Here is a 43,716-nt window from a genome sequence, read left to right on the forward strand (position 1 = left end):
GGCGCCCGGGCCGGCCACTCCGGCCCACCATCCGGCGGTGGGGTGCCCGGGCCCGGCGGGTCCGGTGATGTGCGAATCCCCGGTGAGCGCATGCAGCACCACCACCACGTTGTCACGCGTTGGCGACAATTCACCCCAGCGCTGGATGGCGATGTAGACATCGTCGATCACCGCACCGTTCTCGAGCGTGAGCGAGCCGATGTCGACCAAGCCGATTTCGCCTTCGGCGGGCAGCGTTTGGGTGGGAATTTCGAAAATCGTCACGTCTGAGGTCCTCAGAACGCCGCCACCGTCTGCGGGTCGCCGGCTTGAGCGGACCCTGCTGCGGGCGCACCGAATTTCCGCGCAGCGGCGAAGCCCAGCTCCAAGTCGGCGAGGATGTCGTCGATCCCCTCGATGCCGACGGCCAGCCGCACCAGCCCCGGGCTGACTCCGGTGCTCAGCTGCTCGGCGGGGCTCAGCTGGGCGTGCGTGGTCGACGCGGGATGAATCACCAGGGAGCGCACGTCGCCGATGTTGGCGACGTGACTGTGCAGTTGCAGCGCGTTGACGAACGCTTTGCCGGCCTCGACACCGCCTGCCAGCTCGAACGCCAGAACGGCCCCGGTTCCCTTGGGCGCCAGCTTCTTTGCGCGCTCATGCCACGGCGAGCTGGGCAGCCCGGCGTAATTGACCGACAGCACATCGTCGCGCGCGGCCAGGAACTCGGCGACGCGTTGCGCATTGGCGACGTGGCGCTCCACGCGCAGACTCAACGTCTCCAGGCCCAGTGCCACCAGGAACGCGTTGAACGGCGCCGCCGCCGACCCGTAGTCGCGCAGCAGTTGCACGCGGGCCTTGACCGCATAGGCCGGCGGTCCCAGCTCGGCGTACACCACGCCGTGGTAACTCGGGTCGGGTGTGGTGAACCCGGGAAAGCGACCCTGCGTCCAGTCGAACGTGCCGCCGTCGACGATGACGCCGGCGATCGCCGCGCCGTGCCCGCCCAGATATTTGGTGGCCGAGTGCACGACGATGTCGGCGCCCTGCGCCAGAGGCTGAATCAAATACGGTGTGGCGATGGTGTTGTCGACGATCAGCGGTACACCGTTGGCGTGGGCCACGCCGGCGACCCCCGGGGTGTCCAGGATGTCGATCTGCGGGTTGGAGATGGTTTCGCCGAAGAACGCCTTGGTGTTCGGCCGCACCGCGGCGTGCCAGGAGTCCAGGTCGTCGGGATCCTCGACGAAGCTGACGTCGATGCCGAGCTTCGCCAGCGAATAGTGGAACAAGTTGTAAGTGCCGCCGTACAGCCGCGGACTCGAGACGATGTGATCCCCGGCACTCGCGAGGTTCAATATGGCGAACGTCTCAGCGGCCTGCCCGGAGGACAGGAAGAGCGCGGCCACGCCGCCCTCGAGCGCGGCGATGCGCTGTTCGACGACGTCGGTGGTGGGGTTCCCGATGCGGGTGTAGATGTTGCCCGGAACCTCGAGCCCGAACAGCGCGGCCGCGTGGCTGGTGTCGTTGAACGTGTAGGACGTGGTCTGGTAAATCGGCAGGGCACGGGCGCTGGTCGCCGGGTCGGGAGTCTGGCCGGCGTGGACCTGCTTCGTCTCGAACGACCAGGTTTCGGACGAGCCGTGTGCGGTCGGATCGGGCTTGAGACTGGTTTCGTCGCTCATGGAAAGCTTCCCCTCTAGTCAGGGGCCCGTCATGGCGGACCCGCGCTTGCCGGATAGCCCGTTGCGGCTACTCAACCTGGTCATCACCCGGGGCACCCCACCGCGGTTGGAGGGTTGCCGGCCAGCAAGCCGGGGCTTGTCGCTGGCGCTCATGACCGATACGAAGCCTAGCTTATTGTGCGGAGGGGGCGCCAATGGGCCGATGCAGCGGCCATCGGTGCGGCCATCGGTGTGGCCATCGGTGCCGCCATCGGTGCCCCAGTGTGCGGGCTGGCCTGCGGGTCGACACCTGTCCAAATCCCCTTGATAACGTGGCAAGCAGAACGCTGAACCCCATCCATATCTGACCCAACGCCTCTGACCCAACGCCGGGAGATGGACCAACCGTGTGCGCCGAACAGCCGACCGTCATCTACACGCTGACCGACGAGGCGCCGCTGCTGGCGACCTACGCGTTCCTGCCGATTCTGCGAGCCTTCGCCGAGCCCGCGGGCATCAAGATCGAGGCGCGTGACATCTCCGTGGCCGCTCGGATCCTTGCCGAGTTCCCCGATGACCTGACCGAAGAGCAGCGGGTGCCGGACGACCTGGCGGAACTGGGTGCGCTGACGAAGCGACCCGACACCAACATCATCAAGCTGCCCAACATCAGCGCCTCGGTGCCCCAGTTGGTCGCCGCGATCAAGGAGTTGCAAGGCAAGGGGTACAAGATTCCGGACTTTCCGCAGAGTCCGAAGACCGACGAGGACAAGGCAATTCGCGAGCGATACGCCAAATGCCTTGGCAGCGCGGTCAACCCGGTACTGCGTGAAGGCAACTCCGACCGACGTGCGCCCAAGGCCGTCAAGGAGTACGCGCGCAAGCACCCGCACAGCATGGGGGAGTTCTCGCCGGCGGCGCGCACCCACGTCGCGACCATGCGGCACGGCGACTTCTACCACGGCGAGAAGTCGATGACGCTGGATCGCGCGCGCAACGTGAAGATGGTGCTGGAAACCAAAGGCGGGCAGACCCTCGAGCTCAAACCCAAGGTCGAGCTGCGCGACGGCGACGTCATCGACAGCATGTTCATGAGCAAGAAGGCGCTCTGCGAGTTCTACGAGGAGCAGATGCAGGACGCCTACGAAACCGGCGTGATGTTCTCCCTGCACGTCAAGGCGACGATGATGAAGGTGTCGCACCCTATCGTCTTCGGTCACGCCGTGAAGGTCTTCTACAAGGACGCGTTCGCCAAGCACCAGGCGCTGTTCGACGAACTCGGCGTCAACGTCAACAACGGCTTGGCGGATCTCTACGACAAGATCGAGTCGCTGCCCGCGTCGCTGCGCGAGGAGATCATCCGCGACGTCCACGCCTGCCACGAACACCGACCCGAGCTGGCGATGGTCGATTCGGCCAAGGGCATCACCAACTTCCATTCGCCCAGCGACGTGATCGTGGATGCGTCGATGCCGGCGATGATCCGCGCCGGCGGCAAGATGTGGGGCGCCGACGGGCGGCAGAAGGACACCAAGGCCGTCAACCCCGAGTCGACGTTCGCCCGCATCTACCAGGAGATCATCAATTTCTGTAAAACCCACGGGCAGTTCGACCCGACGACGATGGGCACGGTGCCCAACGTCGGCCTGATGGCGCAGCAGGCCGAGGAGTACGGCTCGCACGACAAGACGTTCGAGATTCCCGAAGACGGCGTCGCCAACATCGTCGACCTCGACACCGGGGAAGTCCTGCTCACCCAGAATGTGGAAGAAGGCGACATCTGGCGGATGCCCATCGTCACCGACGAAGCGATCCGCGACTGGGTCAAGCTGGCCGTCACCCGGGCCCGAAACTCGGGCATGACGGTGGTGTTCTGGCTGGACACCGAACGGCCGCACGAGGTCGAGCTGCGCAAGAAGGTCAAGGCCTACCTGAAGGAGCACGACACCGAGGGCTTGCAGATCCAGATCATGCCGCAGGTGTGGGCCATGAGGTACACGCTGGAGCGCCTGATGCGCGGGCAGGACACCATTGCCGCGACGGGAAACATCCTGCGCGACTACCTCACCGACCTGTTCCCGATCCTGGAGCTCGGGACCAGCGCCAAGATGCTGTCCATCGTTCCGCTGATGTCCGGCGGCGGAATGTACGAAACCGGAGCAGGCGGTTCGGCGCCCAAGCACGTGCACCAACTGGTCGAGGAAAATCATCTGCGCTGGGATTCCCTCGGCGAGTTCCTCGCTCTGGAAGCGTGTTTCGAAGACATCGGCATCAAGACCGACAACGAGCGCGCCAAGATTCTGGGCAAGACCCTGGACGCGGCGATCGGCAAGCTTTTGGACAACAACAAGAGCCCGTCGCGCAAGACCGGCGAACTCGACAACCGCGGCAGCCAGTTCTACCTGGCGCTGTACTGGGCCGAGCAACTTGCCGCGCAATCCGACGACGAAGAGTTGCGCGCGCACTTCGCCGCGCTGGCCGAGGAACTGGGCCGCAACGAGGACGCCATCGTGGGCGAACTCGCGCAGGCGCAGGGCGAGGCGGTCGACATCGGTGGCTACTACCGCCCGGACGCCGAGAAGACGACTGCGGTGATGCGGCCGAGCAAAACGTTCAATGAAGCGCTAGCAGCTTCGCAAGCCTCCTCAGGCTGAGAGTCGCAAGAAGAAAGTCGAACTCGCTATGTCCAACGAATCCAAGATCAAAGTCAAGGGCCCGATAGTCGAGCTCGACGGCGACGAGATGACCCGCGTCATCTGGAAGCTCATCAAGGACATGCTGATCCTGCCCCATCTCGACATCAACCTGGAGTACTACGACCTGGGCATGGAGCACCGCGACCGCACCGACGACCAGGTGACGATCGACGCGGCCTACGCCATCAAGAAGCACGGTGTGGGCGTCAAGTGCGCGACCATCACTCCCGACGAGGCGCGCGTCCAGGAGTTCAACCTGAAGAAGATGTGGCTGTCGCCCAACGGGACGATCCGAAACATCTTGGGCGGCACCATTTTCCGCGAACCGATCGTGATCTCCAATGTCCCGCGGCTGGTTCCGGGCTGGACCAAGCCAATCGTCATCGGCCGTCATGCTTTCGGTGATCAGTACCGGGCGACCAACTTCAAGGTCGACAAGCCCGGAACCGTGACATTGACTTTCACGCCCGCAGACGGCAGCGAGCCGATGGTGCACGAGATGGTGTCCATCCCCGAGGACGGCGGTGTCGTGATGGGGATGTACAACTTCAAGGAATCCATCCGCGATTTCGCCCGCGCGTCCTTCGCGTACGGCCTGAACGCCAAATGGCCGGTGTATCTGTCGACGAAGAACACCATCCTCAAGGCCTACGACGGCATGTTCAAAGACGAGTTCCAGCGCATCTACGAAGAGGAATTCAAGGACAAGTTCGAGGCCGAGGGGCTGACCTACGAGCACCGGCTTATCGACGACATGGTGGCGGCCTGCCTTAAGTGGGAGGGCGGCTACGTGTGGGCCTGTAAGAACTACGACGGCGACGTCCAGTCGGACACCGTCGCGCAGGGCTACGGATCCCTGGGATTGATGACGTCGGTGCTGATGACCGCGGACGGCAAGACGGTCGAGGCGGAAGCCGCACACGGCACCGTCACCAGGCATTTCCGGCAGTACCAGGCCGGCAAGCCGACGTCGACCAACCCGATCGCCTCGATCTTCGCCTGGACGCGCGGTCTGCAGCATCGCGGAAAGCTGGACGACACGCCTGAGGTGATCGAGTTCGCCCAGAAGCTGGAGGACGTCGTCATCGGCACCGTCGAGGGCGGCAAGATGACCAAGGACCTCGCCATCCTCATCGGTCCTGACCAGGAGTGGCAGAACAGCGAGGAATTCCTCAACTCGATCGCCGAGAACCTCGAAAAGGAACTGACTAACTAACTAGCCGGCGGGTTTTCGGCCGCCCGCAGCGGCGGGCTGCACTCGTCGATGAATTCTGAGATGACCTGGGTCACGCGCTCGGGCGCCTCGAACATCGGAACGTGCCCGACACCGTCGAGCTTGGTGATCTTCGTTCCCGCGGGCAGGTGATCGGTGAAATGCCGGCTGAATCTGCTGGGCGGCACCACGCGGTCCTTCTCGCACAGCACCAGCTGGACGGGCACCGCGGTCTCGGCCAACTCGAGCAACCCGGGCTGCATCAGCGACTTGAAAAGCAGCTGGAAATAGGCCGGGCAATGCGCGGCGTCGTCGATGACGCCGGACAGTTCGCGTTCGCTGACGCCGTCCGGCGACGCGCTCAGCGGCAGGGTCGCCAGGCGCCGGCTGAACGGCAGCTGCAGGGTCCGTTGACCGAGCAATCGCGCCAGCACCAGCAACGGCATGCCCGAGAGGAACTTGCTGATCACCTCGAATTTGACCGGGCTCCAGCGCGTCCAGCCGCCCGCGGCACCGATGCCGGTCACGCTGCGCGCCCGCCCGCGCCGCTCGAGTTCGAACGCGACCCAGCCGCCCAGCGAGTTGCCCACCATGTGGGCGTTGTCCCAGCCGAGTTCGTCGAGCTGCCGCTCGACGTGGTCGGCCAGCACCGATGAGCTCAACAGCCAGGTGCCCGCATACGGTCCGCCGTTGTGCCCGGCCATGGTCGGGGCGAACACCTCGTAGCGACCGGTGTCGGCCAGCCGCGGCGCCACCCCGTCCCACACCGTCTGCGACATGAGGAACCCGTGCAGTAGCAGGACCGGCTCTCCGGAACCGTCCCGAGGGCCCTGCGTAGAACCAAGGTGGATCGGCGGGCGAGTCGTCATGTTGCCGACACTAAATGCGGTACCGCCGGTACCGCAAGGCGGGCTGATCGCGAGCGCGCGGCTGGCCGCACACTCGGCGCGGCGGCGGCGCGTGAAAAGATCGGGGGCATCATGAGCACCGCTACCGGACCCAGCCGCATCTTTTCGGGCGTGCAGCCCACGTCCGATTCGCTTCACCTCGGTAACGCTTTGGGCGCCGTCACCCAATGGGTCGCGCTGCAGGACGACCACGACTCGTTCTTCTGCGTGGTCGACCTGCACGCCATCACGGTCCCGCAGGATCCCGAGGCATTGCGACGCCGAACCCTGGTGACCGCCGCGCAGTACCTCGCGCTGGGCATCGATCCGGCGCGCAGCACCGTTTTCGTGCAGAGCCAGGTGCCCGCCCACGCGCAGTTGGCATGGGTGCTGGGCTGCTTCACCGGCTTCGGGCAGGCGTCGCGCATGACGCAGTTCAAGGACAAGTCACTGCGCCAGGGCAGCGACTCCACCACCGTCGGCTTGTTCACCTACCCCGTCCTGCAGGCTGCCGACGTGCTGGCGTACGACACCGATCTGGTGCCCGTCGGCGAGGACCAGCGCCAACACCTCGAGTTGGCGCGCGATGTCGCGCAACGGTTCAACGCCCGCTTCCCGGATACCTTCGTGGTTCCCGACGTGCTCATCCCCAAGGTCACCGCGAAGATCTACGACCTGGGCGACCCGACGTCGAAGATGAGCAAGTCGGCGGCCACCGACGCCGGGTTGATCAACCTGCTCGACGATCCGGCGTTGTCCGCCAAGAAGATTCGCTCGGCCGTGACCGACAGCGAGCGCGAGATCCGTTACGACACCGAGGCGAAGGCGGGCGTGTCGAACCTGCTGACCATCCAATCGGCGGTCACGGGTGTCGACATCGACAAGCTTGTCGAGGGCTACGCCGGACGCGGTTACGGCGATCTGAAGAAGGACACGGCCGATGCCGTGGTCGAGTTCGTCAGGCCGATCAAGAACCGGGTCGACGAATTGATGGCCGATCGCACCGAATTGGAGGCCGTGCTGGCCGCCGGCGCGCAGCGCGCCCAGGATGTGGCCGGGAAAACCGTACAGCGGGTTTACGATCGGCTGGGGTTCCTTCCCTGACGGAGTCCGGAGTCCGCAACAGAGTCCGCAACGGAGTCCGCAACAGAGTCCGCAACGGAGTCCGCAACAGAAGCAGCAGGATTCACCATGACCGAGTCGGCCGAACCGGGATTCCTGGATCGGCTGCGGGCCCGGTTCGGATGGCTCGACCACGTGATGCGCGCCTATGGCCGCTTCGACGACCGCAACGGCAGCTTCTTCGCGGCGGGCTTGAGCTACTACACGATCTTCGCGTTATTTCCCTTGCTGATGGTGGGTTTCGCGATCGTCGGATTCACCCTGTCCCGTCGCCCCCAGCTGCTGGACACAATTCAGAACCATATCCACGCCTCGGTGCCCGGCTCGCTGGGGCAGCAGCTGGTCCAGTTGATGAATTCGGCGATCGACGCGCGGGCGTCCGTCGGTGTGATCGGTTTGGCGACCGCGGCCTGGGCCGGCCTGGGCTGGATGTCACACCTGCGGCAGGCGCTGACCGAGATGTGGTGGGACCAACGCATCGACTCGCCGGGTTTCGTGCGCAACAAGTTGTCCGATCTGCTGGCGATGCTGGCCACGTTCTTGGTGCTGATGGCCACCGTCGCGTTGAGCACGCTCACCCACGCCGCGCCGATGTCGGCCGTGTTGAGGTGGCTTGGGATACCGCAGTATTCGGTGTTCGACCTGATCTTCAGGATCGTTTCGCTAGTGGTGTCCTGGCTGGTTTCCTGGCTGCTGTTCACCTGGATGATCGCCCGGCTGCCGCGTGAAAAAGTGAGCCTGGTCGCCTCGATGCGGGGCGGGTTGATGGCGGCGATCGGCTTCGAACTGTTCAAACAGGTGGGATCGATCTACCTGCAGACCGTGTTGCGCAGCCCGGCGGGCGCCGTGTTCGGTCCGGTGTTGGGCCTGATGGTGTTCGCCTACATCACCGGCTTTCTCGTCCTGTTCGCCGCCGCATGGGCCGCCACCGCGTCCACCGATCCGCGCGCCAAGCCCGTCGAGCCGCCGGCGCCCGCGATCATCGCCCCGCGGGTACAGCTGCGCGAGGGGCCCAGCGCGGGTCAGACCCTGGCCGCGATCGCCGCGGGAGCCGTTGGCGCGCTGGCCTTTTCCCGCCTGACCCGCCGCGGGCGATAGCCCCGCATCGGCCGCCAATTGCACGATCGGCGGTGCCGCTCGCGGATCCCGCTCCTCAAATTTCGCCCGTGTTCGGGCCCACGGTGAGTATCGTAACCTCGCGAACTGCACACACCGCTGGGATCGGGGGTGAATGTGGAGAGGCTGGCTCAGGCACTGGCCGCGTCGATGGATCCAGTGTCTTTGATGAGGCGCGTTGCCGAGCAGGCTTGCGCGTTTATGCAGAAAGCCGACGGGGCCGCCGTCACGCTACTCCGTGCCTCCGATAACACGTACGTGACCGTTTCCGGACACGGCGCGCTAGCGACGACTCCGGGTTTCGTGGTGCCCAAACAGGGCAGTATTCAGGGGCTCGCGGCGCGGGAGAAACACCCCAAGCTGATAAACGATGCCTGCGCAGACCGACGATTGTCGCCACGCGTCCGTGCGATGAACAAGCAGTGGGGGACCCGGTCGTGGGCGGCGATTCCCCTGATGTACAACGACGACCCCATCGGTTCACTGCTGCTGGCCGCGAGGGCCCCCAGTGCGTTCACTGACGCAGATGCCGACGCGCTGCTCGCCATCAGTGCGTTCGTTTCCGCCGCGATCGGCGCCCAGTCACAGCTGTCAACGCTGCTCACCCAGGTGATGAGCGAGAGCGACGATCGCGGGCAACGTGCGCTCACCGAGCGGTTCATTGCCTCGGTGATGTTGCCCGAAGCGGCGGAGACCGAGGGGCTGCAAAAGCGACTGGACGCACTGTTGGCACGGCCGAACGCTTTCAGCGCGGTCTTCCAGCCCATCGTCCATCTGGCAAGCGGCACGACGGCCGCCTACGAAGGGTTGATACGTTTTCCCGCATCGTCAGAGCTGACCCCGACCCAAGGGTTCAGCGCCGCGCGGCGCCTGGGCCGGGGCATCGAATTAGAACACGCCGCGCTATGCACCGTCCTGAGTGCTGCTCGCCGCATCCCCGGCGATTGTCCGGTCGCAGCCAACCTGAGCCCGAGCGCCGTGCTGGAGCCGGCGATTCAAGACGTGCTGGCGGCCCACGACCGGGCGTTGGTCGTGGAAATCACCGAGCACGAACCGTTTCCCGATGACCTCGGCCCGGGTCTGAAGCCTCTTCGTGATCGCGGCATACGCGTGGCCGTCGACGATGCCGGCGCCGGATATGCCAGCTTCGCCCAACTGCTGCGGCTACGCCCGGACATCATCAAGATCGACGGGGCGTTGATTGCCGGCATCGACGACGATCCCGCCAAACGTGCGTTGGCGACCGCACTGAGTTCGCTGGCATCCGAGCTGGACGCGAAATTGGTGGCCGAAGCTGTCGAGACACCCGGCCAGCTCCAGACGCTGATTCGTCTCGGTGTCGAATATGGCCAAGGCCTTCACCTGGGGCGACCTCAACCCTAGATGTGACACCAGTCGCCACGGACCATGACGGCGGTCACTTCCAAAGTGCCGTTCAGCACAACAAGATTGGCGTCGCAGCCCTCGCGCAGGCTGCCCAACCGTTGCAGGCCCAGCGCCCGCGCCGGCGTCGTCGCCGTCGCCCGCACCGCGGCGGCCAATCCCACGTCGGCGGCCACGGTGCGGAAGAGCCGATCCATCGTCGCGGTGCTGCCGGCGATCGTCGAGGTTCCGCGCACCCGCGCCACGCCGGACTCCACGTCGATCGCCACCGAGCCGAGCCGAAACGGCCCGTCGTCGCAGCCGGCCGCGGCGATGGCGTCGGTGATCACGGCGACCCGGTCGGGTCCGGCCGCCCCGAGCACCGCGCGCATTACTGCCGGGTGGACGTGCACGCCGTCGGCGATGAGCTCCACGGTGACCCGCGGGTCCTGCAGCAGCGCGAGGGCCGGGCCGGGCTCGCGGTGGTGCAGCGCCGGCATCGCGTTGAACAGATGCGTGCCGACCGTGGCGCCCAGGGCGAGCGCGCGGTTGGTCTGCTCGTAGGTTGCATCCGTATGACCCACGGCGACAACCACATCCGCTTCCAGGAAGCGCCGGATCGCGTCGTCGCTGCCGGCCCGCTCGGGCGCCAGCGTGACCATCCGGATCGTTCCCCCGCCGGCGGCGAGCACAGCGTCGATCTCGGCGGGGTCGGGATCGCGCATCTGGGTAGGGTCGTGCGCTCCGCAACGAGCCGCGCTAAGCCACGGCCCCTCCAGGTGGATGCCCGCGACGACGCCCCGCCGCGTCGCGTCGGCCAGTGCCCGCACGCCGGCGAGCAGCTCCGCGGGGGAGGCGGTGACCAGGCTGGCCAGCGTCGTGGTCGTGCCGTGAGCCAGGTGAAACGCGGCGGCCTTGGCGATTTCCCCCGCCTGCAAGTACGAAGCCCCACCGCCGCCGTGCACGTGCATGTCGATAAAGCCCGGCACCACAACGCAATCGGGAAAATCGCGGTCCGCGGGCCCCCGCGACCGATCCGGCGGTGCGCCGGCCCCACAGGCGACGATCTGCGCGCCGGAGGTCTCGATCCATCCCGGCCGGCACACCTCACCGTCGAGTACGACGGTGCCCGCGCTGATCATGGGCCCGTATTTTCCCAACGGCCGCCGTTTTCCCAGAAGTGGCTTATCTCCTCGAGTTGGCGTCCCTTGGTCTCGGGAGCCGACCGGTGTACGAAGCCGAAGGCGGCCACCGCGAGGGCCGCGAACACCGCGAAAGTCCCCGCACCGCCGAGGGAATGCAGCATCGTCAGAAAAACGGCCGCAACGATCGCGTTGGCCACCAGGTTGGAGGTGAGCATCGCGCTCGAACCGATGGACCGTAGCCGGGACGGGAAACTCTCGCTCGCGTAGACCCAGCCCAGCGAGCCGAAACCCAGGGTGTAGCCGATGATGAACAACAGCACGCCGGCGAACCCGAAAAACAGTCCGGCGCCGCCCAGATGGCCCTGGGCGAACACGGCGATCAGGATGACGTCGGCGGCGATCATCATCGCGATGCCGGACAACAGGATTGGGCGGCGGCCCACCCGGTCGACGAGAACCAGCGCGGTGCACACGGCCGCCAAGCCTGCGACCTGAACCAGGGCGGGCAGGGCCAGCAGCGCAAAATTGCCCGTGAAGCCCATGGCTTCGAATATTCGGGGGCTGTAGTAGATGATCGCGTTGATGCCGGTGATCTGGATCAGGAAGCCGAGCGTGACCACGAAGGTGGTGGCCCGCAGATAGGGCCTGCGAAACATCTCCAGCAGCATTTCGCGCAGCCCGCCGCCGCTCTCTTCCCTTATGGCAGTGGCGATCTCGGCGAGTTCGTCGTCGGCTTGTGCGGTGGCCTCCACGCCCAGCAGGGCCCGCCGGGCGTCGTCGGCCCGGCCCTTCAGCAGATACCACCGAGCGGTATCGGGCAGCCGGGCCAGCAGGGGCAGCAGGAGCACCGCGGGCACGGCGGCCAGGCCCAGCATCCACCGCCAGCTGTGGGTCCCGGCCAACAGATAGCCGGTCAGGTAGCCGATGATCAGGGCGCTGACGATCGCCAGTTGATAGGCGGTCAGCAGTGAGCCACGCACGGCCGCCGGAGCCGATTCCGCGATGTATACCGGGACGACGACCACCATCACGCCGATGGTCAGGCCGAGCACAAATCGTGCGGCCAACAGCATCGGTAGCGAGACGGAGAGCGCACCGAGAAGCGCGAATACCGCGTAGCCGGCGGCGATCAGGACCATCGATTTCTTGCGCCCGATCGCGTTGGCGAGTACGCCGCCACCGAGCGCCCCGGCGATCTGGCCGATCACCACCATCGTCGTCAGCAGTTCTTGTTGCCGGGTCGTGAGTCCGAAGTCCTCGGTGATGAACAGCTGGGCGCCGGCGATGATTGACAGGTCGTAGCCGTAGATGATGCCGAGGCTGGCCGCGGTGAGCCCAACCCGCAGGCCCCGCCGCGATGGGCGGGCTTGAGTCATTTCGGTGAGTCTAATGTTGCGGACGAGTGCTCATCGAAGGCGCACCCCGACCGCGTGTCCCCCGATCGGGGGACCGCAAATTCCACCCGCGCTGCCCGATCGGTGGATACTTTAGGCTGCTCAGCGCCCATAAATTCTTCAGGCATGCCCGCATTCCCGGCGCCCACCGCCCCGGCACAGCCGCGCGTGTTCGGTCGCCTGCTTTCTCAGGGGACCTTCTACAACGCCGGCATGCAACTCAGCAACGGCACCGTGGTGCTGCCGTTCATCTGCGCACACCAGGGTCTCAGCTGGGTGGCCGCGTTGCTCTTTCCGGCCTTCAGCCTCGGCGATATCGTCGGGAACTCGGTGTCTCCGGTGGTGCTGCAGCGGGTGGGTCTGATGCGGCACCGGCTGCTGGCGGTGTTGGTGGCGAGCGTGGCCGCACTGATCTTGTGCGACGCGTTCGTTCCTTGGAACGGCGGTCTCGCCGCGCCGGTGTTTCTGTTGACTTGCGCGGCAGCCGGAGTTCTCCTCGGAATCACCGGCGTCGCGTACCCCGACCTGATCTCCAGCAAGCTATCCGCGGCGGGGCGTGGCGAGCTGTTGCTGTTCCAGAGTGCCATCGGGTCGGTGCTGGCCACCCTGGTCACGTTGTTCGTCGTTCCGGTACTGGCGCACGGCGACGAGATGACGTATCGCCGCGATCTGCTGTGGCTGGGCGCAGCCGGACTGGTCGTCTCCGCCGTCGCGGCGCTGTCCGTCGGTCCGGTGCGGTCCGCCTCGAACACCACCCGGACGTCCGCGCGGGAGACCTACCGGCAGGGCTTCGCGGTCGCCCGCTCCCAGCCATGGTTCCGCCGGTATGTAACCGCGTGCCTGTTGTTCGCCCCGGTCACCCTTGGCACCACGTTCTATGCGCTGCGGACCGCCCACCAAAACGGCAGCTTGCATGTGTTGGTGATCCTGTCGAGCATCGGATTGGTTTTCGGGTCGCCGCTGTGGCGCAAGGTTTTCCAGCTCTTCGGAGTGCGCGGGATGATGCTGGGCAGTGCCCTGCTCAGCATCACCGCCGCCACGCTGACCGTGGTTGCCGAGTCGTCCGGCCAGTGGTTCCACATCTGGGCGTACGGCACGGTGTTCCTGCTGGCGACGGTGGCCGGGCAGGCTGTCTTCGCCGCGGCGATTTCGTGGCTCAGCGCGGTGGCTGACGAGTCGCACCGCGCGACACTGATCGCGTTCAGCTCGACGCTGGTTGCTATCGAGGCCATGGCGCTCGCATTTGTGCTCGGCAGCATCGCGCAGAACCACACCGCGATCTGGCCGGACGTGGTGGTACTGCTCCTGGCCGTCGCCGCCGCCATTGCGGCGCTGGGAGCACCGAAGTCGGAGACCCGACCGGCACCCGCGGATCGCGAGCGCACGGTGGCGTTCGCGCCCCGGTCCTTCGCGAAGGTCGCGCCGGCGGTGAGCCTTCAGGCCGCCTAGGTCAGGGCCTAGGTCAGGGGCCAGGTCAGGAGCTAGGTCAGGGGCCGTTCCGGCGACTTGTCGGCGGGCGTCTGCAACAGTGCGCGTACCAGACGACGGGTCGCGTACGGCCGAAGCATCTGGCTGGCCGGGCGCGGGCGTACCCGTTGCGGCCACCAGAACCAGCGTCCGAGTAATGCGGCGATGGACGGCGTCATGAACGAGCGCACGATGAGGGTGTCGAAGAGCAAGCCCAATCCGATGGTGGTGCCGATCTGGCCGATGATCCGCAAGTCGCTGAAGATAAAGAGCGACATGGTGACGGCAAATACCATCCCGGCGGCCGTGACCACCCCGCCGGTGCCGGCCATCGCGCGGATGATCCCGGTGTTCAAACCCGAATTGACTTCCTCCTTGAGCCGGGAGATCAGCAACAGGTTGTAATCCGAACCCACCGCCAAGAGCAGGATCACCGACATCGCCATTACCAGCCAATACAAATCGACGTGGAGGAGGTCCTGCCAGACGAGCACGGACAGGCCGAAGGATGAGCCCAGGGAGAGCAGCACGGTCCCGACGATGACGGCGGCGGCAATCACGCTTCGGGTGACGATCATCATGATGATCAGAATGAGGCTGATCGCGGCCACTCCGGCGATCAGCAGATCGTAGGTGGCGCCCTCTTGGATGTCGCGGAACATCGCGGCGGTGCCGCCGAGAGATATCGCGGCGCCCTGCAGTGGAGTTCCCTTGATGGCCTCCTTCGCCGCCTGTTGGATCGGCTCGACACGGCCGATGCCCGCAGGCGACTCCGGATCTCCCTCGAGGGCAATGACGAAGCGGGCCGCCTTGCCGTCGGGTGACAAGAACATCTTGAGGCCGCGCTTGAAATCCGGATTGTCAATGGCCGACTGGGGCAGATAGAACGAATCGTCGACCTGGGCGGCGTCAAAGACCCGGCCCATGGCGCCGGGGTCTTTGGTATTCATCTCTTGCTGCTTGTAGAACGACAAGAGCGTGCCGTGCCAGACGACCATCATGTCTCGCATGATCGTCATCGTCGACAGCATGGGCAGCATCTGCGCACGCATCTCCGGCAAAAGCTTGACGAGGATATCCAGGTCCTTGGCGAGGAATGCCAGCTTCTCGCTCAGCTGGTCCACATTATCGAATGTGTCGAATACTGCTCGGATCGCCCAGCAGGCGGGGATATCGAAACAATGTTTCTCCCAGTAGAAATAGCTACCGATCGGGCGAAGGAAATCCGAGAGATCCGCAAGGTGATCCCTGATTGTGTCCGTGATATTCGACATGTCGTGGGTCAGGCTGTCCATGTCGGCCGTATTGTCGATGATCTTGCCCATGATGTCGTACATGCGATGCATGGTTTCGATCGACACATCCATCGCCTGTACCTGCACCAGCATGTCGTCCAACCGGTCCTTCATGAACCCCATGTTTTCGGCGTTCGGGACGCCTTGCATGCTGATGAGGAATGGAATCGACGTGTGCTTGATGGACGTTCCCAGCGGCCTGGTTATCGATTTCACCTGTGCGATTCCGGGGCTGTGAAATATCGTCTTGGCCACCTTGTCCAACACCAGCATGTCAACCGACGTGCGCATGTCGTGATTGCTCTCGAGCAACAGCACCTCGGGGTTGAGCCGGGCCAGCGAAAAGTGGCGGGCCGCCGCCCGATCCCCGATATTGGACGGCATACCCGCCGGCATGTATTTGCCCAGCGCGTAAGTAGTCCGATAAGTCGGCAATGCCAGCAGGCCAATTGACGCAACCAGGCACGTCGCGAAGAGCACCGGGCCCGGCCAACGAACAATCGCAGTGCCCACTCGGCGCCAGCGCCGGGTGTTGAGTCTTCGCTTGGGGTCGAACAGCTCGAAGAAGCTGGCGACGGTCAGCACGGCCGGGCCGAGGGTGATCGCGGCAAGCACGGCAACCAGCATGCCGATGGCACAGGGAGCACCGAGCGAGTGGAAGTACGGAAGTCGCGCAAAGCTGAGGCAAAGCATGGCGCCGGCGATGGTCAAACCTGAGCCCAAAATCACGTGAACGGTGCCGTGAATCATGGTGAAAAAGGCGGTTTTTCGATCCTCCCCCGCATAGCGGGCCTCGTGGTAACGGCCGAGCATGAAGATCGCATAGTCGGTGCTGGCGGCAATGGCCAAGAGGGTGAGCAGGTTGACCGCGAAGGTCGACAGACCAAACACGTTGTGGGCAGCCAGAAATGCCACGGTCCCGCGAATTGCCCCGAGCTCGATCCCGACCATGGCCAGGACGAGGGCCATGGTGACCACGGACCGGTAGATGAACAGCAACATCACCGCGATCACCACACCGGTAATCAGGGTGACCCTGCCGATACTTTTGTCCCCGGCCACCGATTGATCAGCGATCTGGGCTGTCGGACCGGTGACGTAGGCCCTGATCCCCGGCGGCGCCGGCGTGCTGTCCACGATGTGCCGCACGGCGAAAACCGAGTTGTACGCCTCCGTCTCGCTTTTGCCGGCGAGATAGACGACGACGTACGCGGCCTTGTCATCGGCGCTTTGCGATCCCGTGGCGGTGAGCGGATCATTCCAGAAGTCCTGGATGTGCGCGACGTGGCGGGTGTCGGCTGAAAGCCTGTGCAGCAGTTCGTTATAGAACCGGTGAGCGGCATCGGCGAGTGGTTTGTCGCCTTCCAGCACCACGGTGACCGCGTTCTCGGAATCAAACTCGCCGAACACCTTGCCGATTCGTTTTATCGCCTGAATCGAGGCGCCGCCCTTGGGACTCATGGATACCGAGTGCGCTTTTCCGACCGCTTCCAGTTGCGGGACGGCGATATTGAGAATGGCGGTGAGCACCACCCACAACAGGACGATTGGGGCCGCAAACCGGCGGATCATCCGCGGGAAGAGCGGCGGGCTGGAATCCGGGTCGGCGTCCGTTTCGCTCATCCGCCGGCCACTTCGCAATAGGTCAGGGCCTTCGGTCCGGTCACAGACCTTTCGTCCTTGATCGCACCATTCACGGTGATCCGGCAGCCGAGCACGTCGCCGCTGCTCTGTGCCTCAAGGTTGACGGTGATCGCGGTCAGCGTCGTCGTCACCGTTTGGGACCAAGGGAGGGGCACATTTTCCAGTTGTTGCACCCTGGCATCGGGGTCCAAATAGGCGATTCTTGCGGACGTGGCAGGTCCGAAGATTTCATAGGTCACCCGTTTTGGGTTGTACGGCGGGATATCACGATCGGCCTTAACTCGCACAACGGGGTGTCCGTGAACGCCAAACATCCCGTGCAGACGATAGATGCCGAACCCCGCGACGCTGGCCACCGCGAGGACGGCCAGCAATAACCACATTCGTTTGACGAACCTGGTAACCCGAATCATCTTTTCCCTCGTGTTGTGCCACCGGGTCGCAATATCGCGTGTCGCGTCATTGCTGCGTCGTCGCATTAGCGACGGAAACGCTACCGCGAATGGGCCGCAGCATCCTTGCGTTTCAGCGAATTGTTATGTGCGGCTAGTGCTGCGGTTCATCGAGCGCGCGACCATGATCAACGCGAACACGATGATGGCGCCGATGACGGCCACGCCCACCCGCACCGGCAGCGCGTCGGCCGACGGCAGGATCCCGCCGGCCTGGGCGTCGTTGCCCTGCCGGTCGGCCGCCGCATCCGGCTTGGTGGCCATCAGCGAGCGGTCGGGTTCGATCAGGTTGCCGACTTGGGTGCCCGTCGGGGTGCTGAACCCGTAGTCCAGCAGGTGCGCGGCCTGCTCCCACGGGGCGATCGGCTGCCGCGTCCCGTGCAGCAGCACCGCCATCAGCCGTCGCCCGTCGTGGTTGGCCGCGCCGACGAAGGTCTGCCCGGCGTCGTCGGTGTAGCCGGTCTTGCCGCCCAACGCGCCCGGGTATTTGAACAGCAGCTGGTTGTCGTTCTCCAGCTCATAGCCGGGATGGTCGCCGTGGCCGGGGAAGTCGAAAGTCCGGGTGGCCACGATGTCGGCGAAGGTGGGGTTCTGCCAGGCATGCCGGTAGAACAGCCCGATGTCGTAGGCCGACGTGCTCATGCCGGGCCCGTCCAGTCCCGACGGCGTCACCACCCGGGTGTCCTGGCCGCCGAGCTTGGCTGCCAGCACGTTGATCTTCTCCAGCGCCTGCTGCATCCCGCCCAGCTGCATGGACAGCGCGTGCGCGGCGTCGTTGCCGGAGTGCATCAGCAGCCCGTGCAATAACTGGTTGACCGTGTAGGTACCGCCGTCGTCCACGCCGACTTTGGTGCCTTCGGCGGCCGCGTCGTCCGGCGTGCCGACGACGGACTTGTTGAGCGGCAGCGCATTCAGGGACGCCATCGCCACCAGCACCTTGATGATGCTGGCCGGGCGGTGACGGCCGTGCGGGTCCTTGGCGGCGACGACCGCGCCGCTGTCCAGATCCGCGACCAGCCAGGCGTCGGCGGAGACGTCGTTCGGCAGCGGCGGGGTGCCGGGCGCGGCGACGATGCCGCAGCCGCCGAGCGCCTCGCCGCCGACCGGCTTGGGGGGCACCGCGAGCGGGATCGGCGCGTCGCCGGCTTGTGGGACCTCCGACGAATCCACGGCGGGCGGCGTGGATACCTGGTACGGGCAGTTGGGGGGACCGGCGTTGGGCCCGGGGCTGGGCTCGGCGTTTGCAAACGCCGGCAGAGCAACCGGCACAGCGATCGGCGCGCCGGCCATAGCAGCGGTCATGAAAACAGCCGCTGCCAGGCATGACGCGGAACGTAACAGGCTCATTGCTTCAGCAGACTAGGCGATCGGATGGTCAATTCCCGGGAGCCGCGCTGTGACTGATGGGGCAGATGTTACAAACCCGCTCGTGCGAGCGCGGACGGCGCGGAAGCACTACGCTGACACCATTCAAAACAACCGATTTTGGTCTCGAATGTCGAAGTTCCGGCGCGACGGTGACGATTCGGCGCCGCGATCGCTGGAACATTTGCTCAAGCAGGTCGAGAAGGGGACGCAGGTTCGCAGCTCCGGACTCGACGGTGTGTTAGACGACCTGAAGCAGCATCGCGACAGCACCACCAACGCCGACCTGCGTTCGGCGCTCGCCTGGCTCTGCAACGCGCAATCGCGGATGGCGAGCAGCCCGTCGCCGGCGCATTCCAGGGATGTGTTGCTGGCGGCGTACGAGGTCAAACGAGTCCTCGCCGTCGGCTAAGTCGTTGCCGGGTCTGGCCGTTCCCCCGATCGGGGGACATGCAATTCGTCCGGCCGTATCCGATCGGAGGATAGTTCTGCCTGCTCAGCGCCCATAGTGTCGGTGTCATGGCCGCATCGCTGGACGGGGTTTCAGTACACACGAACCCGTTCCCGCGCCTGCCGTCCCAGGGCGCCTTTTACACCGCCGGGATGCAGTTCAGCAATGGCGCGGTGGTGTTGCCGTTCATCTGCGCACACCTGGGCCTCACCTGGCTGGCCGCGCTGCTGTTTCCGGTGTACGGGCTTGGCTCCATCGTGGGAAATTCGGTGTCTCCCGCGGTCCTGCGGCGAGTGGGCCAGGTGCGGCACCTGCTGCTGGCGGCGATGGCGGCGAGTGCGGCCGCGCTGATCTTGTGTGGCGCGGTGATCCGTTGGAGTGGCGTGCTCGCGGGGGCGGTATTTCTGCTGATGAGCGCTGGGGGCGGAGTCCTCGTCGCGGTCTCCAATGTCGCCTACCCCGACATGCCGTCCAGCAAGCTGTCCGCGCTGAGGCTGCTGATGGTCCAGGGGGCCATCGCGTCGGTGATCGCCACCGTTGCCGCCCTGTTCGTGGTGCCCGGGTTCGCCACCGGTGACAAGGCGACGTTGCACCGCGACCTGCTGTGCCTGGGCGCATTCGGCCTGGCCGCCGCCGGCTTCGCGGCACTGTTCGTCGGCCCGGCGCGGTCCACGTCCACCGCCCCGAGGATCTCCGTGCGCGACACCTGCCGGCAGGGCTTCGGGGTCGCCCGCACCCAGCCGTGGTTTCGCCGGTATGTGATCACGTGCCTGTTGTTCGCCCCGCTGTCGCTGGGCACCACCTTCTATGCCCTGCGTACCGCGCACGAGAGCGGCACTTTGCGCGTGCTGGTGGCCCTGTCCAGCATCGCGCTGGTCATCGGTTCCACGCTGTGGCGCAAGGTCTACCAGCTCTTCGGGGTGCGCGGCATGCTGCTGGGCAGTGCCCTGCTGAGCGCCGGCGCCGGCGTGTTGTCCATCGCGGCCGAGGCGTGCGGCCAGTGGGTTCACATCTGGGCCTACGGCACCGTGTTCTTGCTGGCGACGGTGGCCGCCCTGGCCGTCTTCGCCGCGGCGATTTCGTGGATCGGCGAGGTCGCCGCCGAACCGCACCGCGGGATACTGATCGGGTTTTGCTCGATGCTGCTTGCCATCGAAACCACGGCGCTGGGAGGCGCCCTCGGCGGCATCGCACAAAACCACGCCACGATCTGGCCGGTCGCAGTCGTCCTGATCCTGGCCGTCGCCGCCGCCGTCGCGGCAATGGGCGCACCCGCGTCGCAGCCGCGCCTCGCCGCGGAGCCGGCCTAGGGCCGGGTCGGCTGCGCCCTCTCTTCGGTGGGCGTCTGCAGCAGGGCACGCACCAGACGACGGGCCGCGTAGGGCCGAAGCATGTGGCTGGCCGGACGCGGTCGCACCCGTTGCGGCCACCAGAACCAGCGCCCGAGCAACGCGGCAATCGACGGCGTCATAAAGGAGCGCACGATCAGTGTGTCGAAGAGCAAGCCCAACCCGATGGTGGTTCCGATCTGTCCGATGATCCGCAAATCGCTGAAGATAAAGAGCGACATGGTCACGGCGAACACCATGCCGGCGGCCGTCACCACCCCTCCGGTGCCGGCCATCGCGCGGATGATCCCCGTATTCAAACCGGCGCCGATTTCCTCTTTGAGGCGGGACACCAGCAACAGGTTGTAATCCGAACCCACCGCCAAGAGCAGCATCACCGACATCGCCAACACCAGCCAATACAAATCGATGCCGAGCAGGTCCTGCCAGACGAGCACGGACAGGCCGAACGAGGAGCCCAGCGAGAGCAGCACCGTGCCGACGATGACGGCGGCGGCAACCACGCTTCGGGTGACGATCATCATGATGATCACGATGAGACTGATCGCAGCGACCCCGGCGATCAGCAGATCGTAGGTGGCGCCCTCTTGTAGGTCTTTGAACGTCGCCGCGACGCCGCCCATCGAGATCACGGCGCCCTGGAGCGGAGTTCCCTTGATGGCTTCTCTTGCCGCCTGCTGGATCGGCTCGACACGGGCAATGCCCTCAGGCGTGTCGGGCTCTCCCTCGAGGGAAATGATGAAGCGGGCCGCCTTGCCATCCGGCGACAAGAACATCTTGAGGCCGCGCTTGAAATCCGGGTTCTCGAAGGCCGACTGGGGCAGATAGAACGAATCGTCGACCTGGGCGGCGTCAAAGGCCCGGCCCATCTCTCCCGGGTCTTTGCTATTCATCTCCTGCTCGTTGTCGAGAGACGCTAGTGTGCCGTGCCATACCACCATCATGTCTCGCATGATTTTCATCGTCGACAGCATCGGCAGCATCTGCGCTCGCATCTCCGGCAAAAGCTTGACGAGGATATCCAGGTCCTTGGTGAGAAATCTCAGCTTCTCGCTCAGCTGGTCCACATTGTCGAACGTGTCGAATACCGATCGAATCGCCCAGCAGACGGGGATGTCGAAACAATGTTTCTCCCAGTAGAAATAGCTACCGATCGGGCGAAGGAAATCCGAGAGATCCGCAAGGTGATCCCTTATCAAGTCGGTGATGTTCGACATGTCGTGGGTGAGGTGATCCATGTCGACGGTGTCGTCGACAACTCCGCCCATGAGTTGATACATGCGCTGCATCGCTTCGATGGACACATCCATCGCCTGCACCTGGACCAGCATGTCGTTCAAGCGGTCCTTCATGAACCCCATGTTTTCGGCATTCACTACGCCTTGCATGCTGACGATGAACGGGATCGAGGTGTGCTTGATGGACGTCCCCAGCGGCCTGGTTATCGATTTCACCTGTGCGATTCCGGGGCTGTTAAAGATCGCCTTCGCGACCTTGTCCAACACCAGCGTGTCCACCGGATCGCGCATGTCGTGATCGGATTCGAGCAGCAGCACCTCGGGGTTGAGTCGCGCCTGCGAAAAGTGTCGACCCGCGGCCGCATCCCCGACATTGGACGGCATGCTGGGGGACATGAATTTGCGTAGGTCGTAAGTCGCCTTGTAAGTCGGCAAGGCGAGCAGGCCAATTGACGCAACCAGGCATGTCGTGATGAGCACTGGGCCGGGCCAGCGGACGATTGCGGTGCCCACTCGGCGCCAGCGTCGGGTGTTCAGCCTGCGCTTGGGGTCGAAGAGCTTGAAGATGCTGCCAACGGCCAGCACCGCCGGCCCGAGCGTGAGCGCGGCGAGAACCGCGATCAACATGCCGATGGCGCAGGGAGCGCCGAGCGTCTTGAAATACGGAAGTCGGGCAAGGCTCAGGCAATACATCGCGCCGGCGATGGTCAGGCCCGAGCCCAAAATCACGTGGGCGGTCCCGCGAAACATCGTGTAGAAGGCGGTTTTTCGATCCTCGCCCGCATAGCGCGCCTCGTGGTAGCGGCCCAGCATGAAGATCGTGTAGTCCGTGCTGGCGGCGATGGCCAGGAGGGTGAGCAAGTTGGTTGCGAACGTCGAAAGACCGAAAAGGTTGTGGTAAGCGAGAAACGCGACGGTTCCGCGGATTGCCCCCAGGTCGATCACGACCATGACCAGGACGAGAACCATGGTGACCACGGACCGGTAGATGAACAGCAACATCACCGCGATCACCGAGGCGGTGATCAGCGTGACCTTGGCGACGCTCCTGTCACCAGCCTCCGTCTGATCGGCGATTAGCGCGTACGGGCCGGTGACGTAGGCCTTGACCCCGCGCGGCGCCGGTGTGCCATTCACGATTTGGCGGACGGCGTGCACGGAGTTGTACGCCTGCGTTTCGTTGTTGCCGACGAGGTACACCACGACGTACGCGGCCTTGTCGTCCGCGCTTTGCGATCCCCCCGCCGTCAGGGGATCACTCCAGAAGTCCTGGATGTGCGCGACGTGGCGGGTGTCCGCCGAAAGCTTGCGCATCAGGTCGCTGTAGAACCGGTGCGCAGTGTCGTCCAGTGGCTTGTCGCCTTCCAGCACAATTGTCACCCGGCTGTTGGAATCAAACTCGCCGAATACCTGACCCACATGCTTGATCGCCTGAACCGCGGGCGCGTCTTTCGGGCTCAGCGATACCGAGCGTGCTTTTCCGACGACTTCCAGCTGTGGGACGGCAATATTGAGAATGGCTGTGAGCCCTAGCCATAACAGGACGATCGGAACCGCAAAGCGGGTGATCATCCGCGGCATAAACGGCGCTTTGGGGGGCCGGCTGAGAGCGCCCATCGCGCAGAACGTACACCTGCGACGGGCAACCGCGACTTGTATTTCAGCTAATCGTTATGTTTGCCGGCATTCAATCTCGGGCGACTACGCGCGACTACACGTCGCAGAGCACGGTGCGCAGGATGGATTCGATCGTGTCGAACTCGGCCTGGCCACTGATCAGCGGCGGGGCCAGCTGGATGACGGAATCGCCGCGGTCGTCGGTGCGGCAGTACATCCCGGCGTCGAACAGCGCCGCCGAGACGCGGCCCAGCAGCGCCCGACGTTCGTCGTCGGTGAAGGTCTGCTTGGTCGCCTGGTCCTTGACCAGTTCGACGCCGTAGAAGTAGCCCTCGCCGCGAACGTCTCCGACGATGGGCAGGTCGTACAGCTTCTCCAGGGTGGCGCGAAATGCCGGGGCGTGGGTCTTGACGTGATCGTTGAGCCCCTCGCGCTCGAAGATGTCGAGGTTGGCCAGCGCCACGGCGGCCGACACCGGATGACCGCCGAACGTGTAGCCGTGCGGAAACATCGTCTTGCCGTCGTCGAAGGGCTCGAACAACTTCTCGCTCGCGATCATCGCGCCGATCGGTGAGTAGCCCGACGTCATGCCCTTGGCGCAGGTGATCATGTCGGGCACGTAGCCGAAGTCGTCGCAGGCGAACATCGAGCCGATCCGGCCGAACGCGCAGATCACCTCGTCGGAGACCAGCAGCACGTCGTACTCGTCGCAGATCTCGCGGACCCGTTCGAAATAGCCCGGGGGCGGCGGGATGGAGCCGCCGGCGTTCTGCACCGGTTCCAGGAAAACCGCCGCGACGGTCTGCGGGCCCTCGAACTCGATGGCCTCGGCGATCCGGTCGGCGGCCCACTGCCCGAAGGCTTTCGGGTCGGTGTCGAACGGTTCCGGTGCGCGATAGAAGTTGGTGTTGGGCACGCGGAAACCGCCCGGCGTCACCGGCTCGAAGGGCGCCTTGTACAACGGCAGCCCGGTGATCGCCAGCGCACCCTGGGTGGTGCCGTGATAGGCGACCGATCGCGAAATCACCTTGTGTTTCCCGGGTTTTCCGGTCAGCTTGAAATACTGCTTGGCCACTTTCCATGCGGTCTCGACGGCCTCGGTGCCCCCGGTCGTGAAGAAGACCCGGTTGAGGTCGCCCGGCGCGTAGCGCGCGAGGCGCTCGGCGAGCTCGATCGCGGGCGGGGTGGCATAGCCCCACAGCGGGAAGAACGCCAGGGTGCTCGCCTGCCGGGCCGCGACCTCGGCCAGTTCGGCGCGGCCGTGGCCGACCTGCACGGTGAACAGACCGGACAGCGCGTCGAGGTAGCTGTTGCCGCGGTCGTCGAAGATGGTGACGCCCTCGCCGCGGGTGATGATCGGCGGCGTGAAGTGGGGGCCGTGCCGGGTGAAATGCAGCCAGAGGTGTTCGGTCATCGCCGCGAGCGTAACGCTAGGCTCGCGATATGACCGCAGCGCAGCAGGTCAGTGAGTTCGAAGAGCTGCGGCCGCATCTCCTGTCGGTCGCCTACCGGCTGACGGGAACGGTGGCCGACGCCGAGGACATCGTCCAGGACGCCTGGTTGCGCTGGGATTCCGCCGAGACCGCAGGCGCGATCACCGATCTGCGCGCGTGGCTGACGACCGTGGTCAGCCGGCTCGGGCTGGACAAGCTGCGGTCGGCCGCGCATCGCCGCGAGACCTACACCGGAAATTGGCTGCCCGAGCCGGTGGTCACCGGTTTCCTGGATGCTCAAGAACCCGATCCGCTGGCCGCGGTGGTGGCCGCCGAGGACGCTCGGTTCGCGGCGATGGTGGTGCTCGAGCGGCTGACTCCCGATCAGCGGGTCGCGTTCGTGTTGCACGACGGGTTCGCGGTGCCCTTCGCGGAAGTGGCCGAGGTGTTGGGGATCAACGAGGCCGCCGCCCGGCAGCTGGCGTCGCGGGCCCGTAAGGCCTTGAACGGTCCAGGCGCCGAACCGCCTCCCGAGCCCGACCCGTCGCACAACGAGGTGGTTGGCCAGCTGATGGCCGCCATGTCCGCCGGCGACGTGGAGGCCGTCGTGGCGCTGCTGCATCCCGACGTGACGTTCACCGGCGATTCGAATGGCAAGGCGCCCACGGCAGTTCACGTTATCCACGGGCCCGACAAGGTCGTCCGGTTCATGCTCGGCCTGGCCCGCCGCTACGGCCCCGATTTTTACACGGCCTATCAGCTGGGGCTGGTCAACGGCGAGCTCGGCATCTACACGGCCGGGTTCCCGGCCAGCGACGGCTACCGCGAGATGTGTCCGAGGGTGATGGCGATGACGGTGCGCGACGGAAAGGTCTGTGCCCTATGGGATATCGCCAACCCCGACAAGTTCACCGGCTCTCCGCTGCGGCGTGAGCGGCGGTAAGTCAGTGGAGTCAAGAGGGGATTGGAGAGGGTAGATGGCCGGCAGCGTCGCCGAGGCGATGGGCAAGTTGATGTTCCGCGGTATGGACAAGATGCGGCACCGCAGCGCCTTCGACGTCGGCGCCAGTAGTCCGCAAGGTAAGGACTTCACGGGTTTCGAGAAGACGCGGCAAATCCTGTTGGTGACGTTCAAGCGTTCCGGCGAGGCGATGCCGAGCCCGATCAATCACGGTGTCGCCGACGGGAAGATCTACGTCCGAACGGACGGCTCCACCGGAAAGGTCAAGCGGATCAAGAACAATCCGCGCGTAGTGGTGGTGCCGAGCAGTCTTCGCGGCAAGCCGAAAGGGCAGGCGGTGGCCGGCGCGGCCAGGATTCTGCCCGAGTCCGAACATGCGCACGCGGACAAGGTGATCGCGTCGAACTGGAGCCTGCCGATGAAGTTGTTCGAGCGCAGTCTGGACAAGGGCAGCGCGGCGTTCGATATCCCCACCACGTACATCGAGATCGCACCCACGCCCGAGCCTTGATCAGCGCGCGCCGTGGTTTTCCCTCGGCCCACAGCGCACTGGCTGGCGAGGCCGACGAAGTTGAGGTAGGCGTCGGGTAGGTCAGCCTGACGTGTGAAGGCCACCGGGATTCCGTTGGCGCGCAACGTTTTCGCGTATGCCTCGCCGTCGTCGCGGATCGGATCGAAACCCAGACGCGCATGCCGCCACCTCAGCGCCGGCCCGCGGTATGGGATCCGTCGATTGGGGGGTAGGGACCCGTACTCAATTCTGGCCAGTCGGCCGATACGAATGTCGAAATCGCCTGGGCACCGTAGGTACGTGGTTCGCAATACACCGGCTAGACGGTCGAGCGATGGATTTCGCAGCACTACCGCCGGAAATTAACTCCGCCAGGATGTACGCAGGCCCGGGGCCGGGTCCGATGCTGGCGGCCGCGGCCGCCTGGCATGGGTTGGCCGCCGACTTGCATGCGACGGCAGCGTCGTACGCCTCGGTGATCTCCGGACTGACCGGCGGGCCGTGGCAAGGCTCCGCGTCGGTATCGATGGCGTCGGCGGCCACACACTACTTCGCGTGGATGAGTGCCACCGCCGCCCAGGCGGCGCAGGCGGGCACCCAGGCCCAGGCCGCCGCCGGCGCGTATGAGGCAGCGTTCGCGATGACGGTTCCTCCGTCGGTGATCGCGGCCAACCGGGCCGCGCTGATGGCGCTGATTGCTACCAACATCGTCGGGCAGAACACCCCGGCGATCGCGGCCGCCGAAGCGCAATATGCCGAGATGTGGGCCCAGGATGCTGGTGCCATGTATGGCTACGCCAGCGCGTCGGCGGCGGCCGCGACGTTGCCACCGTTCACCCCGCCGCCACCGATCACCCACCCCGCCGGCCCGGTGGCGGGAACACACGCGCACACGATCATGTCGAAGGGCTCGCGAGTAATCTCCGCGGTTCCGCACGCGCTTCAGCGGCTCGCGTCGCCCGACCCGACGAATCACCCCCTGTACTACCTTCTCGACGTCGTGGCCAACATCGGTGTGGTTGCCGCATCGGCTTCGTCGGTTCTGAGTTCATGCATGGCGACAATCGGCACCATGGGCGGGCTCGTGAACGGCGCGGCGCCGGTCGCGGGTGCTCCGGCTACGGCAGCTCCCGGAGGCCTGCCTTCCGTCGCGGGCGTTGCGGGATCGGCGGGTCTGGGGGCCGGCGCGGGCGCGGCGTCGGCGGGTCTGGGTCGGGCGACGTCGATTGGACCGCTCTCGGTGCCGCCGAGCTGGGCCACGTCGTCGGCGACAAGCCCTATGGCCTCGGCTCTGGGCAGCACACCCTTCACCCCACCTCCGAGTAGCGGGCCCCCGGGCGTGTCCGCAATGCCGATAACGGGCCTGGCGGCGAACGCCAACGGCAACGGCAACGTCGTTCCAAAATATGGATTCCGCCCCACGGTGGTCATCCGCACGCCGGCCGCCGGCTAACAAAAAGCTGTGCGCTCCACCGATCGCAGGAGCCGGCTTCCACCGCCCAAACCCGCAACGGTTGGATGGTTCAGACCGGAAGCGGGCCTTACGTTCTCGGTATGCCAAAGACGTCGTCCCTTGCAGACATAGCTCATCTGTCAAGCCAAATGAAGACCTCAGGACATCCCGCGCTGGCGAATGGGCAAGTCCCTACGAGCGTTGCAATCGAGGTGTTCAAGGTATTCACTTTCGAGGCCGCGCATTTTCTGCCGAACGTTGCAGCGGGTCACCAATGCGGTTTCCTTCACGGTCATAGCTACAAAGTGGTTGTGGGCGTTAAGGGAATCCCCGACTCGCACACCGGATTTGTCGTTGACTTCGCCGAGATCAAGTGCGCGATCAAGCCCGTGCTAGATCAGCTCGACCACAGTGCGCTGAATCACTTCATTGAGAATCCGACGTGCGAGAACGTCGCCTGCTGGATCTGGCAGCGGCTGCGCATTCCCGGACTTTCCTACATCGAGGTGTGGGAGACCGCAACGTCCGGCTGTCGCAAAAACGCCGTATCCGCCTGACGAAAGGAAGCGAGCTATGGATCTCGCCGACGCTGAGGTCGCTGTGAAGGCGCTCCTGGTAGCGATGGACGTCGATGAGCACGATCACACCGCCGATACTCCCGGCCGCGTGGCGCGAGCGTGGCGAGACATGCTCGCCGGCTATTGCGAGGATCCCGCCGACCACCTCGGCCGCGTATTTCCGGCGCCGCAGGAACCCGGGCTGGTGATCGTAGAGGGCATTACGTTGATGTCCACCTGCGCACACCATCTGCTGCCGTTCAGCGGGCACGCCACCGTCGCGTACCGACCCGGGCCCGGTCAGCGAATCGTAGGGCTGTCGAAGCTGGCGCGGGTGGTGCACGGTTATGCGCGGAGGCTGCAGGTCCAGGAGCGGATCGGTTGCCAGGTGGTCGACGCCATCACCGACCGGCTACGCCCGTCGGGTGCAATGTGTCTCATCACCGCCACTCACGACTGCATGAGGCTTCGGGGCATCAGCGAGCCTCATGCTGCTACGACGACCGAGACGCGCCGGGGCAACCTACTCGATCACGAGGTCGCGTTGATCCACGCGCGGCATCAGGGCGTGCGCCGTTGACGGTAGGACAAATCAGCCGACGAATCAGCCGACAATTCAGCCGGCGAGGGCCGCGATGGCCTGTGAGTGGTTGTGGCACTTGACATTAGCGAGCTCATCGCGACACGCCCGAGCCCGGTTTTGCCCGCTCGTTGGGTGGAAGACCCCCAAATGGTACGAACTGCTCGGGTACTCCTTTACCCCGACGAGTTGTGATAACGGCGTCCGCACGGAGTCGCCGCGTGCGACTCTCGCTGCGATCGCGTCCAGATCGAACCGCGGGTGCCAGTCCAGCTCTTGGCGCGCTCTGGCGTTGACGTACACACGGTCCAGGCGGTCTGGGAACCGCCAGCCGCGTTCTCTCCACGCGGCCGCGGCCACCGGCACGCGGCGCGCGAACACCGACTCCGCGTCGGTTCGCAACTCGGCCATGTCGTCACGCGTGAACGGTGTGGTGGCCGCGATGACGTAGCGCCCAAACCCCAGACTCGGCGCCTGCTGCGCCGCTTTCAGGTGCGCGTCGACGGCGTCTTCGAGCGCGACCCGGCGTGACGCGTACTCGTTGGCCTTCACGTTGTCGTCGCTGCGTCCGTCGTGAACGTGTGGCATGTCGTCGCCGTCGGCGAAGAATCGCGCGACGCGCAGCACCACGCAGGGCAGGCCGTCGTTGCGGTGCGCCAACTGGCAGAGGTCCTCGGCGGCGGCCTTGGTGACGCCGTAGATGTTCTTGGGAATCGGCGTCACGGATTCGTCGATCCACTCCGCGGGCCGCCCCGGCGACGGCACGAGCGCGTCACCGAACACCGTCGTCGATGATGTCATCACGAATGCGCGAACGCCGGCCGCCACGGCCGCATCCAGAAGCGTCTGCGTGCCACCGATATTGGTGTCCAAGAATGCCTGGTGCGGCACGAATGCCAGCTGTGGCTTGTGCAGCGTGGCGGTGTGAAACACCACATCCACGTCGGCCATGAGCTCGCGCGTCAGCCCTGGATCAGTTATGGAGCCAACAACATTGGTCCACTTCGACGGCCGTGCGTCGAGCCCGACGGTGTCGGCGCCGCGGGCACGCAGGGTGCGCACAAGCGCTTCGCCGAGGTGACCGGAACTGCCCGTTACCAGGGCCCGCGTCGGGGCGTTGGGATTGCTCATGGATGCTCCGGCTTCGCTGGCATTCGTCTGCCGAGCGTGACTCGCTCGGGTCACCACCACTATTTCGTCATGATCGCCGATTGTCCGTCGGGTCTCTGGCGGAGTCAGGGGATGAAACGCTCTCCCCCAATCGGGGGAGACACGCTCAATCGCAGGAGCGCGGTTCACCGCGGTTGAGGGCCGATCGGCGGATTAGCGTCTCGCTTTTCGCGACTTACGTTCGTGACCGAAGCCCGTCGATTACCGACATGAGCGTGGCCCTTTGGTGAAGGACGAAATGATGACGGCATCCCCGGCCGCTAGGCGTGATACCCCGGGGCGCTACGAGTATCCGCCGGTGATCGGGGTCCTCCTGGCCGGCAACTTGCTCGTGCGCGCCGCGGGATTCGCCTATCCGTTCATGGCATATCACGTTGCCGAGCGGGGGAACGCGTCCGGAACCGTGGGCACGATTTTGGCGGTGTTCGGAGTCGGCTGGGTAGTGGGCCAGCTACTCTGCGGGTGGCTGATTGACCGGCTGGGAAGACGATCCACGCTGGCGGCCATGATGCTGTTAGCGGGGCTGGCATCGGCGCTGCTGGCCGGTGCAAAAACGGCTGGGGCATTGGTAGTGGGGGCCGCGCTGGTCGGGGTGGTCTTCGACGCGCCGCGACCGGTGCTCAGTGCAGCGATCAACGAACTAATTCCCGATCCTCGGAAGCGGGCGAAAGTCGACGCTTGGCGGCTGGGTTGGACGACGAACGCCGGCGCTGCGATCAGCGGCGGACTCGGCGGTCTGCTCGCAGACGCGATCGGCGTACCCGCTCTGTATTGGATCAACGCCGTGGCGTTCGCGCTTTTCGCGGCGATCGCGTTGAGCGGCATGCCGCCCGATGTGCGCCGCCCACCGGCGATCACTAAAGCCGGTTACCGTCGGGCTTTTTCGGACCGCCGATTGATGCTGCTGTTGGTCAGCAGCGCCGCCACATTGACGGCCTCCATCGGTTTCTTCGCCGCCCTGCCGATGTTGATGTCGCGTCATGGCCTGGGTGCCGGTGCGTACGGCTGGACGCAGCTGGCCAATGCATCGACCGTCATGGCGCTGACGCCATTACTCGCTCCGTGGCTGAGCCGACAAGTTGCGGCACTTCCAAGAATGGACATTCTGGCCACGGCAGCGGCATGGACCACCGGGTGCTTGGCGACCGCCGTCGTAGCGGATTCCACACTTGGCTTCAGCCTGGCGACGGCGGCGTGTGCTCCCGGTGAGATCGCCTGGTTTGTGGTGGCCGCCGGCGTCGTCCACCGGATCGCCCCGCCCGAGCATCGTGGGCGCTACCACGGGGTGTGGGGCATGGCCCTGGCGCTGGCGGCGATCGTCGCGCCCCTCCTGGCGGCATACGGACTGGGGCATGGCGGTCCGCCGGTGGTGGCGGTCTCCATCCTCGTCGTTGGCCTCGCCGGCGCCGCGCTGTGTGTGCCGCTAGCGCGTGTTGTGGCCGCCGGGAGCGACCCGTCCACACGGGTCGAGGAGGCGTGGCCCGCTGACGAGCAGGCACCTGCCGTCAGAAGCCACGGCTCCGTTAAACGCCGGATTTGGTGGAGGAACTTTTCTCCCCCTAATGGGGGAGAGCCACACCGCGGCCAGTTGCCACAGAGACTACTGACGCCACCTCCTGGGAAGCACGAAACATATTGCGGCAGAGTAACTTAGACGCCGCTCACACCCGCGTTCAGATCGCGTGGAGTGCCGGGGATCATGCCGCATGACCCCCGAATCACGTCGTTGCGTGGGCAATCGCGGTGTGGCATATCTAGGGCGTGATCGAAATTATTCTCCTTGGAACGGGCAGCCCGATACCCGATCCGCTGCGGGCCGGGCCCGCGACCCTGTTACGTGCGGGTGGTCAGACGTTTCTGATCGACTGCGGCAGGGGTGTGTTACAGCGTGCCGCCGCGATCGGCGTCGGCGCGAACGCGCTGACCGCCCTGCTCCTCACCCACCTGCACAGCGACCATATCGCCGACCTGGGCGACGTGCTGATCACCCGATGGGTGAGCACCTTCACGCCCGAACCGGCACCCTTGCCGATCATCGGTCCGCCCGGGACCGCAGCCGCGGTCGAAGCGACGCTCGCCGCATTCGGCGCCGACATCGGCTATCGGATTGCGCACCACGCCGACCTGAACGGTCCTCCCGCCGTCGACGTCCGCGAATGCACCGAGGGCATCGTGTGGGACCGCGGCGACGTGCACATCCAGGCCGCGCCGACGGATCACCGGCCAGTGTGTCCGACCATCGGCTTCCGGTGTGAGCATGATTCGGCGTCGGTCGTCTTGGCCGGCGACACGGTGCCGTGCACCTCCCTCGACGAGCTGGCCGACGGCGCTGATGCATTGGTACACACCGTGATCCGCAAAGATCTCATCGAGGCCCTGCCGCTGCGGCGGCTCCGCGACATCTGCGACTATCACTCATCGGTCGAAGAGGCCGCCGGCACCGCCGAGCGGGCCGGTGTCGGCACGCTGGTCCTGACCCACTGCGTGCCCGCGGTCGCGCCGGGTCAGGAGGACGACTGGCGGGCTCGCGCGCGGTCACAGTTCAGTGGGCGCATCGAGCTAGGGCCGGACTTGCATCGCGTAGAGGTGAAATCAGGGAAAGCGGCCCCGTGAGGAGCAAGAATACGACCGTGGCCGGTGGACCAACGCGACATTTCGGGAGCAACCCATGAATTACCCCTCAAAACCGATCAAAGTGGTCGTGGCCGACGACCACCCGGTGACCAGACAAGGCGTGGTACGAGCGCTGAATTCAAGCGGAAGAGTAGAGGTTGTCGCCGAAGTGGCCGACGGCAGAGCCGCTTTGGAGGCGATCCGCGAGTTACGGCCGGCGGTGGCGCTGCTCGACTACAAGATGCCCGAACTCAATGGTCTTGACGTCGTCCACGCCGTCACCCGCGACGCGCTGCCCACCAGCATCGTGCTGCTCAGCGCCTTCGACGACAGCTCGGTTGTGTACAAAGCCCTGGCCGAAGGCGCCAAGGGCTACCTGACCAAAGAGTCCGACAGCGACGAGATCATCACCGCGGTCCTCAAATGCGCGGCCGGCGACGGTTACCTGCCTACCCACCTGTCCGGTGCACTGGCAGGTGAACTCCAGCAGCGGGCTAAAGGCGAGTCCGCGCTGTTGACGGCGCGCGAACAGGAGGTGGTGCGCATGATGGCCGACGGGTTGTCGGTTCCTCAGATCGCGTCGCGGCTGCATCTGGCGCCCAGCACGGTCAAGTCGCATGTGCAGAACCTCTACGAGAAGCTCAAGGTCTCCGACCGGGGAGCCGCGGTGGCCGAGGCGATGCGGCGTCGATTGGTGGAGTGACCGAGCGCTCTAGCTACACCCGCAGCGGGACTTCGATGTGGATGTGCGCTCCGGTGGGTTCGTCGACGATACGCATGCTGCCACCGGCGGCCTCTACCCGCGCCCGATGCGACGCCAGGCCGATGTGCCCCTCCGCGAGGCGGCGCGCCGCGGCGTCGCGCCTGATCCCAATCCCGTTGTCCGCCACGTCGAGACAGCACGCGTCGTCGACCACCGCCAGTTTCACGGAGGCCCGGCTGGCACGGGAATGACGGACCACGTTGGACAGCAACTCGCGAGTCACCCCAAATATCATCGGGTCGATCGCGTTGTTGCCGGGATACTCGATATCGGTTGCGATGGCGATGCCCGATCGCTCCGCGGTCAGCGAGGCCAGCTTGTGCACCGCGGCGCCAAGCCCCACCTCGTCGAGGACCTCCGGGTGCAGCTCGAACGTGGCCTCCCGCAGGCGCCGCGACGCCTCCTGCAGGCTGGCCACCGCGCGGTCGAGCTGCGCCGCGGGTGTCGTCTTGCGCAGGTCGGAGATGTCGCGACGGGCGGCGAGCACATCCTGCAGCGGACCGTCGTGGATGGCTTCGGCGATCTGGCGTCGCTGCGCCTCCGAAGAGGTCATCGTATCCGCGAGCAATTCCTCGCGTGACGCGGTTACCGTGGCGACTTCGTCCTCGTACCTCGCCCGAAGCACGGCCACCACCAACCTCGCGGAACAGACGAATGCATACATCGCCAGCAGCAGCATCGTTTCGGGCCACCCAATGCGCGGCCGAATCACCGGGTCTTGCAACAGTACTATCGCGAACGCGATGTAGATCGTCCCCAGCACCACCGCCGTCGGCCGCCACGACACTCCAGTCGCTACCAACATCGGCAGCAGGGCCATCAGTAGCAAGGGAAGGTATCCACCCGGCGACATCAGCTTGAAGCACCACACCGCCGCGATGTCGACGAGCGTGAGGATCACCACGAACCAGTCGCCGGTGACCAGATGGCTTGGGGGAGAAAGCACCACGACAGCCGCGGTCACCGCGATCGTGGCGTACAGGGCGACCAGGACGCCCTCGTTGACCCATTTGCCGGGATCGGTGCTCACCAGCATCGCACCGACCATGATGGCCACCACGCCGACACGAAGCCCGTACCCTGCGCGCAGCGATCGAAGCCGGTGCGTCCGGCGCACTCGGTAGAGATCGGATGTACTCATTGATTAACGATGTTCATTTGCCGAGCCGCGAAATGCAACGACCCTCGAGCCATTGGCGTCGTGCTACTTGCAGGCGCTCCAACTGAACCACCGTCCACCCTGGGCGCAGACGGTCCCGTTAGGGGTGTAATCCGTTGGCGGCGGCGGATTGTAGGCCGGTGGGGCTGGGCACCCGCTGACCGACCAGTGGCGGCCGCCGACGCTGCCGCAGGTGTCGGCGTGGGCGGCCGCCGGCATCACGATGGGCAGCCAGACTGCCGCGGCCGCCGCAACCGCTAGCACCCACGCCGCAGTCGCCGCGGCCCATGACCGCGCGGTCCGGCGCGTTTTGTGCCTGGCCTGCCCGGCATTGCCCATCGGGGTTGCGGTGCAGTTCATTTCGGTTCTCCCAAGTCAGTTCAATGCGGATGGCGGGGGGTGCTTGGCTCCGCTCATTGGCCAGTCTTGCGCGATGATGTTGGTCGGTCTATCGGGTGAAAGCCGGATGGGGTGGGGGAAATCGTCTCCCCCTTTCGACGGGGTCCGAGTTCGACCGCTGAAGTCACCGGCCCGGATACGTGTCCGGGTAATCAGCGCTCGGCCTGGCTTCCCTCCGCCCACGGAACCCGGCAGGCGTCACCGGAGTTGAAGCCCTGCTCGGTGATGCCCAGGGCGGAGTTCACCCGCGCCCGCATGTTCTCGAGCCCGATCTGATAGGTCAGCTCGAACACTCCGGCGTCGCCGAAGCGCGCCCGCAGGTCGGTGACCTGCTCGTCGGTGACGGTGTGCGGATCGGTGGTCATCGCGTCGGCGTAGGCGATGGCGGCGCGCTCGTCGTCCGTGAACGCCGCTGAGGTGGCGTAGTTGTCGATGTCCTTCAGCCGCTCCATGTCCAGGCCGTCCAGGCGCTGCAGCATCGACCCGAAGTCGACGCACCAGGAGCAGCCGATCGCGCGCGCGGTCCACAACACCGCGAGCTCACGCACGCTGACCGGGAGCGTCTTCGACGCCCGGTCGACCATGGTCTCGTGCACGGCGCCGGCGATCATCAGCTTGCGATGATGCGCGGACACGGCGAACGGTTCGGGGACCTGGCCGTAGCGCCGCTTGGCGACCCGGTACATCGCGCGGATCAGCAGTCCGGCGCGCTTGGGGGGCAGGGGCTCGATGCGTGTTTTCTGTGTCATACCCCTCAGACGAGACGGGCCCCGAATGTGTGACGCGCTTTCCGGAGGCAGCGCTAGCGCGTGAACATCAGCGCGCGCTTGACCTCCTGGATCGCCTTGGTCACCTCGATGCCCCGCGGGCAGGATTCGGTGCAGTTGAACGTGGTGCGGCAGCGCCACACGCCGTCGACCTCGTTGAGGATGTCGAGGCGCTCGGCGGCGGCCTCGTCGCGGCTGTCGAAGATGAAGCGGTGCGCGTTGACGATCGCGGCCGGGCCGTAGTAGCTGCCCTCGTGCCAGAAGATCGGGCAGCTGGTGGTGCAGCACGCGCACAGGATGCACTTGGTGGTGTCGTCGTAGCGGGCGCGATCGGTCGGGCTCTGGATGCGTTCCCGCGTCGGGGGATTGCCGGTGGTGATCAGGTACGGCTTCACCGCGCGGTAGGCGTCGAAGAACGGCTCCATGTCGACCACGAGGTCCTTCTCCACCGGCAGCCCGCGGATGGGTTCGACCGTGATGGTCAACGGCTTGCCGGGCTTTTTGGGGAGCAGGTCGCGCATCAGCACCTTGCACGCCAGTCGGTTGACGCCGTTGATGCGCATGGCGTCCGACCCGCACACCCCGTGCGCGCAGGATCGCCGGAAGGTCAGCGTCCCGTCGAGGTAGCTCTTGATGTAGATCAACAGGTTGAGCAGTCGGTCGCTGGGCAGGCAGGGCACCCGAAAGCTTTGCCACCCACCGGTTTTCGCGAAGGCGTCGGGCTGGTCTGGGTTGAACCGGGCGATCTTGACGGTCACCATCACCGCGCCCTCCGGAACCGGCGGCAGCGGCGGGTCCAAAGTTTCGGCGTCCGACACCTCTCCTGGTTCCAAAGCCATCAGTACTTCCGTTCCTTGGGTTCGTAGCGGGTCTGCACCACGGGCTTGAAGTCCAGCGCGATGTCGCTCAGCAGGTCGGTGCCCTGTTTGTAGGCCATGGTGTGGCGCATGTAGTTGACGTCGTCGCGGTTCGGATAGTCCTCGCGCGCATGCCCGCCGCGGGACTCCTTGCGATTCAGGGCGCCGACGACGGTGACCTCGGCCAGTTCCAGCAGGAAGCCCAGCTCGATGGCCTCCAACAGGTCGCTGTTGTAGCGCTTGCCCTTGTCGTGCACGGTGATTCGGGAGTAGCGCTCTTTCAAAGCGTGGATGTCGGTCAGCGCCTGCTTGAGCGTCTCCTCGGTGCGGAACACCGCGGCGTTGTTGTCCATCGTCTGCTGCAGGGCGCCGCGGATGTCGGCGACCCGCTCGTTGCCGTGCTCGGAGAGGATGTCGGCCACCCACCCGACTACCATCCCCTCCGGCTCCGGCGGCATGTCGACGAAGTCGTGCCCCCGGGCGTATGCCGCCGCCGCGATGCCGGCCCGGCGACCGAAGACGTTGATGTCCAGCAGCGAATTGGTGCCCAGCCGGTTGGCGCCGTGCACCGACACGCACGCGCACTCGCCGGCCGCGTACAGGCCCGGGACGGTGGAAGTGTTGTCCCGCAACACCTGTCCGGTGACGGTAGTCGGGATGCCGCCCATCAAGTAGTGACAGGTCGGGTAGACCGGAACCAGCTCGTGCACCGGGTCCACACCCAGGTAGGTGCGGGCGAACTCGGTGATGTCGGGCAGCTTGGCCTCGAGCACATCCTCACCGAGGTGGCGCACGTCGATGTAGACGTAGTCCTTGTGCGGCCCGGCGCCGCGGCCCTCCAGCACCTCCAACACCATCGAGCGGGCGACGATGTCGCGGGGCGCCAGGTCGACGATGGTCGGGGCGTAGCGCTCCATGAAGCGCTCGCCCTCGCCGTTGAGCAGCCGGCCCCCTTCGCCGCGCACCGCTTCGGAGATCAGGATGCCCAGGCCGGCGAGCCCGGTCGGGTGGAACTGGTGAAACTCCATGTCCTCCAACGGAAGTCCCTTGCGGAAGACGATGCCGATGCCGTCGCCGGTCAGCGTGTGCGCGTTGGAGGTGGTCTTGTACATCCGGCCCGAACCGCCGGTGGCGAGCACGACGGCCTTGGCGTGGAAGACGTGGATGTTGCCGGTGGCCAGCTCGTAGGCGATGACCCCGGTGGCTACCGGACCGCTCGGGGTCTGCGTCAAAGCCAGGTCGAGCGCGTAGAACTCATTGAAAAACTCCACGTCGTGCCTGACGCAGTTTTGGTAGAGCGTCTGCAGGATCATGTGGCCGGTGCGGTCGGCGGCGTAACAGGCCCGGCGCACCGGGGCCTTGCCGTGATCGCGGGTGTGCCCGCCGAAGCGGCGCTGGTCGATGCGGCCCTCGGGGGTCCGGTTGAACGGCATCCCCATTTTCTCCAGGTCGAGCACCGCGTCGATGGCTTCCTTGCACATGATCTCGACGGCGTCCTGGTCGGCGAGGTAGTCGCCACCCTTGACCGTGTCGAAGGTGTGCCATTCCCAGTTGTCGTCCTCGACGTTGGCCAGCGCGGCGCACATGCCGCCCTGGGCGGCCCCGGTGTGGCTGCGGGTGGGGTAGAGCTTGGTGAGCACCGCGGTGCGCACGCGGGGGCCGGCCTCGACGGCTGCCCGCATTCCCGCACCGCCGGCGCCGACGATCACCACGTCGTATCGGTGTTGCTGGATCACCGGTCAGCCTCCGATATTCGGGTCGAACGTCATGAGCACGTAGGTGCCCAGCACCAGCGTGAATCCCATCGACAGCAGCAGCAGGCTGTTGAGCCAGAATCGGGTGCGATCCGTGCGGGCGTAGTCGTCGATGATGGTGCGCAGGCCGTTGCCGCCGTGCAGTTGCGCCAGCCACAACAGCGCCAGGTCCCAGAACTGCCAGAACGGCGACGCCCAACGCTGGGCCACGTAGTTGAAGTCGATGCGGTATACCCCGTTGTCCCACATCAGCATGATGAACAGGTGCCCGAGGGCCAGGACGACCAGCGCGACGCCGGAGAACCGCATGAACAGCCACGCGAACTTCTCGAAGTTGGGTATGCCGGCGCGACGCCGCGGCGAGCGCGGATTGTCCAGGCTCGCCGGACGGTCGTGGCTGCGCTGGTGCACCGGCGCTATCTCGCCTCTTTGGTTTAGGGAGCCGAGCTGAAGGTCGGGGCTGCTCATCGGAAGTGCTCCCACATGTGGATGCCCAGCGTTACTCCCACCGGGACCATGAGCAGCAGGAAGACGATGCAAACGGTCCAGAACATCAGCCGCTGGTAGCGGGGGCCCTGCGCCCAGAAGTCGATCAGGATCACCCGGATTCCGTTCAGGCCGTGGAACGCCACCGCGGCGACCAGGCCGAATTCCATCAGGCCCACGATCGGCGTCTTGTAGGTCGCGATCACCTCGTTGTAGGCCTGCGGGCTGACCCGGACCAGGGCGGTGTCCAAAACGTGCACGAACAAGAAGAAGAAGATGGTGGCACCGGTGATGCGATGCAGCACCCACGACCACATGCCGGGATCCCCCCGATACAGGGTTCGCGGCGGCCGCCGCTTGCGCGAGGGTGTCGACGCCGATATGGCCGGATCCGCGGTTGTCGCCTGTGTACTCACTGAAGTTCTCACCGCCTTCGTCAACAAGCCGGGCAACCGAGCTTAGCCCCGCAACGATGGGCCGCGGTAGGAGATCGGTCCGGCCAAGACGCCGTGTCGCGTCGGAGTTAGGGTGGCTGCTTGAGCCGGCCCAACGAGTCAGCCCATCGGTGAACGGGGGTTGCGAAATGCCAGATGTCGATTGGAATATGCTGCGGGACAACGCGATCCACGCGGCTGCTGGAGCCTATGCGCCGTACTCGCGATTCCCGGTGGGTGCCGCCGCACTGGTCGACGACGGCCGCGTGGTCACCGGTTGCAATGTGGAGAACGTCTCATATGGCCTTGGTCTCTGTGCCGAGTGCGGTGTGGTGTGCGCCCTACATTCCACCGGCGGGGGCCGGCTGGTCGCGCTGGCATGCGTGGACGGGCAGGGATCCCCGCTGATGCCGTGCGGGCGATGCCGTCAGGTGCTGCTGGAGCACGGCGGTCCCGAGTTGCTGATCGACCATCCGGCGGGGTCCCGCCGGCTCGACGAGCTGCTGCCCGATGCGTTCGGCGCCGAGGTTCCGCGGGAACGTTCTTGACCGATTTCGGATTCGACGCGGCATTCGACGCGCCGACGGTGATCAGGACCAAGCGCGACGGCGGCAGGTTGTCCGACGCCGCCATCGCGTGGGTCGTCGACGCCTACACCGACGGCCGCGTCGCCGACGAGCAGATGGCGGCGCTGCTGATGGCGATCGTCCTGCGCGGCATGGACCGCGGCGAGATCGCCCAGTGGACGGCGGCGATGCTGGCGTCCGGTAAGCGGTTGGACTTCAGCGACCTGCGCCGCGACGGGCGGCCGCTGCCCACCGTGGACAAGCACTCCACCGGCGGGGTCGGGGACAAGATCACCCTGCCGCTGCTGCCCGTCGTCGCCGCGTGCGGTGCGGCGGTGCCGCAGGCCTCGGGCCGCGGGCTCGGACACACCGGCGGCACCCTGGACAAAGTGGAATCCATCGCCGGATTCACCGCCCAGCTGTCCAACGGGCGGGTCCGCGAACAGCTCGTCGATGTGGGCGCGGCGATCTTCGCCGCGGGCGAGCTGGCGCCCGCGGACGCCAAGCTGTACGCGCTGCGCGATGTCACCGGCACCGTCGAGTCCCTGCCCCTGATCGCCAGCTCGGTGATGAGCAAGAAGCTGGCCGAGGGCGCGGGCGCGCTGGTGCTCGACGTGAAGGCCGGCGCGGGGGCGTTGCTGACGTCGGAGGCGGACTCCCGCGAGCTGGCCGACATCATGATCGAGCTGGGCGCCGCGCACGGGGTGCCCACGCGCGCGCTGCTGACGGACATGAACGCCCCGCTGGGCGCGGCCGTCGGCAACGCGCTCGAGGTCGCCGAATCCCTGGAGGTCCTGGCCGGCGGCGGGCCGCCCGACGTGGTGGAGCTGACGTTACGGCTGGCCGGCGAAATGCTCGAACTCGCCGGGATCGACGGCACCGATCCCGCGCAGACCCTGCGCGACGGCACCGCGATGGACCGATTTCGCCGGCTCGTCGCCGCCCAGGGCGGTGATTTGTCGATACCGTTGCCGATCGGTGCGCGGTCCGAGACCGTGACCGCCACCCGGGGCGGCACAATGGGCGATATCGACGCGATGGCAGTGGGGCTGGCGGCATGGCGGCTCGGTGCGGGCAGATCCCGCCCGGGCGAACGGGTGCAATTCGGCGCCGGCGTGAAGATCCACCGCCGTCCCGGCGAACGCGTAGCGGCCGGTGAGCCGTTGTTCACCCTCTACACCGACACTCCCGAACGGGTGGGCGCCGCGATGGCCGAGCTGGACGGCGCCTGGAGCGTCGGGGGCACGCCGCCGGCATCAAGGCCGCTGATCATCGATCGGATCGCCACGTGACCACACCTTTGGATCTGCGGCAGATCGGAAAAGCGCCGAAGGCCCTGCTACACGATCACCTCGACGGTGGGCTGCGCCCGTCGACCGTGCTGGAGATCGCGGGCCAGATCGGCTACGACGGGCTGCCCGCCACCGACGTCGAGGAGCTGGCCACCTGGTTTCGCACCCGGTCGCACAGCGGTTCGCTGGAGCGCTACCTGGAGCCGTTCTCGCACACGGTCGCGGTGATGCAGACGTCCGAATCGCTGCATCGGGTGGCCTACGAGTGTGTGGAGGACCTGGCCGCCGATTCGGTGGTCTACGCCGAGGTGCGCTTCGCGCCCGAGCTGCACATCGACCGCGGGCTGTCTTTCGACGAGATCGTCGACGCCGTGCTCGCGGGTTTCGCCGACGGGGAGAAGGCCTGCGCCGCCGCCGGCCGGCCCATCGTGGTGCGCCTGTTGGTCACGGCCATGCGGCATGCCGCGGTGTCACGGGAGATCGCCGAGCTGGCGATCCGCTTCCGCGACAAGGGAGTCGTCGGCTTCGACATCGCCGGGGCGGAGGCCGGCAACCCGCCGTCGCGGCACCTTGACGCCTTCGAATACATGCGAGATCACAACGCGCGCTTCACCATTCACGCGGGGGAGGCCTTCGGCTTGCCGTCCATCCACGAGGCGATCGCGTTCTGCGGGGCGGACCGGCTGGGCCATGGGGTGCGGATCGTCGACGACATCGACGTCTTGGACGACGGTGGTGTGCGGTTGGGCAGGTTGGCATCGATCCTGCGGGACAAGCGAATTCCGCTGGAGATGTGCCCCAGCTCCAACGTGCAGACCGGCGCGGCCAAGAGCATCGCGGACCATCCGTTCGATCTGCTGGCCCGATCCCGGTTCCGGGTGACCGTCAACACCGACAACCGGCTGATGAGCGATACCTCGATGAGCCTGGAAATGCACCGCCTCGTCGAGGCTTTCGGCTACGGATGGAGCGACCTCGAGCGCTTCACCATCAATGCGATGAAGTCGGCGTTCATTCCGTTCGACGAACGGCTGGCAATCATCGACGAGGTGATCAAGCCGCGCTACGCGGTGCTGATCGGTTAGAGCGGCGGGTCCGGCGGGGACCGGCTGCGGCCCGGCCCTATCTGGCAGCCATTTAGCGCCGTGCCACCGACGGGTTCCGTGCCGAACCCGGCCGCAGTCGGCAAACCTGTTGAAAGAACCGAGACTGTGGATAGCCTGCTGGCGTGAACGCGCCAATCAGGCTGTCTCGCTTGGCAAATGATGGTGGTCAACACCCTGGGCGCGGATTGGGCGGCCGAGATTTGTCGTACCCCCCTGCGATGATGTGGTCATGTCCTCGACCGCCTCCCTTGCCTCGGCGGTCAGCCCTGCCGAGCGCCTTGAGGTGCTCTTCGAGGAGTTGGCGGAGCTAGCAGGTCAGCGCAACGCGATTGATGGGCGCATCGTGGACATCGTCGCCGAGATTGATAGAGACCAGCTGTGGGGAGCCACCGGCGCCCGCTCGGTACCGGCGTTGGTGGCCTGGAAGCTGGGCTGGTCATCGGCAAATGCCCGCGCGATCACCACCGTGGCGCGCCGGCTGGAGGAGTTTCCCCGCTGCACGGCGGGCATGGCCGAAGGCCGGCTGTCGCTGGATCAGGTCGGGGTCATCGCGGCGGGGGCGGGGGAGGGTTCCGATGAGCATTACGCCCAATTGGCGGGAGTGGCCACGGTTAATCAACTGCGCACCGCGGTGAAGTTGGAACCGCGACCCGAACCCGATTTTCGGCCTACACCTCAGCGCTCGATCACTAAGACCTCCGACGACGAGGGCAGCTGTTGGCGGATCCGGCTTCCGCACACCGACGCGGCGAAGTTCGATGCGGCGTTGGCGTCGCATCTTGATGCGCTGATCGCCGAGTGGAAACACGATCGCGACAACGACGAACGGGTGTGCGATCAGGGGCCGCCGGTGCCGAGCACCGCTGATGCGTTCCTGCGACTGGTCGAGACCGGATGGGACGCCGAGGTGGCCCGCCGGCCCCACGGGCAGCACACCACCGTCGTGATGCATCTCGATATCGAGGCGCGCATCGCAGCGCTGCATCGGGGCCCGGTGTTGTCGCAGTCCGATCGCCGCTACCTGTCATGCGACGCGACGTGTGAGGTGTGGTTCGAACGTGACGGTCAGGTCATCGGCGCCGGCCGGTCGACTCGGCTGATCAACCGCCGGCTTCGCCGTGTGCTCGAGCACCGCCACCGCACCTGCGCGGTTCCCGGCTGCGGGGCCACCCGGGGTCTGCACGCTCATCACCTCCGACACTGGGAAGACGGCGGGCCCACCGAGCTGGCCAACCTCGTGCTGGTCTGCCCCTATCATCACCGGCTGCACCATCGCGGCATCATCACCATCACCGGGCCCGCCCACGCCCTGCATGTCAGCGACAGCGTCGGGCGACCGCTAAGCGCCGGCTCGCTGGCGCGCCCACCCAACCACCCCCCGCCCGTGGTGGGCCCGGGA

36 protein-coding genes, 1 pseudogene and 1 riboswitch (1 of these 38 running past the window's edge) are annotated in these 43,716 nt (G+C 65.9%); of the genes and pseudogenes, 20 read left to right on the plus strand and 17 right to left on the minus strand.

Annotation, left to right across the window (positions count from 1 at the left end):
• A protein-coding gene (gene metX, locus ACQI5H_RS03170; RefSeq protein WP_427077943.1) for a homoserine O-acetyltransferase MetX crosses the window boundary here: on the minus strand, positions 1-264 show its 5' end (the start). The gene continues 897 nt to the left of window position 1, outside the view; the window shows 264 of its 1,161 coding nt (coding positions 1-264); it begins with the start codon at positions 262-264; its stop codon lies off the left edge, out of view.
• 11 nt (positions 265-275) lie between these two features.
• On the minus strand, positions 276-1,664 hold the full coding sequence (locus tag ACQI5H_RS03175; protein ID WP_427077944.1) for a bifunctional o-acetylhomoserine/o-acetylserine sulfhydrylase: 1,389 nt from the start codon (positions 1,662-1,664) through the stop codon (positions 276-278).
• Between the two features lie 37 nt (positions 1,665-1,701).
• A riboswitch (SAM riboswitch) is annotated at positions 1,702-1,821 on the minus strand.
• Positions 1,822-2,050: 229 nt separating this feature from the next.
• Between ACQI5H_RS03175 and ACQI5H_RS03180 the strand changes: the two genes are divergently transcribed.
• Positions 2,051-4,297, plus strand: coding sequence for an NADP-dependent isocitrate dehydrogenase (locus tag ACQI5H_RS03180; RefSeq protein WP_427077945.1), 2,247 nt, complete (start codon positions 2,051-2,053; stop codon positions 4,295-4,297).
• 28 nt (positions 4,298-4,325) lie between these two features.
• On the plus strand, positions 4,326-5,555 hold the full coding sequence (locus tag ACQI5H_RS03185; RefSeq protein WP_427077946.1) for an NADP-dependent isocitrate dehydrogenase: 1,230 nt from the start codon (positions 4,326-4,328) through the stop codon (positions 5,553-5,555).
• Here ACQI5H_RS03185 and ACQI5H_RS03190 read toward each other — a convergent pair.
• Positions 5,552-6,352: an alpha/beta fold hydrolase gene (locus ACQI5H_RS03190; RefSeq protein ID WP_427078004.1), complete on the minus strand. Its 801-nt coding sequence runs from the start codon at positions 6,350-6,352 to the stop codon at positions 5,552-5,554. The genes ACQI5H_RS03185 and ACQI5H_RS03190 overlap by 4 nt on opposite strands.
• Positions 6,353-6,532: 180 nt before the next feature.
• Between ACQI5H_RS03190 and trpS the strand changes: the two genes are divergently transcribed.
• The 3 genes from trpS (at position 6,533) to ACQI5H_RS03205 (ending at position 10,060) form a co-directional block, all read left to right on the plus strand.
• Complete coding sequence (trpS, locus tag ACQI5H_RS03195) at positions 6,533-7,543, plus strand: tryptophan--tRNA ligase (RefSeq protein WP_427077947.1); 1,011 nt, start codon at positions 6,533-6,535, stop codon at positions 7,541-7,543.
• 87 nt (positions 7,544-7,630) lie between these two features.
• Entirely contained in the window at positions 7,631-8,659 is a 1,029-nt protein-coding gene (gene yhjD / locus ACQI5H_RS03200; protein ID WP_427077948.1) for an inner membrane protein YhjD, read from the plus strand.
• A gap of 168 nt (positions 8,660-8,827) precedes the next feature.
• Positions 8,828-10,060: an EAL domain-containing protein gene (locus ACQI5H_RS03205; protein WP_427078005.1), complete on the plus strand. Its 1,233-nt coding sequence runs from the start codon at positions 8,828-8,830 to the stop codon at positions 10,058-10,060.
• Here ACQI5H_RS03205 and nagA read toward each other — a convergent pair.
• On the minus strand, positions 10,057-11,181 hold the full coding sequence (gene nagA, locus ACQI5H_RS03210; RefSeq protein ID WP_427077949.1) for an N-acetylglucosamine-6-phosphate deacetylase: 1,125 nt from the start codon (positions 11,179-11,181) through the stop codon (positions 10,057-10,059). The genes ACQI5H_RS03205 and nagA overlap by 4 nt on opposite strands.
• Positions 11,178-12,560, minus strand: a complete 1,383-nt coding sequence (locus ACQI5H_RS03215; protein ID WP_427077950.1) for a sugar porter family MFS transporter — start codon at positions 12,558-12,560, stop codon at positions 11,178-11,180. The genes nagA and ACQI5H_RS03215 overlap by 4 nt, the downstream gene beginning before the upstream one ends.
• A 144-nt stretch (positions 12,561-12,704) precedes the next feature.
• On the opposite strand from ACQI5H_RS03215, the gene ACQI5H_RS03220 reads away from it, so the two are divergent.
• Entirely contained in the window at positions 12,705-14,027 is a 1,323-nt protein-coding gene (locus ACQI5H_RS03220; protein WP_427077951.1) for an MFS transporter, read from the plus strand.
• A gap of 32 nt (positions 14,028-14,059) precedes the next feature.
• Here the strand turns inward: ACQI5H_RS03220 and ACQI5H_RS03225 are convergent, their stop codons facing one another.
• The 3 genes from ACQI5H_RS03225 to ACQI5H_RS03235 all read right to left on the minus strand — a co-directional run bounded on the left by ACQI5H_RS03225 (position 14,060) and on the right by ACQI5H_RS03235 (position 18,783).
• Positions 14,060-16,963 carry an RND family transporter gene (locus tag ACQI5H_RS03225; protein WP_427077952.1) on the minus strand — a complete coding sequence of 968 codons (2,904 nt, stop codon included), beginning with the start codon at positions 16,961-16,963 and terminating at the stop codon, positions 14,060-14,062.
• Positions 16,960-17,397 (minus strand): MmpS family transport accessory protein, encoded by a 438-nt coding sequence (locus ACQI5H_RS03230; RefSeq protein WP_427077953.1) that lies wholly within the window; start codon positions 17,395-17,397, stop codon positions 16,960-16,962. The genes ACQI5H_RS03225 and ACQI5H_RS03230 overlap by 4 nt, the downstream gene beginning before the upstream one ends.
• Positions 17,398-17,520: 123 nt before the next feature.
• Positions 17,521-18,783: a D-alanyl-D-alanine carboxypeptidase family protein gene (locus ACQI5H_RS03235; protein WP_427077954.1), complete on the minus strand. Its 1,263-nt coding sequence runs from the start codon at positions 18,781-18,783 to the stop codon at positions 17,521-17,523.
• A gap of 193 nt (positions 18,784-18,976) precedes the next feature.
• Between ACQI5H_RS03235 and ACQI5H_RS03240 the strand changes: the two genes are divergently transcribed.
• Both ACQI5H_RS03240 and ACQI5H_RS03245 read left to right on the plus strand, forming a co-directional pair.
• Positions 18,977-19,213 (plus strand): hypothetical protein, encoded by a 237-nt coding sequence (locus tag ACQI5H_RS03240; RefSeq protein WP_427078006.1) that lies wholly within the window; start codon positions 18,977-18,979, stop codon positions 19,211-19,213.
• Between the two features lie 107 nt (positions 19,214-19,320).
• The gene (locus ACQI5H_RS03245; RefSeq protein WP_427077955.1) at positions 19,321-20,562 is read left to right on the plus strand and encodes an MFS transporter; all 1,242 of its coding nucleotides are present in this window, start codon (positions 19,321-19,323) and stop codon (positions 20,560-20,562) included.
• Here the strand turns inward: ACQI5H_RS03245 and ACQI5H_RS03250 are convergent.
• Positions 20,559-23,456 (minus strand): RND family transporter, encoded by a 2,898-nt coding sequence (locus tag ACQI5H_RS03250; protein ID WP_427077956.1) that lies wholly within the window; start codon positions 23,454-23,456, stop codon positions 20,559-20,561. The genes ACQI5H_RS03245 and ACQI5H_RS03250 overlap by 4 nt on opposite strands.
• A 94-nt stretch (positions 23,457-23,550) precedes the next feature.
• A complete protein-coding gene (locus ACQI5H_RS03255; protein WP_427077957.1) occupies positions 23,551-24,870 on the minus strand; it encodes an aspartate aminotransferase family protein in 1,320 nt (439 codons plus the stop codon).
• Between the two features lie 29 nt (positions 24,871-24,899).
• Here ACQI5H_RS03255 and ACQI5H_RS03260 point away from each other — a divergent pair, with 29 nt between their 5' ends.
• The 5 genes from ACQI5H_RS03260 to folE all read left to right on the plus strand — a co-directional run bounded on the left by ACQI5H_RS03260 (position 24,900) and on the right by folE (position 28,951).
• A complete protein-coding gene (locus ACQI5H_RS03260; RefSeq protein WP_427077958.1) occupies positions 24,900-25,832 on the plus strand; it encodes a sigma-70 family RNA polymerase sigma factor in 933 nt (310 codons plus the stop codon).
• Positions 25,833-25,866: 34 nt separating this feature from the next.
• Entirely contained in the window at positions 25,867-26,361 is a 495-nt protein-coding gene (locus ACQI5H_RS03265; RefSeq protein ID WP_427077959.1) for a PPOX class F420-dependent oxidoreductase, read from the plus strand.
• A 334-nt stretch (positions 26,362-26,695) separates the two neighbouring features.
• Positions 26,696-27,814, plus strand: coding sequence for a PPE family protein (locus tag ACQI5H_RS03270; protein WP_427077960.1), 1,119 nt, complete (start codon positions 26,696-26,698; stop codon positions 27,812-27,814).
• 101 nt (positions 27,815-27,915) lie between these two features.
• Complete coding sequence (gene queD / locus ACQI5H_RS03275) at positions 27,916-28,371, plus strand: 6-carboxytetrahydropterin synthase QueD (protein ID WP_427077961.1); 456 nt, start codon at positions 27,916-27,918, stop codon at positions 28,369-28,371.
• Positions 28,372-28,387: 16 nt separating this feature from the next.
• Positions 28,388-28,951 (plus strand): GTP cyclohydrolase I, encoded by a 564-nt coding sequence (gene folE, locus ACQI5H_RS03280; protein ID WP_427077962.1) that lies wholly within the window; start codon positions 28,388-28,390, stop codon positions 28,949-28,951.
• A gap of 36 nt (positions 28,952-28,987) precedes the next feature.
• Here the strand turns inward: folE and ACQI5H_RS03285 are convergent, their stop codons facing one another.
• Positions 28,988-30,082 carry an NAD-dependent epimerase/dehydratase family protein gene (locus tag ACQI5H_RS03285; RefSeq protein ID WP_427077963.1) on the minus strand — a complete coding sequence of 365 codons (1,095 nt, stop codon included), beginning with the start codon at positions 30,080-30,082 and terminating at the stop codon, positions 28,988-28,990.
• Positions 30,083-30,362: 280 nt separating this feature from the next.
• On the opposite strand from ACQI5H_RS03285, the gene ACQI5H_RS03290 reads away from it, so the two are divergent.
• The 3 genes from ACQI5H_RS03290 to ACQI5H_RS03300 all read left to right on the plus strand — a co-directional run bounded on the left by ACQI5H_RS03290 (position 30,363) and on the right by ACQI5H_RS03300 (position 33,437).
• Complete coding sequence (locus tag ACQI5H_RS03290; protein ID WP_427077964.1) at positions 30,363-31,775, plus strand: MFS transporter; 1,413 nt, start codon at positions 30,363-30,365, stop codon at positions 31,773-31,775.
• Positions 31,776-31,882: 107 nt separating this feature from the next.
• Entirely contained in the window at positions 31,883-32,734 is an 852-nt protein-coding gene (locus ACQI5H_RS03295; RefSeq protein WP_427077965.1) for a ribonuclease Z, read from the plus strand.
• Between the two features lie 55 nt (positions 32,735-32,789).
• Positions 32,790-33,437 carry a response regulator gene (locus ACQI5H_RS03300; protein ID WP_427077966.1) on the plus strand — a complete coding sequence of 216 codons (648 nt, stop codon included), beginning with the start codon at positions 32,790-32,792 and terminating at the stop codon, positions 33,435-33,437.
• 13 nt (positions 33,438-33,450) lie between these two features.
• Here ACQI5H_RS03300 and ACQI5H_RS03305 read toward each other — a convergent pair whose 3' ends face one another.
• From ACQI5H_RS03305 to sdhC, 6 genes and pseudogenes are all read right to left on the minus strand, one after another.
• Positions 33,451-34,638, minus strand: coding sequence for a sensor histidine kinase (locus ACQI5H_RS03305; protein ID WP_427077967.1), 1,188 nt, complete (start codon positions 34,636-34,638; stop codon positions 33,451-33,453).
• A 569-nt stretch (positions 34,639-35,207) separates the two neighbouring features.
• Positions 35,208-35,840: pseudogene (locus ACQI5H_RS03310) on the minus strand (carboxymuconolactone decarboxylase family protein); the annotation flags it as partial.
• Positions 35,841-35,857: 17 nt separating this feature from the next.
• The gene (locus tag ACQI5H_RS03315; protein ID WP_427077968.1) at positions 35,858-36,661 is read right to left on the minus strand and encodes a succinate dehydrogenase iron-sulfur subunit; all 804 of its coding nucleotides are present in this window, start codon (positions 36,659-36,661) and stop codon (positions 35,858-35,860) included.
• A complete protein-coding gene (sdhA, locus tag ACQI5H_RS03320) occupies positions 36,661-38,415 on the minus strand; it encodes a succinate dehydrogenase flavoprotein subunit (protein WP_427077969.1) in 1,755 nt (584 codons plus the stop codon). Before sdhA ends, ACQI5H_RS03315 begins: the two co-directional genes overlap by 1 nt.
• Before the next feature lie 3 nt (positions 38,416-38,418).
• On the minus strand, positions 38,419-38,901 hold the full coding sequence (locus ACQI5H_RS03325) for a succinate dehydrogenase hydrophobic membrane anchor subunit (protein WP_427077970.1): 483 nt from the start codon (positions 38,899-38,901) through the stop codon (positions 38,419-38,421).
• Entirely contained in the window at positions 38,898-39,236 is a 339-nt protein-coding gene (gene sdhC / locus ACQI5H_RS03330; RefSeq protein WP_427078007.1) for a succinate dehydrogenase, cytochrome b556 subunit, read from the minus strand. The genes ACQI5H_RS03325 and sdhC overlap by 4 nt, the downstream gene beginning before the upstream one ends.
• A gap of 266 nt (positions 39,237-39,502) precedes the next feature.
• Between sdhC and ACQI5H_RS03335 the strand changes: the two genes are divergently transcribed.
• From ACQI5H_RS03335 to ACQI5H_RS03350, 4 genes are all read left to right on the plus strand, one after another.
• Positions 39,503-39,901, plus strand: a complete 399-nt coding sequence (locus tag ACQI5H_RS03335) for a cytidine deaminase (RefSeq protein ID WP_427077971.1) — start codon at positions 39,503-39,505, stop codon at positions 39,899-39,901.
• Complete coding sequence (locus tag ACQI5H_RS03340) at positions 39,898-41,211, plus strand: thymidine phosphorylase (RefSeq protein ID WP_427077972.1); 1,314 nt, start codon at positions 39,898-39,900, stop codon at positions 41,209-41,211. The genes ACQI5H_RS03335 and ACQI5H_RS03340 overlap by 4 nt, the downstream gene beginning before the upstream one ends.
• On the plus strand, positions 41,208-42,296 hold the full coding sequence (locus ACQI5H_RS03345) for an adenosine deaminase (protein WP_427077973.1): 1,089 nt from the start codon (positions 41,208-41,210) through the stop codon (positions 42,294-42,296). The genes ACQI5H_RS03340 and ACQI5H_RS03345 overlap by 4 nt, the downstream gene beginning before the upstream one ends.
• 250 nt (positions 42,297-42,546) lie before the next feature.
• Positions 42,547-43,716: HNH endonuclease signature motif containing protein (locus tag ACQI5H_RS03350; RefSeq protein WP_427077974.1), on the plus strand; the 1,170-nt coding region annotated here is incomplete at its 3' end.

The organism is Mycobacterium heidelbergense (assembly GCF_050205645.1).
Taxonomy (GTDB): domain Bacteria; phylum Actinomycetota; class Actinomycetes; order Mycobacteriales; family Mycobacteriaceae; genus Mycobacterium; species Mycobacterium heidelbergense_A.

Excerpts from the sequence above, each read along its gene's own strand:
- ACQI5H_RS03285 (WP_427077963.1), bottom strand. The coding sequence starts at position 30,082 with ATGAGCAATCCCAACGCCCCGACGCGGGCCCTGGTAACGGGCAGTTCC.
- nagA (WP_427077949.1), bottom strand. The coding sequence starts at position 11,181 with ATGATCAGCGCGGGCACCGTCGTACTCGACGGTGAGGTGTGCCGGCCG.
- trpS (WP_427077947.1), top strand. The coding sequence starts at position 6,533 with ATGAGCACCGCTACCGGACCCAGCCGCATCTTTTCGGGCGTGCAGCCC.
- ACQI5H_RS03265 (WP_427077959.1), top strand. The coding sequence starts at position 25,867 with ATGGCCGGCAGCGTCGCCGAGGCGATGGGCAAGTTGATGTTCCGCGGT.
- ACQI5H_RS03185 (WP_427077946.1), top strand. The coding sequence starts at position 4,326 with ATGTCCAACGAATCCAAGATCAAAGTCAAGGGCCCGATAGTCGAGCTC.
- ACQI5H_RS03255 (WP_427077957.1), bottom strand. The coding sequence starts at position 24,870 with ATGACCGAACACCTCTGGCTGCATTTCACCCGGCACGGCCCCCACTTC.
- ACQI5H_RS03220 (WP_427077951.1), top strand. The coding sequence starts at position 12,705 with ATGCCCGCATTCCCGGCGCCCACCGCCCCGGCACAGCCGCGCGTGTTC.
- ACQI5H_RS03225 (WP_427077952.1), bottom strand. The coding sequence starts at position 16,963 with ATGAGCGAAACGGACGCCGACCCGGATTCCAGCCCGCCGCTCTTCCCG.
- folE (WP_427077962.1), top strand. The coding sequence starts at position 28,388 with ATGGATCTCGCCGACGCTGAGGTCGCTGTGAAGGCGCTCCTGGTAGCG.
- ACQI5H_RS03290 (WP_427077964.1), top strand. The coding sequence starts at position 30,363 with ATGACGGCATCCCCGGCCGCTAGGCGTGATACCCCGGGGCGCTACGAG.
- ACQI5H_RS03205 (WP_427078005.1), top strand. The coding sequence starts at position 8,828 with ATGGATCCAGTGTCTTTGATGAGGCGCGTTGCCGAGCAGGCTTGCGCG.
- ACQI5H_RS03235 (WP_427077954.1), bottom strand. The coding sequence starts at position 18,783 with ATGAGCCTGTTACGTTCCGCGTCATGCCTGGCAGCGGCTGTTTTCATG.
- yhjD (WP_427077948.1), top strand. The coding sequence starts at position 7,631 with ATGACCGAGTCGGCCGAACCGGGATTCCTGGATCGGCTGCGGGCCCGG.
- ACQI5H_RS03315 (WP_427077968.1), bottom strand. The coding sequence starts at position 36,661 with ATGGCTTTGGAACCAGGAGAGGTGTCGGACGCCGAAACTTTGGACCCG.
- ACQI5H_RS03335 (WP_427077971.1), top strand. The coding sequence starts at position 39,503 with ATGCCAGATGTCGATTGGAATATGCTGCGGGACAACGCGATCCACGCG.
- ACQI5H_RS03325 (WP_427077970.1), bottom strand. The coding sequence starts at position 38,901 with ATGAGCAGCCCCGACCTTCAGCTCGGCTCCCTAAACCAAAGAGGCGAG.
- sdhC (WP_427078007.1), bottom strand. The coding sequence starts at position 39,236 with ATGTGGTCGTGGGTGCTGCATCGCATCACCGGTGCCACCATCTTCTTC.
- ACQI5H_RS03300 (WP_427077966.1), top strand. The coding sequence starts at position 32,790 with ATGAATTACCCCTCAAAACCGATCAAAGTGGTCGTGGCCGACGACCAC.
- queD (WP_427077961.1), top strand. The coding sequence starts at position 27,916 with ATGCCAAAGACGTCGTCCCTTGCAGACATAGCTCATCTGTCAAGCCAA.
- ACQI5H_RS03245 (WP_427077955.1), top strand. The coding sequence starts at position 19,321 with ATGGCCGCATCGCTGGACGGGGTTTCAGTACACACGAACCCGTTCCCG.
- ACQI5H_RS03215 (WP_427077950.1), bottom strand. The coding sequence starts at position 12,560 with ATGACTCAAGCCCGCCCATCGCGGCGGGGCCTGCGGGTTGGGCTCACC.
- ACQI5H_RS03230 (WP_427077953.1), bottom strand. The coding sequence starts at position 17,397 with ATGATTCGGGTTACCAGGTTCGTCAAACGAATGTGGTTATTGCTGGCC.
- ACQI5H_RS03305 (WP_427077967.1), bottom strand. The coding sequence starts at position 34,638 with ATGAGTACATCCGATCTCTACCGAGTGCGCCGGACGCACCGGCTTCGA.
- ACQI5H_RS03250 (WP_427077956.1), bottom strand. The coding sequence starts at position 23,456 with ATGGGCGCTCTCAGCCGGCCCCCCAAAGCGCCGTTTATGCCGCGGATG.
- ACQI5H_RS03260 (WP_427077958.1), top strand. The coding sequence starts at position 24,900 with ATGACCGCAGCGCAGCAGGTCAGTGAGTTCGAAGAGCTGCGGCCGCAT.
- ACQI5H_RS03175 (WP_427077944.1), bottom strand. The coding sequence starts at position 1,664 with ATGAGCGACGAAACCAGTCTCAAGCCCGATCCGACCGCACACGGCTCG.
- ACQI5H_RS03270 (WP_427077960.1), top strand. The coding sequence starts at position 26,696 with ATGGATTTCGCAGCACTACCGCCGGAAATTAACTCCGCCAGGATGTAC.